The sequence below is a fragment of the Mesorhizobium sp. WSM4840 genome (assembly GCF_055811755.1).
Genome location: NZ_JBVVQD010000005.1, coordinates 1 through 53350 on the forward strand (window position 1 = coordinate 1; position 53350 = coordinate 53350).

General features: G+C 61.5%; 62 protein-coding genes and 1 pseudogene (1 of these 63 cut by a window edge). 37 read left to right on the top strand and 26 right to left on the bottom strand.

Annotated features, from left to right (window positions below):
• Positions 1 to 55: 55 nt before the first annotated feature.
• Positions 56 to 877: a recombinase family protein gene (locus AC0L3I_RS09005; RefSeq protein WP_473526679.1), complete on the bottom strand. Its 822-nt coding sequence runs from the start codon at positions 875 to 877 to the stop codon at positions 56 to 58.
• A gap of 233 nt (positions 878 to 1110) precedes the next feature.
• Between AC0L3I_RS09005 and AC0L3I_RS09010 the strand changes: the two genes are divergently transcribed.
• Positions 1111 to 1785, top strand: coding sequence for a peroxiredoxin-like family protein (locus AC0L3I_RS09010; RefSeq protein WP_127857081.1), 675 nt, complete (start codon positions 1111 to 1113; stop codon positions 1783 to 1785).
• Between the two features lie 51 nt (positions 1786 to 1836).
• Here AC0L3I_RS09010 and AC0L3I_RS09015 read toward each other — a convergent pair whose 3' ends face one another.
• Complete coding sequence (locus tag AC0L3I_RS09015) at positions 1837 to 2289, bottom strand: terminase small subunit (RefSeq protein ID WP_473526680.1); 453 nt, start codon at positions 2287 to 2289, stop codon at positions 1837 to 1839.
• A 200-nt stretch (positions 2290 to 2489) separates the two neighbouring features.
• Between AC0L3I_RS09015 and AC0L3I_RS09020 the strand changes: the two genes are divergently transcribed.
• The gene (locus AC0L3I_RS09020) at positions 2490 to 2972 is read left to right on the top strand and encodes a DUF992 domain-containing protein (RefSeq protein WP_473526681.1); all 483 of its coding nucleotides are present in this window, start codon (positions 2490 to 2492) and stop codon (positions 2970 to 2972) included.
• A 187-nt stretch (positions 2973 to 3159) separates the two neighbouring features.
• On the opposite strand, the gene AC0L3I_RS09025 is transcribed toward AC0L3I_RS09020, so the two are convergent.
• Positions 3160 to 4500, bottom strand: a complete 1341-nt coding sequence (locus tag AC0L3I_RS09025; RefSeq protein WP_473526682.1) for a phage/plasmid primase, P4 family — start codon at positions 4498 to 4500, stop codon at positions 3160 to 3162.
• A 161-nt stretch (positions 4501 to 4661) separates the two neighbouring features.
• Between AC0L3I_RS09025 and AC0L3I_RS09030 the strand changes: the two genes are divergently transcribed.
• Positions 4662 to 4796: a hypothetical protein gene (locus AC0L3I_RS09030; protein WP_473526683.1), complete on the top strand. Its 135-nt coding sequence runs from the start codon at positions 4662 to 4664 to the stop codon at positions 4794 to 4796.
• A gap of 300 nt (positions 4797 to 5096) precedes the next feature.
• On the opposite strand, the gene AC0L3I_RS09035 is transcribed toward AC0L3I_RS09030, so the two are convergent.
• The 3 genes from AC0L3I_RS09035 to AC0L3I_RS09045 form a co-directional block, all read right to left on the bottom strand.
• On the bottom strand, positions 5097 to 5327 hold the full coding sequence (locus AC0L3I_RS09035) for a hypothetical protein (RefSeq protein WP_473526684.1): 231 nt from the start codon (positions 5325 to 5327) through the stop codon (positions 5097 to 5099).
• 94 nt (positions 5328 to 5421) lie between these two features.
• Complete coding sequence (locus AC0L3I_RS09040) at positions 5422 to 5907, bottom strand: hypothetical protein (RefSeq protein ID WP_473526685.1); 486 nt, start codon at positions 5905 to 5907, stop codon at positions 5422 to 5424.
• Positions 5908 to 6180: 273 nt separating this feature from the next.
• Positions 6181 to 7479 (bottom strand): tyrosine-type recombinase/integrase, encoded by a 1299-nt coding sequence (locus AC0L3I_RS09045; protein ID WP_473526686.1) that lies wholly within the window; start codon positions 7477 to 7479, stop codon positions 6181 to 6183.
• A gap of 691 nt (positions 7480 to 8170) precedes the next feature.
• Here AC0L3I_RS09045 and AC0L3I_RS09050 point away from each other — a divergent pair.
• The 7 genes from AC0L3I_RS09050 (at position 8171) to AC0L3I_RS09080 (ending at position 13751) form a co-directional block, all read left to right on the top strand.
• Positions 8171 to 9433: an ABC transporter substrate-binding protein gene (locus AC0L3I_RS09050; RefSeq protein ID WP_123151349.1), complete on the top strand. Its 1263-nt coding sequence runs from the start codon at positions 8171 to 8173 to the stop codon at positions 9431 to 9433.
• A 69-nt stretch (positions 9434 to 9502) separates the two neighbouring features.
• The gene (locus AC0L3I_RS09055; RefSeq protein ID WP_473526687.1) at positions 9503 to 10570 is read left to right on the top strand and encodes a carbohydrate ABC transporter permease; all 1068 of its coding nucleotides are present in this window, start codon (positions 9503 to 9505) and stop codon (positions 10568 to 10570) included.
• 1 nt (position 10571) lies between these two features.
• On the top strand, positions 10572 to 11447 hold the full coding sequence (locus AC0L3I_RS09060; protein WP_123151345.1) for a carbohydrate ABC transporter permease: 876 nt from the start codon (positions 10572 to 10574) through the stop codon (positions 11445 to 11447).
• 4 nt (positions 11448 to 11451) lie between these two features.
• Positions 11452 to 11601 carry a hypothetical protein gene (locus tag AC0L3I_RS09065; RefSeq protein ID WP_473487360.1) on the top strand — a complete coding sequence of 50 codons (150 nt, stop codon included), beginning with the start codon at positions 11452 to 11454 and terminating at the stop codon, positions 11599 to 11601.
• The gene (locus AC0L3I_RS09070) at positions 11594 to 12664 is read left to right on the top strand and encodes an ABC transporter ATP-binding protein (RefSeq protein WP_123151343.1); all 1071 of its coding nucleotides are present in this window, start codon (positions 11594 to 11596) and stop codon (positions 12662 to 12664) included. Before AC0L3I_RS09065 ends, AC0L3I_RS09070 begins: the two co-directional genes overlap by 8 nt.
• 121 nt (positions 12665 to 12785) lie before the next feature.
• Entirely contained in the window at positions 12786 to 13043 is a 258-nt protein-coding gene (locus AC0L3I_RS09075; protein ID WP_123151342.1) for a PepSY domain-containing protein, read from the top strand.
• Between the two features lie 231 nt (positions 13044 to 13274).
• Positions 13275 to 13751 carry a hypothetical protein gene (locus AC0L3I_RS09080; RefSeq protein ID WP_123151340.1) on the top strand — a complete coding sequence of 159 codons (477 nt, stop codon included), beginning with the start codon at positions 13275 to 13277 and terminating at the stop codon, positions 13749 to 13751.
• Positions 13752 to 13863: 112 nt separating this feature from the next.
• On the opposite strand, the gene AC0L3I_RS09085 is transcribed toward AC0L3I_RS09080, so the two are convergent.
• Positions 13864 to 15744: a L,D-transpeptidase family protein gene (locus tag AC0L3I_RS09085; protein WP_473487363.1), complete on the bottom strand. Its 1881-nt coding sequence runs from the start codon at positions 15742 to 15744 to the stop codon at positions 13864 to 13866.
• 213 nt (positions 15745 to 15957) lie between these two features.
• Complete coding sequence (locus tag AC0L3I_RS09090) at positions 15958 to 16704, bottom strand: 3-oxoacyl-ACP reductase family protein (RefSeq protein WP_473526688.1); 747 nt, start codon at positions 16702 to 16704, stop codon at positions 15958 to 15960.
• Positions 16705 to 16803: 99 nt separating this feature from the next.
• Between AC0L3I_RS09090 and AC0L3I_RS09095 the strand changes: the two genes are divergently transcribed.
• A complete protein-coding gene (locus AC0L3I_RS09095; protein WP_473487364.1) occupies positions 16804 to 17418 on the top strand; it encodes a TetR/AcrR family transcriptional regulator in 615 nt (204 codons plus the stop codon).
• Between the two features lie 60 nt (positions 17419 to 17478).
• On the opposite strand, the gene AC0L3I_RS09100 is transcribed toward AC0L3I_RS09095, so the two are convergent.
• Entirely contained in the window at positions 17479 to 18390 is a 912-nt protein-coding gene (locus AC0L3I_RS09100; protein WP_473526689.1) for an alpha/beta hydrolase, read from the bottom strand.
• A gap of 47 nt (positions 18391 to 18437) precedes the next feature.
• Here AC0L3I_RS09100 and AC0L3I_RS09105 point away from each other — a divergent pair, with 47 nt between their 5' ends.
• Positions 18438 to 18890, top strand: coding sequence for a MarR family winged helix-turn-helix transcriptional regulator (locus AC0L3I_RS09105; protein ID WP_473487366.1), 453 nt, complete (start codon positions 18438 to 18440; stop codon positions 18888 to 18890).
• A 5-nt stretch (positions 18891 to 18895) separates the two neighbouring features.
• Here AC0L3I_RS09105 and AC0L3I_RS09110 read toward each other — a convergent pair whose 3' ends face one another.
• Entirely contained in the window at positions 18896 to 19507 is a 612-nt protein-coding gene (locus AC0L3I_RS09110) for a pyridoxamine 5'-phosphate oxidase family protein (RefSeq protein WP_473526690.1), read from the bottom strand.
• A gap of 200 nt (positions 19508 to 19707) precedes the next feature.
• Between AC0L3I_RS09110 and AC0L3I_RS09115 the strand changes: the two genes are divergently transcribed.
• The gene (locus AC0L3I_RS09115) at positions 19708 to 20103 is read left to right on the top strand and encodes a nuclear transport factor 2 family protein (RefSeq protein ID WP_473526691.1); all 396 of its coding nucleotides are present in this window, start codon (positions 19708 to 19710) and stop codon (positions 20101 to 20103) included.
• A gap of 22 nt (positions 20104 to 20125) precedes the next feature.
• Here AC0L3I_RS09115 and AC0L3I_RS09120 read toward each other — a convergent pair whose 3' ends face one another.
• Positions 20126 to 20479: a gamma-butyrobetaine hydroxylase family protein gene (locus AC0L3I_RS09120; protein WP_473526692.1), complete on the bottom strand. Its 354-nt coding sequence runs from the start codon at positions 20477 to 20479 to the stop codon at positions 20126 to 20128.
• 199 nt (positions 20480 to 20678) lie between these two features.
• Between AC0L3I_RS09120 and moaA the strand changes: the two genes are divergently transcribed.
• The 10 genes from moaA (at position 20679) to AC0L3I_RS09170 (ending at position 28761) form a co-directional block, all read left to right on the top strand.
• Complete coding sequence (gene moaA, locus AC0L3I_RS09125; protein WP_473487368.1) at positions 20679 to 21674, top strand: GTP 3',8-cyclase MoaA; 996 nt, start codon at positions 20679 to 20681, stop codon at positions 21672 to 21674.
• A gap of 150 nt (positions 21675 to 21824) precedes the next feature.
• Positions 21825 to 22745, top strand: a complete 921-nt coding sequence (locus AC0L3I_RS09130) for a DMT family transporter (protein WP_473487369.1) — start codon at positions 21825 to 21827, stop codon at positions 22743 to 22745.
• Positions 22746 to 22785: 40 nt separating this feature from the next.
• Positions 22786 to 23418, top strand: coding sequence for a molybdenum cofactor guanylyltransferase MobA (mobA, locus tag AC0L3I_RS09135; protein WP_473526693.1), 633 nt, complete (start codon positions 22786 to 22788; stop codon positions 23416 to 23418).
• The gene (gene mobB / locus AC0L3I_RS09140; protein WP_473526694.1) at positions 23415 to 23924 is read left to right on the top strand and encodes a molybdopterin-guanine dinucleotide biosynthesis protein B; all 510 of its coding nucleotides are present in this window, start codon (positions 23415 to 23417) and stop codon (positions 23922 to 23924) included. The genes mobA and mobB overlap by 4 nt, the downstream gene beginning before the upstream one ends.
• A 214-nt stretch (positions 23925 to 24138) precedes the next feature.
• Complete coding sequence (locus tag AC0L3I_RS09145) at positions 24139 to 24921, top strand: ABC transporter substrate-binding protein (RefSeq protein WP_473526695.1); 783 nt, start codon at positions 24139 to 24141, stop codon at positions 24919 to 24921.
• Between the two features lie 112 nt (positions 24922 to 25033).
• Positions 25034 to 25747: an ABC transporter permease gene (locus AC0L3I_RS09150; RefSeq protein ID WP_473526696.1), complete on the top strand. Its 714-nt coding sequence runs from the start codon at positions 25034 to 25036 to the stop codon at positions 25745 to 25747.
• Positions 25744 to 26577, top strand: a complete 834-nt coding sequence (locus tag AC0L3I_RS09155) for an ABC transporter permease (protein ID WP_473487373.1) — start codon at positions 25744 to 25746, stop codon at positions 26575 to 26577. The genes AC0L3I_RS09150 and AC0L3I_RS09155 overlap by 4 nt, the downstream gene beginning before the upstream one ends.
• A gap of 63 nt (positions 26578 to 26640) precedes the next feature.
• Positions 26641 to 27510: an NAD(P)-dependent oxidoreductase gene (locus tag AC0L3I_RS09160; protein ID WP_473526697.1), complete on the top strand. Its 870-nt coding sequence runs from the start codon at positions 26641 to 26643 to the stop codon at positions 27508 to 27510.
• A gap of 8 nt (positions 27511 to 27518) precedes the next feature.
• Positions 27519 to 28220, top strand: a complete 702-nt coding sequence (locus AC0L3I_RS09165; RefSeq protein ID WP_473526698.1) for a DNA alkylation repair protein — start codon at positions 27519 to 27521, stop codon at positions 28218 to 28220.
• A 97-nt stretch (positions 28221 to 28317) separates the two neighbouring features.
• Complete coding sequence (locus AC0L3I_RS09170; RefSeq protein ID WP_280178894.1) at positions 28318 to 28761, top strand: GNAT family N-acetyltransferase; 444 nt, start codon at positions 28318 to 28320, stop codon at positions 28759 to 28761.
• Between the two features lie 122 nt (positions 28762 to 28883).
• Here AC0L3I_RS09170 and AC0L3I_RS09175 read toward each other — a convergent pair whose 3' ends face one another.
• On the bottom strand, positions 28884 to 29966 hold the full coding sequence (locus AC0L3I_RS09175) for a DUF7986 domain-containing protein (protein ID WP_473526809.1): 1083 nt from the start codon (positions 29964 to 29966) through the stop codon (positions 28884 to 28886).
• Here AC0L3I_RS09175 and AC0L3I_RS09180 point away from each other — a divergent pair.
• Together AC0L3I_RS09180 and AC0L3I_RS09185 are read left to right on the top strand one after the other, a co-directional pair.
• Positions 29853 to 30131 carry a hypothetical protein gene (locus AC0L3I_RS09180; RefSeq protein ID WP_473526814.1) on the top strand — a complete coding sequence of 93 codons (279 nt, stop codon included), beginning with the start codon at positions 29853 to 29855 and terminating at the stop codon, positions 30129 to 30131. The genes AC0L3I_RS09175 and AC0L3I_RS09180 overlap by 114 nt on opposite strands.
• 316 nt (positions 30132 to 30447) lie before the next feature.
• A complete protein-coding gene (locus tag AC0L3I_RS09185; protein WP_473526699.1) occupies positions 30448 to 31014 on the top strand; it encodes a DUF3299 domain-containing protein in 567 nt (188 codons plus the stop codon).
• Between the two features lie 11 nt (positions 31015 to 31025).
• Here AC0L3I_RS09185 and AC0L3I_RS09190 read toward each other — a convergent pair whose 3' ends face one another.
• The 4 genes from AC0L3I_RS09190 to AC0L3I_RS09205 all read right to left on the bottom strand — a co-directional run bounded on the left by AC0L3I_RS09190 (position 31026) and on the right by AC0L3I_RS09205 (position 33652).
• Positions 31026 to 31517 (bottom strand): Lrp/AsnC family transcriptional regulator, encoded by a 492-nt coding sequence (locus AC0L3I_RS09190; RefSeq protein ID WP_006333679.1) that lies wholly within the window; start codon positions 31515 to 31517, stop codon positions 31026 to 31028.
• Positions 31518 to 31637: 120 nt separating this feature from the next.
• Positions 31638 to 32255, bottom strand: a complete 618-nt coding sequence (locus AC0L3I_RS09195) for a uracil-DNA glycosylase family protein (RefSeq protein WP_473526700.1) — start codon at positions 32253 to 32255, stop codon at positions 31638 to 31640.
• Positions 32256 to 32271: 16 nt separating this feature from the next.
• The gene (locus AC0L3I_RS09200) at positions 32272 to 32883 is read right to left on the bottom strand and encodes a glutathione S-transferase (protein ID WP_473526701.1); all 612 of its coding nucleotides are present in this window, start codon (positions 32881 to 32883) and stop codon (positions 32272 to 32274) included.
• 145 nt (positions 32884 to 33028) lie between these two features.
• Positions 33029 to 33652 carry a thermonuclease family protein gene (locus tag AC0L3I_RS09205; protein ID WP_473526702.1) on the bottom strand — a complete coding sequence of 208 codons (624 nt, stop codon included), beginning with the start codon at positions 33650 to 33652 and terminating at the stop codon, positions 33029 to 33031.
• 75 nt (positions 33653 to 33727) lie between these two features.
• Here AC0L3I_RS09205 and AC0L3I_RS09210 point away from each other — a divergent pair, with 75 nt between their 5' ends.
• On the top strand, positions 33728 to 35248 hold the full coding sequence (locus AC0L3I_RS09210; protein ID WP_473526703.1) for a sensor histidine kinase: 1521 nt from the start codon (positions 33728 to 33730) through the stop codon (positions 35246 to 35248).
• A gap of 104 nt (positions 35249 to 35352) precedes the next feature.
• On the opposite strand, the gene AC0L3I_RS09215 is transcribed toward AC0L3I_RS09210, so the two are convergent.
• Positions 35353 to 36348, bottom strand: a complete 996-nt coding sequence (locus AC0L3I_RS09215; protein ID WP_473526704.1) for a nicotinate-nucleotide--dimethylbenzimidazole phosphoribosyltransferase — start codon at positions 36346 to 36348, stop codon at positions 35353 to 35355.
• A gap of 182 nt (positions 36349 to 36530) precedes the next feature.
• On the opposite strand from AC0L3I_RS09215, the gene AC0L3I_RS09220 reads away from it, so the two are divergent.
• Positions 36531 to 36764 (top strand): DUF1289 domain-containing protein, encoded by a 234-nt coding sequence (locus tag AC0L3I_RS09220; RefSeq protein ID WP_095492971.1) that lies wholly within the window; start codon positions 36531 to 36533, stop codon positions 36762 to 36764.
• Between the two features lie 7 nt (positions 36765 to 36771).
• Positions 36772 to 37476 (top strand): TIGR02281 family clan AA aspartic protease, encoded by a 705-nt coding sequence (locus AC0L3I_RS09225; protein WP_473526705.1) that lies wholly within the window; start codon positions 36772 to 36774, stop codon positions 37474 to 37476.
• Positions 37477 to 37500: 24 nt separating this feature from the next.
• Here the strand turns inward: AC0L3I_RS09225 and AC0L3I_RS09230 are convergent, their stop codons facing one another.
• Together AC0L3I_RS09230 and AC0L3I_RS09235 are read right to left on the bottom strand one after the other, a co-directional pair.
• Positions 37501 to 38244: an SDR family oxidoreductase gene (locus tag AC0L3I_RS09230; protein WP_473526810.1), complete on the bottom strand. Its 744-nt coding sequence runs from the start codon at positions 38242 to 38244 to the stop codon at positions 37501 to 37503.
• 72 nt (positions 38245 to 38316) lie between these two features.
• A pseudogene (locus tag AC0L3I_RS09235) lies at positions 38317 to 38562 on the bottom strand (SDR family oxidoreductase); the annotation flags it as partial.
• A 174-nt stretch (positions 38563 to 38736) separates the two neighbouring features.
• Between AC0L3I_RS09235 and AC0L3I_RS09240 the strand changes: the two are divergent.
• Positions 38737 to 39672, top strand: a complete 936-nt coding sequence (locus AC0L3I_RS09240) for an AraC family transcriptional regulator (RefSeq protein ID WP_473526706.1) — start codon at positions 38737 to 38739, stop codon at positions 39670 to 39672.
• Between the two features lie 80 nt (positions 39673 to 39752).
• Here AC0L3I_RS09240 and dusA read toward each other — a convergent pair whose 3' ends face one another.
• Positions 39753 to 40748 carry a tRNA dihydrouridine(20/20a) synthase DusA gene (gene dusA, locus AC0L3I_RS09245; RefSeq protein WP_473526707.1) on the bottom strand — a complete coding sequence of 332 codons (996 nt, stop codon included), beginning with the start codon at positions 40746 to 40748 and terminating at the stop codon, positions 39753 to 39755.
• Positions 40749 to 40847: 99 nt separating this feature from the next.
• Between dusA and AC0L3I_RS09250 the strand changes: the two genes are divergently transcribed.
• The gene (locus AC0L3I_RS09250; protein WP_473526708.1) at positions 40848 to 41135 is read left to right on the top strand and encodes a pyocin activator PrtN family protein; all 288 of its coding nucleotides are present in this window, start codon (positions 40848 to 40850) and stop codon (positions 41133 to 41135) included.
• A gap of 125 nt (positions 41136 to 41260) precedes the next feature.
• Here AC0L3I_RS09250 and AC0L3I_RS09255 read toward each other — a convergent pair whose 3' ends face one another.
• Together AC0L3I_RS09255 and AC0L3I_RS09260 are read right to left on the bottom strand one after the other, a co-directional pair.
• Positions 41261 to 41836, bottom strand: a complete 576-nt coding sequence (locus AC0L3I_RS09255; protein WP_123151311.1) for a peroxidase-related enzyme — start codon at positions 41834 to 41836, stop codon at positions 41261 to 41263.
• Positions 41833 to 42315, bottom strand: coding sequence for a CMD domain-containing protein (locus tag AC0L3I_RS09260; RefSeq protein ID WP_473526709.1), 483 nt, complete (start codon positions 42313 to 42315; stop codon positions 41833 to 41835). Before AC0L3I_RS09260 ends, AC0L3I_RS09255 begins: the two co-directional genes overlap by 4 nt.
• Before the next feature lie 161 nt (positions 42316 to 42476).
• On the opposite strand from AC0L3I_RS09260, the gene AC0L3I_RS09265 reads away from it, so the two are divergent.
• The 7 genes from AC0L3I_RS09265 to AC0L3I_RS09295 all read left to right on the top strand — a co-directional run bounded on the left by AC0L3I_RS09265 (position 42477) and on the right by AC0L3I_RS09295 (position 49518).
• Positions 42477 to 43475 (top strand): LysR family transcriptional regulator, encoded by a 999-nt coding sequence (locus AC0L3I_RS09265; RefSeq protein WP_123151309.1) that lies wholly within the window; start codon positions 42477 to 42479, stop codon positions 43473 to 43475.
• Positions 43472 to 44986, top strand: coding sequence for an NAD(P)-binding domain-containing protein (locus AC0L3I_RS09270; RefSeq protein WP_473526710.1), 1515 nt, complete (start codon positions 43472 to 43474; stop codon positions 44984 to 44986). Before AC0L3I_RS09265 ends, AC0L3I_RS09270 begins: the two co-directional genes overlap by 4 nt.
• A complete protein-coding gene (locus tag AC0L3I_RS09275; protein WP_192363894.1) occupies positions 44979 to 45719 on the top strand; it encodes an amino acid ABC transporter ATP-binding protein in 741 nt (246 codons plus the stop codon). Before AC0L3I_RS09270 ends, AC0L3I_RS09275 begins: the two co-directional genes overlap by 8 nt.
• 16 nt (positions 45720 to 45735) lie before the next feature.
• Complete coding sequence (locus AC0L3I_RS09280) at positions 45736 to 46560, top strand: amino acid ABC transporter substrate-binding protein (protein WP_473526711.1); 825 nt, start codon at positions 45736 to 45738, stop codon at positions 46558 to 46560.
• 56 nt (positions 46561 to 46616) lie between these two features.
• On the top strand, positions 46617 to 47324 hold the full coding sequence (locus AC0L3I_RS09285; RefSeq protein WP_473526712.1) for an amino acid ABC transporter permease: 708 nt from the start codon (positions 46617 to 46619) through the stop codon (positions 47322 to 47324).
• Between the two features lie 19 nt (positions 47325 to 47343).
• Positions 47344 to 48036 (top strand): amino acid ABC transporter permease, encoded by a 693-nt coding sequence (locus tag AC0L3I_RS09290; RefSeq protein ID WP_473526713.1) that lies wholly within the window; start codon positions 47344 to 47346, stop codon positions 48034 to 48036.
• A gap of 201 nt (positions 48037 to 48237) precedes the next feature.
• Positions 48238 to 49518: an NAD(P)/FAD-dependent oxidoreductase gene (locus AC0L3I_RS09295; protein WP_473526811.1), complete on the top strand. Its 1281-nt coding sequence runs from the start codon at positions 48238 to 48240 to the stop codon at positions 49516 to 49518.
• A gap of 105 nt (positions 49519 to 49623) precedes the next feature.
• Here the strand turns inward: AC0L3I_RS09295 and AC0L3I_RS09300 are convergent, their stop codons facing one another.
• From AC0L3I_RS09300 to AC0L3I_RS09315, 4 genes are all read right to left on the bottom strand, one after another.
• Positions 49624 to 50952 carry an aspartate aminotransferase family protein gene (locus tag AC0L3I_RS09300; protein ID WP_473526714.1) on the bottom strand — a complete coding sequence of 443 codons (1329 nt, stop codon included), beginning with the start codon at positions 50950 to 50952 and terminating at the stop codon, positions 49624 to 49626.
• A gap of 85 nt (positions 50953 to 51037) precedes the next feature.
• The gene (locus AC0L3I_RS09305; RefSeq protein WP_473526715.1) at positions 51038 to 52168 is read right to left on the bottom strand and encodes a phosphotransferase enzyme family protein; all 1131 of its coding nucleotides are present in this window, start codon (positions 52166 to 52168) and stop codon (positions 51038 to 51040) included.
• Between the two features lie 169 nt (positions 52169 to 52337).
• A complete protein-coding gene (locus AC0L3I_RS09310) occupies positions 52338 to 53006 on the bottom strand; it encodes a haloacid dehalogenase type II (protein ID WP_473526716.1) in 669 nt (222 codons plus the stop codon).
• Between the two features lie 192 nt (positions 53007 to 53198).
• Positions 53199 to 53350: the end of a LysR family transcriptional regulator gene (locus AC0L3I_RS09315; protein ID WP_473526717.1), read on the bottom strand. 820 nt of this gene lie beyond the right edge of the window; the window shows 152 of its 972 coding nt (coding positions 821-972); its start codon lies beyond the right edge, outside the window — the gene reads right to left on this strand; its stop codon occupies positions 53199 to 53201.

Genomic DNA, 53350 nt, shown 5'->3' on the forward strand with positions numbered 1-53350 from the left:
CTGGTAGCCCCCCCCGCCACCGAACGAACCCCGGCGGGGCGGGTGCCGGGGGGGGCTACCAGCGCGACCCGAGCGGTGTCCGCGTTGCGGGCTCAGCGGCCTCTTGTTGCAGTTCTGCGGCGATTGGTTCGAACGTCGACGATGATGCTTTGGCGTCGACCTTTCGTGGCGTGGTGCGCTCACTTCTCCTTGATACCAGCATCCGCGAGACGGCAGTGGGCGTGTAAGGCTTTCCGGCACTCGACAGATATCCCGCCCCAGCCAGCGCCTTAGCGACGTCGGCCAGGGTGCGTTGGCGGCCATTGACCGGATACCGATGCAGCTTCTTTGCGAGCGCGATCAGTTCCGGCCCGCCCGCGATCTCGGAATAGTTCCTGCGGCCGCCGACCTTCCGGCCCGTCTCGCGCCGCTTGCGCTCGCGGGCACCGCGAAGCTTCTCGACCAGCATTGCCTTTTCGAATTCCGAAACCGCGCCGAGCACCTGCCGGATCAGCCGCGCCGTCGGCGTGTCGGCCACGAAGCTGTCCGGGCTATCGACGGCGATCAACTCGATACCACGCGCCTTCAACATCTCGTGGCCGGTTTCCTGAACGATGAGGTCGCGGGCAAAGCGGGAGGCGGTCTCGACTAGGATCGTGCGCACGCCATTCGACAGCAGTCGTTCCAGCATCGCCGAGAAGCCCGGCCGCGTCGTCACCGCATCGGCACCGCTGACTGCCGCGTCATAGTAGCTTTCAACGATCTCGTAGCCAGCCGAGCGGGCGAATGCCTCGATGGCCTCGCGCTGCCGTCGCTCGCTGTCCTTGTCTGAGCCGACATTGGCCGCAGATGAAGTTCGCAGATAGGCGACAGCCTTGATTAAATCCTTGTCTTGCATGGGATACAGCCTGACATCCATATCAATTGCTTGAGCATTTGACAAATCTTGGCGCGAAAATGGCCGGAAATCAAGTTCGGAAAGTGCCGACACTAGGATAGCGCTCCAACGTCCGCCATCTCTGTGCTACAGTGCAATTTCAACACGCACAGGAAGTATGTGCCGAACACGGGCTGGAGCCGGAAGTACCGCCACGCTTCCGTTACTGGATTGACCCGCGAGGAGGATCAAGCATGTCTGACCGCACCGACGTAGGCCCTCTGCAACTGGGCGAAACGGCGCCCAATTTCGTGCTCGACGCGATTACCCGCGAGGGCACAATCGCTATCGACGATTTCCGTGGCGAGAAACCAGTGCTGGTTGGGCTGTATCGAGGTCTCCATTGTCCTTTTTGCAGGCGTCATATCGCGACGATTTCGCTGCTCACCCAAGCCCTCAACGAGAAGGGCATCGAAAGCCTGACAGTGGTCAACACGCCCATCGAGCGGGCGCGCCTCTATCTGCGGTACCATCCGATGCTCGGCCTGCTCGCGGCATCCGATCCGGAGCGGACTTCACACCGCGCCTTTGGATTGCCGAATATGCAGATCACCGAAGACGAGAGCGCATGGCCGCAAAAGGTTTCGATGAGCGATGCGAAGTCGATGCGGGTCGACTTGCCGGGCGAGATGCCGGAGCCGATGGACCCGTTTGCGGCGCTCGAATATCTGAACAAGAAGGACAGCTACGATATCACGGAAGCGGATCAACAGATGATGGCCACCGGCATGGGGCAGCTCGTCGGCCAGTTCCTGCTCGACCGCGACGGTGTCGTTCGCTGGACCTCCACCGAGGTTCTCGATGGCGGCCTGTTCGGCGCTCCGAATACGCAGGAGCTAATGTCGGCAGCGTCGCACATTGGTCAGTAGCGGCGCAGTTGCGGACATCGGCTGCACGGATAGCAGGTGTTATGCAAACCGTTAGTTCGAGCCGGGGTCGACGCGCTTCGGCGCGAAGCGCCTCACCCACTCGTCGATGCTGATTTGGCTATCGGTGGTGGGTGTCCGGAATGGCTTCCTGATCGTGCTGTTGATCTCTGCCTTGTCAACGACAAGGCCCAGCAGTCGGGCCTTGGCCATGATTGACGCAACACCGGCACCGGGATTTTTCGTAGCGACAGCTAGGTCGAGCATGTCGACGAGTTCAGCAACCAAGTCGTCGACCGTGATCTGCGACCGCCTTGCAGCCTTGGCCTGCAATTCAGCGACGCGGGCGGCCACCTTAGGCAACCTGACCATCTTGGACGCCTCCACCTCTGCGGCATTGCCACGCGCCGTATAACCGGCCTCGATGTAGGCTCGCGATTGAGGAAGGCCCTCGGAGAGGCCAAGACAGAAACGCTCCTGCCGTATGTTCAATTTGGTGTGTGGCATGGTGGTGTCAGGATACCGCAGCCGCTTTCCTGACGCCACAGAAAGTAATCTCAATCAGTTGGCCGCCGCCATTGGCCCCAATTGCCAGAGGCCAACAGGTTCCGGAACAAAGTGCCGGGTAATCTTCTTTCGTGTAGTATGCTGAAGGTAGCGCACACGCCTCCAGTGAAGTCTCGACCACCTCACAAGGAGCAACCACAATGCGTAAATGTCTCGCAGCCATCACTCTTGCCGCGATCGCGGCGTCCATTGTGCCCAGCGCGGCTCAGGAGGCCAACACGACGTTCGGTGTGCTCGACTGCGTTGTCGCAGCTGGCACTCGCTACATCATCGGCTCGAAAAAAGCTCTGACATGCACCTTCACGTCGGCCAATCCGAAGGTCGCACGCGAAACATACGTGGGGGTCATCAGGAAGTTGGGGCTGGACGTCGGTCCGACGCCGAGGGCAGTGCTGCGATGGCGGGTCCTTGCGCCAACCGGTAACGTCTATGCGCCCGGCGTGCTGGCCGGTGACTACAGCGGCGTTGGTGCCGAAGCAACGGTCGTGGTAGGCGCTGGTGCCAATCTTCTGGTTGGAGGATCCAACAGGACCTATACGTTGCAGCCACTCAGTGTCCAGGTGCAGACCGGCCTGAACGTTGCAGCCGGTGTGACCAGTTTCCAACTTCGCGCCGCCAAATAGAGCCCACACCGCACGCCCGAGCCCATCACCCGGCGTCCATCGAATGCCATCAAGGAGGTGACCCGGACGTGCAGTCGGGGCACTTGGGGCACTTCATTGTATATCCGACGTAGGGGAATTGGGGCGCTAACACACACCATACGTCGATTATGGAGAGAAGTGCCCCAAGTGCCCCGAAACGCATTTTTCATTGCCATGTGATGCGGATACCGAGATAACCCCGGACGCCCTCGCGCTTGTGCGGGTAGATGCCCGCGCGCCCGGCGAGCGCGCCAACAAGTTGCTTTTGCGTGCCGGGGTTTTCGCCAGTCCGCAATGCGAAGTCTTTCCATGACGCGAACAGCCGTTGTCGACTTTCGAAGCCGTCGGCAACTCGTTCGGTGCATTGTTCGAGCCATGCGCCGATGGTGTCCTCGCCGTCGAGATATTCCTGCGTGGCGGCCAGCACGGCGGGCGGTGGCGACAGGCCGAGCCGTCGCCAGTGTCGGGCACCCTCGATCATCCATGCCAGAATGCCCGGCCATTCGTCCCTAAGCCGGTCGGAAAAGCCGAGGATGCGCTTGTCGTCCGGGATGCGAACGATGAACGGAACCATATGAAATCGGCGCTTGAACGCGTCGTCGACGCTGGTGAGGGCCGGCTTGTTGTTTCCTGCAATCATGAGCTTGAATTGCGGCGTGTATTCGAAAAAGTCCTGCCGCATAAATCGCGCCGAAATGCGGTCACCGCCGGTCAGCGTTTTGATACGGGTTTCGTCCCAACTGCGGCCCCTGGCTGTTTCAATCGCTGTCACCAGCCTTGCGCCTTGCAAGGAGGCAAGGTCGGTCGGGTGGCGGTCGGATGCCGAGGCCGTAAAAGTATCGATCCCGGCGGTCTTGGCATAGTCGCCCATGACGCCGGATATGGTTTCGATGAAGGTCGACTTGCCATTACCGCCCGGTCCCCAGAGGAAGAACAGCGCATGTTCGATGGTCAGCCCAGTCAGGCAGTAGCCGCAGACGCGCTGAAGATAGTCAATCAGTTCGCCGTCGCCGCCAGTCACGAGTGTTAGAAACTCCAGCCACAACGGGCAATCGTCGCCGGGCCCGACAGCCGTCGACTTGGTCATATAGTCGCCGGGAATGACGCGGCGGCTGCAATCGTCGGTATCAAGCTGGATGACTTCGCCATCGCAATTCAGCGCCGTCGGATCTTCGTCCCACTGGTCGACTACGGCGGCTAGCGCCGGATCCGAGCGGGCAAGCACGACGACAGCGGCAACCGTCTTGGCCGATAGTATCCTCCCTCTATCTTTTGGGGGCGCGCTGGCCGCATCGTCCCGGCACAGGGCCCGCGCATAGTTGAATATCGTCAGGATCTCGTCGGGTGCCCAGATAACGCCGTCAAAAAGCATCCAGCGAGACCAGCCGTCGACGTAGCGGGTTCGCATCGCATGGCGGCGAGCGAACTCAAGCGCCAGCGCCTCGTCGGTGTGTTCCTTGACCGTGTCCAGTTCGGCGACGGCGCGGATGCGGCTTTCGTCCTTCACGTCGCCACCTCCTTCTGTCGCCTCGGCGGTGTCGTTCCTGCAAGGTGTCGTCGGTGCCTTCGGGCGATGCCGGCCAGAACGATGGTTTCTGTTGCGGAAACCGCTTGTCGTTCGCCGACCAGTAGCGCCGGCTCTCCTTGCGTGCCGCAGCGGCAGCAGCGATGAACAGCGCCGTCACGGTAATGTCGGGCAGCTTGCTGCTCATCGCGATCTCCATCGCGACGCGGTGCGACCAGGCGGCACGGCAACAAGGCGATGATCGCGCCGCCATGCGCGGATCGCAGCAGCTTCGATAGAACGCCCTTCGCGTGCCGGAGGTGCGAGCGATGACGCCGGGCGCACCGGCACCAAGCCAAGCGCAGAACGGCGACCGTTCAGATCGCGAAAACTCGCCGCCGTTGATCGATGAATAACGTAGCGCGGCTCGCCATCATCAAGGTCGAGGAGAGGTAGGTCGTGCATCGCGGTCTCCCTTGAGAGAGGCCGCCGGTGCTTGACGATCGCATAAGGGATAACTTATATCTTCCGGGCGGTCCAAGCCCCCGAAATACAAGTCCCGAACCCCGTTGGTCGCCAAGGCCGGCGGGTTTCGTTTTCTAGGCGGCCTTGCTGCGCCCGGTCAGTTCCGAGGTCGAGGCCACAGGGGCGGTCAGCGAATGCTTGAGCCACGCGTCGAGAAACTCGGGCTCGTAAAAGACGTTGTTGCCCAGCTTACGGAACTGCGGGCCGCCGCCCTTGAGGCGCAGGTTGCGCAATGACACCGGCGCGCGGGTCACTCCCCTTTCGCGCAGATAGTCACACGCCTGTGTCGGGTTCAGCAGTGTCATGGAAACCTCCCTTGATGGCTGGGAGGGACGATGGGGTATTTCGACGAGCACTTGATCGGTGAGAAACCGCTTATTTTGCCGCCGCTGTTTTCACCTATTGTTTTCGGTACCGAACGATGGTCCTGACAGAAACCGGATCACAGTGACCTTCCTCGATGACGGCAAGCACAAAGGTGACATAGGCGCTCACCTTGTCGATGACGACAATGCCGTCTTCATCGGTCGTTTCGGTAAACCATGCGGTTGCCTTCTTCTTGGGGAAGTGGCTCTCGAAAATCCCGGCAAGGTGCTCGCCGACGAACCATTTCCGCACGCTCTCGAGTTCAAGCGGCGCGTCCAGACCCGTTACAAACTGCTTGGCTAATTCCTCAAAGCCCCGCAACTCCCTGACAAAGTCGGCATAGGGGGCCAGTTGCGCCCGCCACCACTGGCCCTCGTTATCGGCCCTGTCCCACAAATCGACGAAAGCGCGCGCCTGCTCAATCAGTTCGCCACCGCGTTTGTCGGGGTTAAATGATCTGACGTTTTTGAAGGTCTGGCACCAGAAGTGCGCGCGGTCGAGGGCGCGGCCAAACTGCACTCGGTCCAGTTCCCGAGGCACATCGAGCCTTGCAGCAACTCGCTCAAGAATGCGGTCGACCGCCGCAGCCGAGAAGATGGATGGAAATCGCGCCTCAGCGTCGGCGGCTTTCTTCCGGGCCTCGGCCCTTTCCCGCCGCTGCGCCTCTGCCCTTTCCCGCCGCTGCGAATGGACATCTGGCGGCGGTTTCCGGACCAAGCGTCTGGCCGCAGCGTCGGCGGCAGCTGTGTCTGTCAGCGGTTTCCGGGCCACGCCTTCATCCCGCCCGCTTTTTCATCGGCAGGAGCTTGCCGGGCGTCTTACCGGCCAACGCAGCAGCGATGCCGCGCGGGTTGCAGCTTTCACGGCGGGCGATTGCTGCATGTGAGCATAGATCATCGTCGACCGCGTGTCCTTGTGGCCGAGAATGGCCCCCACCATCGGTAGCGCCTGCCCGCCCGACACACCGTGCGAGCCGAGAGTGTGCCGCAGCGTGTGCGGGGTCACACCAGGAAGATCGGCTTTCTTGACGACCATCGGCCATATCCGTTTTGTGCCCTGGAAGTGGCCGCCGCCGCGCGACGCCGGGAATACCCACGGTGACAGGCCGTCCGGCTGATCGGCGTCGGCATAGCGCGGCAACGATGCCAGCAAGGCCGCAGCCGGTGCCGAAAGCGGTCGGAAGCTTCGTCCGGTCTTGGTATCGTCCAGGGCGAGGCAGCCGAGATCGATTTGGACTTCCGTCCATTTGAGTGCGGCGATCTCGTCGCGGCGGCAGCCGGTCAGCGCCCACAGTCGGACGATGTCGAGCGCCTTCGGATTGATGCCCTCGGCCTCCAGTTCCTCCAGCGCCTTGCCGAGCCGACCGACTTCTTCCAGGGTCAGAAAGCGCGTGCGCTTGCCGTCGACCTTGTTGACCGCCGCCTTCACGCACGGGTTCTCCGACACGTCGAAGGCCGGATGCCGGATTGCGAAGGTGAAGACGCTCGACAGATCGCGCACCACCTTTCGGGCCTGGCCCTCGCCGCCCCTGACGATGATGCGGCGGCGCGGCCCGACCTTCTCATCCTTGGCGGTCCGGCCACCGGCGATGTCCTTCGCCATGCGCTCGACATCGGTCGGCGTGACTTCAGAGACGCGCTTGGAACCGAGAAGCGGCACAACATGGTGCCGGAGCCGGTTCACCATCCACTGCTTGTTGCGCGGCTTCATTGGCTGGCCGATGCGAACCCCGCGCAGGATGGTGCCGCCTTCCTCCTCGTAAAGATCGACCAGCGATTTGATTGTGTGCTCGCGCCGCTTTGCGATCTTGTCGCGGATCGGGTCTTCACCCTCCGAAACGCCATGCAGGATGTCTTTCGCTCGCTTGCGCGCTTCGTCGGGCGGCAGGACGGTGACGGCGGCAAAGGTATAACGCTTTGGTGGTGTCCCGCGTCCGCCGGGGTGCGGACGGTATTGCACTTGCCAGCTTTTGTCGCCGGATGGTGCCACGCGGACGCAGAAGCCTTTCAGATCGGTGTCGTAAACCCGATAGGCCGCTTCTTGCGGCTCCAGATCGTCAACAACCGTCTTCGTAAGTTTTCGTTTTTGCATCTGCGCCGCCTTGTCGGTTTGCGTGTCGCATCGGCATTCCGTTGCTACACCGTTGCTACACCGTAGAAAGATTGGTAGATACCTCCTAGGTATGCCGCAGTGACACAAAAGGCAATAAAAATCGAACGTTAGGTGATTTTGGAGTGTCTTTCAGAAACCCGCAGAAACCCGCAGAAATGCGCAGAACCACCCTTCACACGGGTGGGGTCGCAGGTTCAATCCCTGCATCGCCCACCAATACCCGCTTCCGGTACAAAGCTACCATCCGCTTCGCAGCCGCCTACGCTTCGAACTTCCGCCTCATGGCCAGGTTTGCCATGACCCGGTTCATGCGATTCGCCAGGCAGCTGGGTACACATCACTAAGCGCTGTCTACCCTTGGAATCGCTCAAGCTGCACATTGAACGCGGCCGGGAGAAAGTTGACGGACGATAAAATCGTCCTAGGTGAACTGCTATCTCAATGGCCCGCGAACTGACGAGGGGAATCGCCGTCGACCTCCTGCTCCGACCAGTTGAAACTGCGCAATTGCAAATGCGTCCGGCTTCCGCGAACATTGCTGGACCCCATCAAGGGCCCGTAGCGGCCGACCCGAAACTGAGCCCTGGCTTCCCAGCCCGCTGTCATGGCGGCCTCGGGGATGACCCTGGATCCAGCCAGCGACCTTAAAGTCAAAAGGGAGGAATAACCGATGAACCTGACAAAACACCTTGCCGGTGTGGTGATCGCGTCGACCTGTCTGTGTGTGCCGGCGCTGGCGCAGACCAAGTTGACCATGTGGTATCACGGCGCCGGCAATGAGGTGGAGTCGCGAATCCTCAACCAGATCATCTCCGACTTCAACACCAGCCAGTCCGACTGGACGGTGACCATCGAGAGCTTCCCCGAGAAGAGCTACAACGATTCCGTTGCGGCGGCGGCCCTGGCGGGCAACCTGCCCGACATCCTGGATGTGGACGGGCCCGTCATGCCCAATTGGGCCTGGGCCGGCTATCTGCAGCCGCTGCCGATCGACGAGAGCGAGTTCGCCGACTTCCTGCCCGGCACCAAAGGCGTGTGGGATGGCAAGCTCTATTCGGTCGGTCTGTGGGAGGCGGCGGTGGCGCTTTTTGCACGCCAATCGACGCTGGATGAATTGGGCTTGCGCACCCCGACCCTCGACAAGCCCTGGTCGAGAGAGGAATTCATGGCCGCGCTCGATGCCGCCAAGGCCTCCGGCAAATATGAATTCGCCCTTGATCTCGGCATGAACGACCAGGCCGAGTGGTACTCCTATGCCTTCTCGCCGTTCCTGCAGAGCTTCGGCGGCGACATTGTCGACCGTTCGACCTACAAGACCGCGGAAGGCGCGCTGAACGGCGAGGCTGCGCAGGCCTTTGGCAAGTGGTGGCAATCATTATTCACCGGAGGCTATGCGCCGGGCACCAGTGAGGACCCGGCCGATCAGCAGACCGGTTTCATCGGCGGCAAGTTCGCCTTCCAGTGGAACGGCAATTGGCGCGCGGTGGCAACGATGGAAGCCGTGGATGACGTTGTCTTCCTTCCAGCCCCCGATTTCGGCGCCGGCAACAAGATCGGCGCGGGATCCTGGCAATTCGGCGTCTCGGCCAAGTCCAAGCATCCGGAAGGCTCTGCCGAGTTCATCAAGTTCGCCGCGCAGGACAAGTACCTGGCCGCCTTCTCCGACGGCATCGGCCTGATCCCGCCGACGCCCTCGGCGGCGCAGATGACGAAGAACTACAAGGATGGCGGCCCGCTCGCGGTGTTCTTCGACCTCTCCAAAGCACAAGCTCTGGTGCGCCCGGTCACCCCGGGCTACGTGGTCCAGGCCAAGGTCTTCACCAAGTCATTGGCCGATATCGCCAATGGTGCCGACGTGGCCGACACGCTTGACGCGGCGGTCGACGAGATCGACGCCGACATCGAAAGCAATGGTGGCTACGGCCACCGCTAGATCTGTCGCGCCGGGGTCCTCGCCAGCCGCGGACTCCACCCTCTTTGGCTTGCTGGGCGGATACGGCAAATGGCGTCGAAACTAACCCTGTCGAACCGGGCGGGCTGGACATTCGCCCTGCCGGGCTTCGCACTCATCTTTACATTCATCGTCCTGCCGTTTTTCTTCGCGATCGGTCTGTCATTGACAAATCAGCGGCTGCTGTCGCCGAACCCCACCCAGTTCGTCGGGTTGGAAAACTATCAGCAGCTCCTGGGCCTTGCGGTGGTGACCCTTGAGCCAGAGCGCAACGATGCTGGCGAAATGATCCGAAACGAGGCCGGCGAAATCCAGTATCCGCGCCTGCGTGCGATCACCCGTAGCGACGACTATCCTCAGTATCGCGGCATGCGCGAGTGGTTTCGCTGGCAGTCCGGCGAGAACGTCATGATCGTCATCGCCAGCGACGTTGTGTTCATGAAGGCGCTGGTAAACACCGTCCTGTTCGTCCTGGTCGTGGCGCCGGTGCAGGGCAGCCTCGCGCTGATGCTTGCTTTGCTGATCAACCACAAGGTCAGGGGCATCAACCTGTTCCGGACCATCTACTTCATGCCGGTGGTGGTCTCCATCGTCGTGGTCTCGCTCCTTTGGCGGTTCATCTATGACGGCCAGAACGGGCTGTTGAACAGCATCCTCCAGGCCCTCACCTTCGGCCTCTTCCCGCCCGTCGACTGGCTCGGCAATCCCTCGACCGCGCTGCCCGCAGTCATGGCCATGTCGATCTGGCAGGCCGTCGGCTTCCATATGGTCATCTGGCTGGCCGGGTTGCAGACGATCAGCCCGACGCTCTACGAGGCCGCCGCCATCGAGGGGGCTTCGATGTGGCAGACCTTCCGCTATGTCACCTGGCCGGGCCTGCGCAACACCGCCGTGCTTGTCCTTGTCGTGATCACCATGCAGGGCTTCGCGCTTTTCGCCCAGATCGACGTGATGACCAATGGCGGTCCGCTCGACAGCACCCAGACCCTCGTCTTCCAGGCGGTCGAGCGCGGCTACGGCAAGCAGGACATCTCCGGCGGCTCGACCATCTCGGTCATCCTGTTCGCGATCGTGCTGGCGATCTCACTCACTCAGCGCTGGCTGACACGGGAGCGTTAAGATGGCCTTCAATCCTGACAATTACGGCCTGAGGCTCTTCGTCCGCTATCTGGTGCTGTGCCTGATTGCCTTGATCTTCATCTTTCCGCTCGTGTTCATGATCAACTCGAGCTTCAAGCCCGACAGTCAGCTCCTCGCGGACACCTCCAGCCTGCGTGCTTTCCTGCCCGTCGGGGACATCAGCCTCAACAACTATTTCGGAGCGTTCCGGCGGGCGCCTGTCGGCCTGTTCGTCCTAAACTCGGTTCTGGTCACCGGGGCGACCGTCCTTCTCTCATTGTTGATCTGTTCGCTGGCCGCATTCTCCTTCGCTTTCCTGCGGTGGAAGGGGCGCGACGTGGTGCTCTCGATCGTCATCGCCACGCTGATCATCCCTTTCGAGACCATCGCTATCCCGCTCCTGCTCCTGGTCTCGAAACTGCCCTGGATCGGGCTTGATGGGCTGCACTGGGGCTGGCTCAACACCTACAGGGTACAGATCATCCCCTGGATCGCCGATGGGCTGACGATCTTCCTGTTCGTGCAGTATTTCAAAGGACTGCCGGGCGAGCTAATCGAGGCAAGCCGGGTGGAGGGCGCGAGCTGGTGGCAGGTCTACTGTCGCGTTGTCATGCCGCTTTCAGGGCCGGTTCTGGCGACTGCCGCCATCCTGAAGTTCCTCGTGATGTACAACCAATATCTCTGGCCGCTCATCGTCGTGCAGCAGGAAAACTACCGCCCGGTCATGGTCGGTCTCGGCTACTTCTTTCAACTCAACGTCGCCTGGGGCGAAGTCATGGCCTATCTCACCCTTATCACCGTCCCGGTGCTGATCTTCTATCTCTTCCTGCAGCGCGCCTTCATCGCATCGATCGCCTCGACCGGTGTGAAGGGCTGAATGCATGGTTCTCGCGCTCAAACGCCAGTGGATCTGGGACGACTGGTACGCCCATGACGGCAAGCGCGGGCACGGCTATTTCCTCAAGGCCGACCAATCGATCGGTGATCCCGGATTGCCGCACATGAACCAGGGAGCCATTGCTTATGGCTGAGGTCTCGCTCAAGGCCGTCAAGAAATCCTATGGTCGCGTCGACGTCATCAAAGGCGTCGATATCCACATCAACGATGGCGAGTTCGTCGTCTTTGTCGGACCGTCAGGTTGCGGGAAGTCCACCTTGCTGCGGGTGATCGCCGGACTCGAGGACATAACCGAAGGCATCCTCGAGATCGGAGGCCGGGTGGTCAACGAACTCCCACCCAAGGAACGCGGTGTTGCGATGGTGTTCCAGAACTATGCCATCTTTCCGCACATGACGGTGCGCGAGAATATCGCGTTCGGCCTTACGATCGCGGGCGCTTCCAAGCAGGAAAAGGAGCAGAAGGTGGCCGAGGCCGCACGCATCCTGCAAATGGAACATCTGCTCGACCGCCGCCCAAGTCAACTTTCGGGCGGCCAGCGCCAGCGAGTCGCTATCGGGCGCGCAATCACCCGGAAACCGTCCGTATTCCTGTTTGACGAGCCGCTCTCCAACCTCGATGCCGCGCTGCGCATGGACATGCGTATGGAAATCGGCCGGCTGCGCAGGCAACTTGGCACAACGATGATCTATGTCACCCATGACCAGGTCGAGGCGATGACGCTGGCTGACAGGATCGTCGTCCTCAAGGACGGTCAAGTCATGCAGATAGGAGCGCCGATGGAACTCTATCACGAGCCGGCCAACAGGTTCGTAGCCGGCTTTCTAGGAGCCCCGTCGATGAATTTCCTGAAGGTCGACGTCCTCGACCTCGATGGCGAAGCGGCAACAGTTGGCAATCAATCCCTGGAGCCGATCAGGGTAGCGACCAGAAGGCGCTCCTTCCGGAAAGACGGCAAGGCCATCCTGGGTATCCGTCCGCAGTACCTCCGGGCGGCGCAGCCTGGAGAAGGCATGCTGCATGGCGTCGTGGCACATACCGAGCGGTTGGGCAGCGAGACGGTCGTGGACCTGACACTTCGCGACGATCACGAGCTCATTGCCGCCTTCGATGAAGACAAGATCTTTGAACCGGGTGACGCCCTGGAGCTCACGTTCGACACGGCCTTAGCCCATCTCTTCCCCGACGAGGCGTGAGTTGCAGACGTGAGCAACGACAACGCGATGCGGCGGCGCGATTCGCGAGTGTCCATTCCAGAACCCCGGAACAAACCTGCATGGCCGCGAGTTTCTACTCCTTGAAGAGTGAGGGAAAGCCATGTCCAGACGTGTTTTGGCGACAGGTGTCGTAGTCCTCCTTCTCGGCGGACCGGCCCTTGCCGCAGACGGAACCCAGCTGCCGCCGCAGAATGCCAGGAAACTGTCGGAAATAATCGCCAAGGTCGAGCAGCGCGACGACTTTCGCTACGTCGACGAGGTCGGCTGGGACAGCGGCTCCTACACCGTCACCTATTACACGACCGACAAGGCGAAGGTCGAAATCACCTACGATCCGGTGACAGCCGAGCCGAAATAGATCGCGGCCATCTTCCCCCAGCCGATATGTGCGGCCGGCTTTCTCTTGAAGGACCGGGAACAATTCCGGCAGGTTACAGCGCAGCCTGGGGACGATCCCTCGGAAGCGGGCAGCGGCGTGGCTTCACCAAGAGCGGGGCGACGGTTCCCGCACGCTTTTCGGCATCCCCTTGCGCCGATGCGCCTTTGATGGCTGACTGCGGCGTGATCATTGAGCCGCACGGGGGTGGGCATGGCGACGGCAAAGCATGTGGCGAAACGCGTTCTGATGATGCTCGCCGGCTATTTCGTTGCGGTGCTGGTCGGACTGTTCGCAGTAGTAACGATCTATGGTGCATTGAGTTCGCTGCCTGATGCACCGGCGTATTTCGATCTCATGGGGGTCTCCCCCATCGCGGCGCTGGTCGTGCCGCCGCTCGGCATGTTGATCTATTTCCTGACGATCATGATGACCGGCCTGCAGACGCTGATCTTCGCGCTGATCGCCGAATTGTTTTCGCTGCGCAGTTTTTGGCTGCATATGGTCTTCGGCGCCGCAGCAGCGGCTGCCGGCTTCTTCCTGATCTGGCCGAGCGCGCCGGAGGACCTGAGCCCCGAGCGCTGGGCCGATATCGGCATCATCGCCGCCGCCGGTCTGGTCGCCGGCCTGGCTTACTGGCTGATTGCCGGGCGCGAGGCCGGCTTCCGGCTCCCGCTCTCCCTACGCTAATGTATGTCGCGCAAAAGTGTGCAGCGGTTTTGCGATAACGACATGCATAAAACAAAACAGCAACCTAAAGTGCGTCGCATGAGGCCGGTCAAACGCGACGCGCTTTAGAATCTCAGCTTGCCGGCGAGCGCACCGCTTCCGTGCTGTCGAGTGCCTGCTGCAGCCGCGTGTCGCGGTCATAGACGTCGCTGAAATATTCGACTTTGCCGGACATGTCCGGCCAGGCGGTGAAATAGGCGACATAGATCGGGATCGTGCGCGCCACCTTTTCGGTCGAATGTCCGTGCTTCAGCTTCTCCGCAATGTAGTCGACCGAGGTGCCGAGCACGGCCGCCGCCATGCCGCGCGGATCCTGCAGACGAACGCAGCCATGGCTGAGTGCGCGCATGTCACGCTGGAAAAACGACTTTTGCGGCGTATCGTGCATGTAGATTGCGTGCTTGTTGGGGAACAGGATCTTCAGTTCGCCCAGCGCATTGGCCTCGCTCGGCAGCTGGCGCACGCCATAAGGTACTTTCGCGCCATAGGCACCCCAATTGACCGAGGAGGAGGGAATGCGCTTGCCGCGCCCGTTGATCACTTCGTAGCCGGCGCGGTCGAGATAGCCGGGATCCCTGCGCAGCCGGGGCAGCATCTCGTTGACGAGGATCGACTGCGGCACGCCCCAATAGGGATGGAAGTCGACCTGCTCGACCTGATCGTAGAAGAAGGAAGTCTGGTTGGTGGTCTTGCCGATGACGGCGCGAGTCTTCAGCTTCTCCTCGCCATTTTCGATGTAGCTCGCCGTGAAGGCCGGCTGGTTGATGAAGACGCGCGGACTGCCGAGATCGGATGGCAGCCAGCGCAACTCTTCCAGCGCGACCTGCACCTTTTGAATCTTGTCGGCCTTGGACGTCCCGACCAGCGCCGCGACGGTGCGCGGACCGATGACGCTGTCGCCCTTCATGCCAGCCTTCTTCTGCACTGCCTTGATAACCGGCACCAGTTCCGGATCATAGACCTCGCTGGTGGCGAGCCTGGCCAATATCTCGCCATAGGCGCCGCCCATCTCGTCGTCTAGATTGCGCGCGATCTTCGCCAGAAGCTTCGGCAGTTCGGGGCTGGTCTGCCCAGGTTTCAGCAACAGCTTGGGGTCAACGACGATCTCGTCTTCGGCGCTGGCCTGAAGTGATTCCAGTTCGACGCGCAGCGCCTGGTATTCCGCATTCTGCGGATGCCGTGATTCGAGATAGGTGCGCACTTGCTGGGTGCGCACCAGCGTTTTCAGCACGCCTTCGATGTCGAGCGGCTTGGCCGGGAAATCATAGTAGCCGGTGATGCGATTGGGATCGACGCGGCCGCTTTGCGCGTCGTGGACATAGCGCAAGACGCGCGCCGACAGCGCCATCTCGAAGCGGACGAGTTCCTGCAGCCGCGCATCGGCCCCGCCGGTCGATGCGCCGGCGGCGGGCACTTCAACCGAATAGTCGGCCGGCGTCAGGCCATAGCTCGTCGCCTCGCCAAGCACCCGCACCGCATCCTGCGCGCGACCGTTTGGGCCGGTCCCGGTCACCCAGATGAAATCCGGATTGGCCGAGTAATAAGCGATCAACGCCTTGGCAATGTCAGGTTCCGCATAGAGCTCGTAGTCGCCGAGCCCGGCAATCGCTTCGCGAAAGGCGTCGCTGGTGAGCGACGGTACAAAGGCAGCGTCCTGTGGTGCCACCGGCTGTGGTGCTGCCATCAATGTCGCAAAATCGACACGCACCAGCCGGTCGGCCTTATAGGTATAGTAGGACGGGCTGTTGATCCTGCTGCCACCACCAGCGAATTCTCTCGGCCTCGGCCTGTGCCTCGGCGGCGGAGGGAAATCACCGTGGGGCGCGCGCCTGATACCACCGCCGAAAAGCCTCTCGAAAAGCCCTTGCGCGTCCGCCTGCGGCATGCCGAAGGCCAGCATTACCGTGACAACTGCAAGCGGCATCACGGTTGCTTTGTTTCCGAGGAATTTCATGGATCACCCGCTCCGGCTGCAACCGGTTCCCGTTCCGTATCGCTTGACGGTCTCGCCCACCGCATGGCGGGATGTAAGACGCGACCACACCGATTCATACCGATTTCGTTAAGCTTCCATAAATTTCGGCTATCCTGTTGCAGAACAGTTTCACAACGCCGTGACAACTAAAGCGAATTGGGCCCGCTCCGGTTCCCGAAAATAGTGCACGGGTCAGGCGTTGGCGCCGCCGTCGATCGTCAGTGCGGCGCCTGTCACAAAGCGCCCTTCGGGACCGGCCAGCCGGGCGACCATCCCGGCGATCTCTTCCGCCTTGCCGAAGCGGGGCGTCGCCATCTTCTGTCGCTGGTGCTCGGCGTGCGGGCCACTGGCCGGGTTCATATCGGTATCGGTCGAGCCAGGATGAACGACGTTGGCGGTGATGCCGCGCGAACCGAGGTCGCGCGCCAATGCCTTGGTCAAGCCGACCAGTGCCGCCTTGCTGGCCGAGTAGGCGCTGAGGCTGGTGTCGGTGACACGCTCCGCCAGATTGCTGCCGATCGAGATGATCCTGCCACCCTCGCCCATATGCACGACTGCCGCCTTCGAGGCCACGAACGGGGCTCTGACATTGACCTCCATGGTTTCATCGAAGTCGGCGAGCGGCAATTCATCGATCGGCGCGGCGCGCCAGATACCGGCGCTGTTGACGAGGATGTCCAGTCGCCCGAAGGTCTTCACTGCCTCGCTGACCGCCTCCTGGATCGCGGCAGCGTCGCGATTGTCGGCTTTGAGAGCAATGGCGCGACCGCCGGCTGCCTCGATTTCCCCGACGACAGCGCGGGCCCGCTCCTCGCCATTCACGTAAGTGAGTGCGACGCTGGCGCCGTCGGCCGCGAGCCTTCGCGCAATCGCTGCGCCGATGCCGCGGCTGCCGCCGGTGACGAGCGCAGCCTTGCCGTTCAAGCCTTGCGATGACATTCTTTTCTCCTTTTTTGTAATGATCGATACATAAATGTCTGCCAGCCTTGCCCGGGTGCGTCAATAGATTTATGTATCAATCAACACAGAAAGGATGCCATGCCCGAACGAGGCCGTCCCCGCACCTTCGATCGAACCGCTGCCTTGCGGCGCGCAATGGAGGTGTTTTGGGCCAAGGGCTACGAAGGGGCATCGATGAGCGAGCTGACCGCGGCGATGGGCATCAACTCGCCCAGCCTCTACGCCGCCTTCGGCAGCAAGGAAGCGCTCTTCCTCGAAGCGGTCGAGCTCTACACGCAGGTCGAAGGCACCGATATCTGGTCCGCACTGGAAAAGTCGCCGACGGCGCGCCAGGCGGTCGAGCGCTTCTTGCGCCAGACGGCCAAGGCCTATTCGCAGACCGATCGTCCGCAAGGCTGCCTGATCGCACTCGGCGCGCTGCATCAGGACTCAAGCCGCGGCGCCATCTGCGATGACCTGCGCCGCCGTCGCGCCGAAAACCGCGCAGCCTTGCTGAGACGGCTGGAACGCGGCGTGGCGGAAGGCGAATTGCCGGAAAATTTCGACTGCCGCACGGCTGCGACCTTCTATGCGACGGTGCAGCACGGCATGTCGATCCAGGCGCGCGACGGCGCATCGCGCGCCGCCCTTCTGGCGACGGTGTCTGGGGCCATGGCGGCGTGGAAGGTGATGGCCGGCACGGACGCGGCATGACAACCGCGACCGCTATGGCGGCTGGACTCCGGGTTGGGCCGGAAAAGCAAGATGTTCAGGTCAATGCAGCAGCGACGGTTCCCGGTGTTCGGCAACGAAACCGATCGCGCGCTCGACCACGCCCCTATCGGCGAGAATGCGGCGATGGCCGAGCCCATCGGCCCAGTAAAGCCTGATATGGTCGCCGGCGCCGGCATAGAGCCTTGCATGGTCGGCGGACACTTCGCGGTCGTCTGGCGCATGGATGACCAGCGTTGGCACCGGCGTGCTGGCAAGCTGGCGGTCGCCGGTGAATTCGTGCAGCGGTCGGCCGGCGATGCGTTCGACCCGGTCGGCCATAGCGGCCTGCGAGCGTGGGCCGACACTGAGCATGCGGCTGAAATCATTGAAAATCGCCGGCAGGGAGCTCGGCGCCGCGATCAGCACCAGCCGCTCGGCCGCCAGCGGCGGAATGTTCTTGACCGAACCGACAACGGCATTGGCGGCGACGGCACCGCCGAAGGAATGGCCGACGACCGCCACGAACGGACCGAACCATTCGCCGGTCAGCCGTGCGGCTTCGACAGCGCTGACCAGTGTCAGCCGGCGGCCCTGCGATTGGCCGTGGCCCGGCAGGTCGAGCGAGACAACCTTGTAACCGGCGTCACGATAGGCTTCGATCAGCGCGCGCATATATTCGGTGCGCGAACGCCAGCCATGGATGACGAGCACCGTGCCGGCGGCCCGCCTGCCCGGCTCTGGCCTGAATTCATGCACCATGACGCAGCCGTTTTTGGTCTTCAGCCGATGATGGCGCGCCTCGGCCATGAAGCCGGCGGCGCGGTCGACGGCGCGTCGCTCGCCGCCGCTGAGAACCTTGGCGTTCGGCGTGCGGCAGAACAGTTCGAACGCCAAGCGCCCTGTAAGGCGGGGAGCCACGTGTTCGGCGGCAGCAAACACGCCCCGGATGACCTTCAATCCAAATGATGCCATAGTGGCGATCCATCCATTCGTTCAAGCATGAACATAATAGTTCAAACATGAACATTAAACAAGAGCTACCCTGGGACAACCCGCGTTTTCGCAACTGGGTCGCGGTGGCGCGCGCCTGCCATGTGCTGGAGCGCACGCTGGCGGTGAAGCTCGCGCCGCTGGACCTGAAGCCGGCGCAACTCGACGTGCTGATGAACCTGTACCGCCATCCCGGCATGTCGCAGCACGATCTCGCCCGCCGGCTGCTGGTGGGCCGCTCCAACGTCACCATGCTTTTGCCGCAACTCGAGACACGCGGCCTGCTGCGCCGCGAAGGCGATCGGAAAGACAAGCGGGTGCTGCGGCTGACCTTGACCGAAGCCGGCACGGAACTGCTGATGCAGGCGCTGAAGGTCCATATGGCGCTGATCGAGAAAGCGATGAGCCAGTCGACGCCGGAGCAATGCGACATGATCGGCGAGCAGATGCGCAAGATTGCCGACGTGCTCAAGGAAGCGTGACCCGCTCACCACATCGACTTTTTCGCGCGCTCCGGCCATTCCTTGTCGTAAGCCTCGCCGTCGATGGCTTTCCGGCTGGTGATTTCCAGGATTTTTCCGGGTGTCGGCAGCGACTTCGGGTCGACATGCCTCGCCGGGTTCCACAATTCCGACCGGACAATGGCGCGGGCGCACTGGAAATAGACCGAATCGACATCGATGACCGTGACCGAACGCGCCGGTCGGCCGTCGACGCTGAACGAGGCACACAGCGCGGCATCAGTGGTGATGTGGGCGCGGCCGCTGACGCGCAGCGTCGTGCCGCAGCCTGGGACCAGGAACAACAGGCCGACGCGCGGATCGCGAATGATGTTTCTTAGCGAATCAGCACGGTTGTTGCCGCGCCGGTCCGGCATCATCAGGGTTTTCGGATCGTGGATGCGGACGAAGCCGGCGAGATCGCCGCGCGGCGAGCAATCCAGCCCTTCCGGCCCGCTGGTCGCGAGCGCGGCAAAAGGCGAGGCCTCGATGAAAGCGGCGTACTCGGGGATCACATGGTCGAGTTCCTTGACCAGCGAAGTCTCGCCGGGCTGACCATAGAGCGCTTCGAGCTGTTCGACCGTGGTAATGACGGACATGTTTTCGTCTCCGAACCTTTGCCGGCGCTACTCCAAATCCGTGACGTTTTGACGACACCTGCTGCACGTCAGTTCGGCCGTCTGGAAACGGGTGTCGAACCAGCAATATTAAGGGCAAGCCGCGTTGATAGCACGATACTGATCGTGCTGCCGAACACGGAGAACCAAAAATGGATAAACCTCAAGGACGACGCGTCGCCATGGAACTTCTTGAAAATATGTTCGAGGCTGAAATGCGCTTCCTGCAATCAGGGTCGGAGAGCCTCGATATGCTTGCCAGCGCATTTCACGCGGAAGTTGTCGTGCATGAGCCGCAGTCCCTGCCCTATGCCGGTGACTGGAATGGCCTCGACGGCGTTGGCGCCCTTTTCCGCAAGATGCGGGAAATCTGGAGCGACGTGACCGTAGAGAACCTTCAGGCCGCCCAAAACGATGACATGGTATTCATGAGCTGCACACTTTCGCTGACGTCGCGGGCCAATGGTGCAACCATGAAACAGCCATTTGCCGAAGTCTTGCGCTTCAAGGATGACCGGCTGATCGAAGGCACGCCGTTTTATTACGACACCAGCGAAATACTGGCGATCCTGCGTTGACCGAGCGTCCCGCGGAAACCATTCAACGATCGCGGCTTAGCCCCTTCTCTTCCAGCTCGGCGAGATAGGCGGCCCAGCGTGCGTCCTTCTCATGACCCAGCGTATGCAGGTAATTCCAGGTGAAGATGCCGGTATCATGAAAATCGTCGAAGGTGATGCGGACGGCATAGTTGCCGACCGGTTCGACATTCAGGATCGCAACATTGCGCTTGCCGGGAACGGTCACGCGCTGTTCGGGCGAATGGCCCTGCACTTCGGCCGATGGCGAGGCCACCCGCAGCAGCTCCGCCGGCAGTTCGAATGGCTGATGGTCCGGGAATGTCACGGTAAGCAGCCTGCGGTCCTTCGAGACCCTGAGTTCCTTCGGCGCCGTCATGGTGATAAGTTCCGCATCATCTATCCTTTCCCTACGCCGCTTCGCGCAGCGGGAAAAGGCCGCTTCGAAACTTCCGACACGATCTGTCGGCGGCGCGATGTTGCCTAGGATCGAAACTTCTTATCTTGAATGGCAGGTTGGATCGTATCACATAGCCATATATAACGAAGCCGTTCGCAGCCACGGGAAACGCACCAGCATGGACATGATCGATCCTTTTGGTCGCACGATTAGCTATCTGCGCGTGTCGGTCACCGACCGCTGCGACTTCCGCTGTACCTATTGCATGGCCGAGGACATGGCGTTCCTTCCCAAGAAGGATCTGCTGTCGCTGGAAGAGCTCGACCGGCTATGCACGGTTTTCATCGAAAAGGGCGTCAGGAAATTGCGTCTTACCGGCGGCGAGCCGCTGGTGCGCAAGAACATCATGCATCTGGTGCGTCAGATTTCGCGTCATCTCGAGAGCGGCGCTCTGGAAGAACTGACGCTGACCACCAACGGCTCGCAGCTTTCGCGCTTTGCCGCTGAGCTCGCCGATTGCGGGGTCAAGCGCATCAACGTTTCACTGGACACGCTGGACCCGGAAAAATTCCGCCGGATCACCCGCTGGGGCAATCTCGACAAGGTCATGGACGGCATCGACGCTGCGCAGGCAGCGGGGCTGAAGGTGAAGCTCAATGCGGTGGCGCTGAAGGATTTCAACGACGCCGAGCTGCCCGAGATGCTGCGCTGGGCGCACGGCCGCGGCATGGAGTTAACGGTCATCGAAACCATGCCGATGGGCGAGATCGACGCCGACCGTACCGACCAGTATCTGCCGCTGTCGCTGCTGCGCGCAGCACTTGAGCGGCAGTTTACGCTGACCGATATCCCCTACAAGACCGGTGGTCCGGCCCGCTACGTCCACGTCGCCGAGACTGGTGGCAGGCTCGGCTTCATCACGCCGATGACGCATAATTTCTGCGAGAGCTGCAACCGCGTCCGGCTGACCTGCACCGGCACGCTCTATATGTGCCTCGGCCAGGAGGATGCCGCCGATCTGCGTGCACCATTGCGTGCATCCGAAGGCAATGAACTGGTCGCCGACGCCATCGATGAAGCCATTGGCCGCAAGCCCAAGGGCCATGATTTCATCATCGACCGCCGTACCAACCGTCCCTCGGTGTCGCGGCACATGAGTGTCACCGGCGGCTGATCTTCTCGGTCACAACGCCGAAATAAATCCTGCCGCTCTTGCGAGAAGGATGTAGCGGGCCACGCGAAAGGCTGTGGCCCAGCCCTTTAACGTTGCTGCCTTATGACCGGCTGCTACAGGCTTGATGCAAAAGCACAACCGGTAACGCCTTTGCTTCTTTCCCCAAATCTTCGCGGCGCGCTGTTCATGGTGGTGGCCATGATTGGTTTCACCCTCAACGACGCGATCACCAAAGTCTCGTCGGAATCCATGAACATGGCGCAGGTCATGCTGATCCGCGGCGCCTTCGCTTCGCTTTTCGTGGGCCTGCTTGCCTGGCAACGCGGTGCGCTTGCCCTGCCCGGCTCGATGCTGCAGCCGATGGTTGCGGTGCGCGTCGCCGGCGAAGCCGGTGCCACGGTGTCGTTCCTCATCGCCCTTGCCCATCTGCCGATTGCCAATGTCTCGGCCGTGCTGCAGGCGCTGCCGCTGGCCGTGACGATGGGCGCAGCGCTTGTGTTCAACGAAGGCGTCGGCTGGCGGCGCTGGCTGGCCATCGCCATCGGTTTTGCCGGCGTGCTGATCATCGTGCGGCCCGGCTTCGACGGGTTCAGCATCTATTCGCTGCTGGCGCTGGCCTGCGTCGGCTGTTGTGCGGTGCGTGACCTGGCCACCAAGCGGATACCGCAAGCCATTCCGACATTGCTGGTGTCGACCACAACGGCACTCGCCATGACAATGCTCGGCGCGGCGCTGCTTTTGCCAATGGGCGGGTGGACACCGATGACGGGTGAAAGCACGGCGTTCCTGGCATTGGCGGCAGTGCTCGTGGTCATCGGTTACCAGTTCATCATCATGGCGATGCGGGTGGGCGACATCTCGTTCATCGCGCCGTTCCGCTACACAGCCCTGCTCTGGTCGATCCTGCTTGGCCTGTTCATCTTCGGCGACGTCCCCGACCTGCCGATGATCCTCGGCGCCATCGTCATCGTCGGCTCCGGCCTCTACGCACTTTACCGCGAACGGATCGTCGGCCGGCGAAAGACAGCCGCCGAAAGCGCTGGACCTGATATGGCGCCGGACGGCATATAGGCTTGCCGTTCGCGGCGAGTGACCGCATGGACGATAGACGATGACTAAAGAGATTGCCGGCGTCATTCTGGCCGGTGGCCAGTCGCGGCGAATGGGCGGCGGCGACAAGGGCCTGCTTGCGCTTGGCGGCGGCAGCCTGCTGGACCAAGTCGTTGCGCGCTTTGCTCCGCAGGTCGGTCCGCTGGTGCTCAGCGCCAATGGCGACCCGGCACGGTTTGCCGGGGTTGGGCTTCCGGTGGTTGCCGATACGGTAAAAGGTTTTGCCGGACCGCTCGCCGGGATCCTGACCGGCCTCGAGTGGGCTGCCGCGAACACGACTTGCGAGGCCCTTGTCACGGCCGCGGGCGATACACCGTTCCTGCCCGAAAATCTGGTTGAACGGCTGGCCGCGGCGGTCGACGAACGTCCCGGCACTATCGCCGTCGCCTGTTCCGGCGGCAAACGGCATCCGACATTCGCGCTCTGGCCGTTGGAGCTCCGTGAGGCTCTGCGGCGTTTTCTGGTCGACGAGGACATCAGGCGGGTTTCCGCTTTCATCGACCGGCATGAATTTGTCGATGTGGAATTCCCGATGCTGACCTCGGGAGGCCATCTGCACGACCCTTTCTTCAACATCAATACGTCAGATGACCTTGTTCGGGCCGAACGTCTGTTGCAGAGGATGGAGCCATGATGAGACGCGTCTTCGGTGTCACCGGCTGGAAGAATTCCGGCAAGACGACACTGACCGAAAAGCTGGTCGCCGAACTCGTTCGGCGTGGCTGGAAGGTGTCGACGGTGAAACACGCCCACCATGATTTCGACATCGACAAGTCGGGAGCGGACAGCTTTCGCCACCGGCAGGCCGGAGCCACGGAAGTCGCCATCGTGTCGGACAGGCGCTGGGCCCTGATGCACGAATTGCGCGGCGAGGACGAACCGACGCTGGATGCGATCCTGTCGCGGCTCGGCACCTCCGACATCGTGCTGGTCGAAGGCTACAAGCGCGAAGCGCACAGCAAGATCGAGACGCGGCGGCTGGAGGCTAAGGACCGGGCACCGCTTTCGGCAACTGATCCGCATATCGTCGCCATCGCCGCCGACTTCGCCATAGCGGGCCAAAGCCTGCCTGTCTTCGATCTCGACGACACGAAATCGATAGCCGACTTCATCGAGCGCACGACAGGTTTGACGCGCTGAGCCACTGCCGACGGACATTCGGCCGCCCCCTATTTCCTCGTTGGTATGCCTGCCCCAACGTCAGCATTGTCTGGGAATGCGAAACCCCGCAAGCAACGGTTTTACAGTTGCTTTTTCTTGGGAAAGAATGGGAGTATCGCGCCAGCGGGCGGTCAAAAGAACCGCCCACAGAGCCGTTTGTAACGACGGCCGGGAACATACAGAGAGGACCATCATGCGTACTGCACTGCGTATAGCGCTCGCCGCTTCGGCCGCGCTGCTGACATTGGGCGTTGCCCAAGCTCAGGAGAAAACTTTGAGGATCGGCACGGAGGGAGCCTATCCGCCGTTCAACAACCTGACTGCCGATGGCCAGCTCGTGGGCTTCGACATCGATATCGCCAAGGCGCTTTGCGACGAGATGAAGGTGAAGTGCAATTTCGTTGCGCAGGATTGGGACGGCATCATCCCGGCGCTTCAGGCCGGCAAGTTCGACGCCATCGTCGCCTCGATGTCGATCACGCCGGAGCGTGCCGAGAAGGTCGACTTCACCAACAAATACTACAACACGCCGCCGGCGATCGCCGCGCCCAAGGACAGCGACATCAAGGGCGTGACCAAGGAAGATCTCGCCGGCAAGACGATCGGCGTGCAGGCGTCCACCACCCACTTCAACTATTCAACCAAGGCTTATACCGACAGTACAATCAAGCCGTACCCGACCGCGCAGGAATATCAGCTCGATCTCGCCAATGGCCGCGTTGATGCGGTCAACGACGATATCACTGTTCTCGAAGGCTGGCTTGCCACGCCGGACGGCGCCTGCTGCAAGCTGATCGGTGCGATCACGCCCGACATCGAGATCCATGGTCCGGGCGCCGGTATCGCCGTACGCAAGGGCGAGACCGAGTTGGTCAATCAGTTCAATAAGGCGATCGACGCCATCCGCGCCAACGGAAAGTACAAGGAAATCAACGACAAGTACTTCAAGTACGACGTCTACGGCGGCGAGTCCTAATCCTTCCGGATTGACAGCGAACGGCGGGACATCCCCGCCGTTTGCAAGGAGCGGCGCGGGAGGGGTGACGCGCCGCTCTCAAAAAAAGCCATAGAGGAGAACAGGCAGGCGGATGCAAAGCGTTTGGACGCTGCTCAGTTGGGGACCCGAAGGCTGGCTCGACGACATCGCCTATGGTGTTTTCATCACCGTTTCGCTTGCAGCCGCGACCCTGCCTGTCGGTCTGATGATCGGCTTCCTGGTTGCACTGGCCAAGCAATCTGACGAACCGTCACTGCGGCTGGCCGGCAATATCTACACCACGATCTTTCGTGGATTGCCCGAGCTGCTGACCCTGTTCATGATCTTTTACGGCGCGCAAATCGGCATCCAGCAATTGATGCGCCTATATGACCCGACCGCTGCGGTCGAAGTGAACGCATTTGTTTCCGGCATGATCGCGCTCGGCGTCGTCTTCTCGTCCTATGCCAGCGAGGTCTTCCTCTCCGCGTTCCGCGCCATTCCGAAGGGACAGTATGAGGGCGGCTATTCGGTTGGCCTGTCAGCGGGGCAGACGATGCGACTGGTGGTGCTGCCGCAGCTTATCCGTATTGCCCTGCCGGGTCTTGCCAATCTGTGGCTTATCCTGCTCAAGGATACAGCGCTGGTATCCGCCATCGGTCTTGCCGACATATTGCGGCAGGCAGGCGTCGCCGCTCGCGTCACCAAGCATGCATTCCTGTTTTTTGGGGTCGCTGCTCTTATCTATCTGCTCCTCGCCGTCATCTCGTCCTTCGGCATCAATGCCATTGAACGCAGGGTTGGCCGACAACAGGTGCAACGATGAGTGCGGCAGCAGCCGACGTGGCGACCAAGGTCGAAAAACCGCCAGCAATCCCGCGCGGCTGGTCCCGGCAACGTGTATTGGGATATGCGTTGGTCGGTCTCTGGATCGTGCTCGGCATCGGCATGATTGTATACTTGGTCGAGGCGTGGAATTCCGAACTCTTCCAAAAATACGCTCCGGGCTACATCTCTGGCCTTGGCGTGACGCTCACGCTTGTCGCCGTGTCGATCGTGTTGGGAGCCGTCCTTTCAGTTCCTGTCGCCTACGCGCGGATGTCCAGGAACCGGATCCTGTCCAGCGTTGCCTACGCTTATGTCTACTTCTTTCGCGGCACTCCGCTTTTGACACAAGTCTTTCTTATCTACTATGGAGTGGGTTCGTTTCGACCGGCACTTGAAGCTGTCGGCCTGTGGGGCTTTTTTCGTGAAGCCTGGTACTGCGCCATTTTCTCGTTCACCCTCAATACAGCGGCCTATCAGGCTGAGATCCTGCGCGGCGCTATCGAGAGCGTCCCCAGAGGTCAGTGGGAAGGCGCTGCCTCGCTTGGCCTGCACAAACTGCAAACACTGCGCAAGATCATCCTGCCACAGGCGCTGATCGTGGCGCTGCGTCCCTATGGCAACGAGATAATCCTGATGATCAAAGGCTCCGCCATCGTGGCCCTCATCACCGTCTATGATCTGATGGGCATTACGAAGCTCACCTATTCGCGCACTTTCGACTTCCAGTCCTATATCTGGGCGGCGATCATCTATCTGATCATTGTCGAGATGCTCCGCCACGCGGTCGAGTGGATAGAACGGCGCATTACCATACATCTGCACCGCTGACTCCCATAGCTTTGCCTGATCCGCTAAGAAGGCCGGAAACAGGCTTCTAAGGGATTCGCAAACATGGCATCGGTGGCATTTCTCGGTCTTGGCGTCATGGGCTATCCAATGGCCGGACATCTCAGTAACAAGGGCGGCCACGACGTCACCGTCTATAACCGCACCAAGGCAAAGGCCGAGCAATGGGTTGCCCAGCATGGCGGCAGTGTTGCCAACACGCCGGCTGAGGCGGCCGACGGCAAGGACTTTGTCTTTTCCTGTGTTGGCAATGATGACGACCTGCGCGCGGTGACGATTGGAGCCGAGGGTGCGTTCCAGTCGATGAAGAAAGGAGCCATCTTCATCGACAACACCACGGCCTCGGCTGAAGTCGCGCGCGAACTGGCTGAGAAGGCGCAAGTGCGCGGTTTCTCGTTCCTCGACGCACCGGTCTCCGGCGGTCAGGCAGGCGCCGAAAACGGCGTGCTGACCGTCATGGTCGGCGGCGAACAGAAAGCCTTCGACAAAGCAAAGCCCGTCATCGATGCTTATGCCCGCATGGTCGGGCTGATGGGTCCGGCCGGCTCGGGCCAGCTCACCAAGATGATCAACCAGATCTGCATCGCCGGTCTTGTCCAAGGGCTGGCCGAGGGCATCCATTTCGGCAAGAAGGCCGGGCTCGACATCGAGAAAGTCATCGAGGTGATCTCCAAGGGAGCGGCCGGCTCATGGCAGATGGAGAACCGCCACAAGACGATGAATGCCGGCAAATATGATTTCGGCTTCGCCGTCGACTGGATGCGCAAGGATCTCGGCATCTGCCTGGCGGAGGCCGATCGCAATGGCGCCAAGCTGCCGGTGACGGCACTTGTCGACCAATTCTACAAGGATGTGCAGGGGATGGGCGGCAAACGCTGGGACACGTCCTCGCTGCTGGCGCGATTGGAAAAGTAGGTTTTGTCTTGGCCGAGCTGTCGCCCCAATCCAGCGCCGAGGAGATTCTCGCCCATCTGCGCTCGACCGGCTCGCAGGAGAACCGCCTTGGCATGCTGCGCTACGGCATCAAGATCGAACGTGCGCTCGGCATCTCGCATGGCGTGCAGCGGCAGATTGCCAAGAAAATCAAGCGCAACCATGAGCGTGCCTTCGAACTATGGGAGTCGCGCATTATGGAAGCGCAGTTCATCGCTTCAGTGACAGCCGACCCGAAGCGGTTCTCTGTCGCGGATGCAAGACAATGGGCGGCGACCTTCGACTCGTGGGATATCGTCGACGGCGTCTCCGATCTCTTTGTCGATACGGATTGCTGGAAGGAACTGATAGAAGAGTTCGCGGCCGACGAACGGGAATTCGTTCGACGCACGGCTTTTGCTATGATGGCCTGGTCGGTGGTCCACCGGAAGAATGAACCAGAGGCGACCTTCCTCGACTTCCTGCCGATCATCGAAGCGCACGCCGGCGATGGCCGTAACTTTGTGAAGAAGGCGGTGAACTGGGCGCTTCGCTCTATCGGCAAGCGATCGGTGAAATTGCACGGCGCTGCCCTTGCCCTGGCACAGAAGCTGGCCGGATCGACCGACAAGACGGCGCGCTGGATCGGCAAGGACGCTGCAAGGGAGCTTTCCGATGCCAAAACGCTCGAGCGGCTCGCCAGGAAAGGCTGACCGGAGGCAAATCCGCTTTACTGAGGTGACGCGATCCACGCGCGCCGATTTCGAGAACCTGTTCGAGCAGCCTGGCGCACCAAAATACTGCTGGTGCATGGCCTGGCGCCACCTTGAAAACCGCGAGCATGCGTCCAACGATGAGCGGAGACGGGCCATGATGGCGCTCATCGACGCCGGCACGCCGGTCGGTATCGTCGCCCATGCCGAAGGCAAGACCGTCGGCTGGTGCTCCGTGGCGCCACGCGAGACCTATCGCAAGCTGTCGCAGGCGCAGGACGACAGCGAGGCGGGCGTATGGTCGATCGTCTGCTTCTATGTGCCGAGGGCGTCGCGCGGCCGTGGACTGGCAAGCGCCCTGCTCGACGCGGCCATCGATCACGCCTTCGCCAAAGGCGCCAGGACCATCGAGGCCTATCCGGTCGGCCAGGCGTCGCCGAGTTACCGTTTCATGGGCTTTCGAGAGATGTTCGTGGCCCGCGGATTCCACGAGATCGGCATGGCCGGCTCGCGTCGGCATGTGGTGCGCTTGGAGCGTTGAGGATGCCAGACGCTACCGGCGTAGGTCGTGAACATCAAGTTCCGTCCACATCCACTCAAGACTGTAAACGGCCACAGGATGGGCGCGGTCAGGCTGCCTCGCGGTCTGGTTTTCCAAATATTTTAGCCACTCGGCGACCTTTTGCCGGCCAGTTTGGGTCTTGACGGCCTGACGCGGTGTCTTGCCCCCAAGCATTTGGACCGGCTGATCGAGGGTTCCCTATAGTGTTGATCCAGGTACTCGTGAATGACCTGTTCAGCGAGTTCCGACGGCATCTCCGATGAGGGCGTCCTGCCCTCCATGGCCGGCCGTTCGGCCATCATCTGCTGTATGGTGCGGATTTCGGTAAGAGGTGTTCGGACCAGATCGCCGAGGGCTCGCTGGATCAGGGCCGTCCCTTTTTCCGCCCGCTCGGCGGAATTGGCGGATAGACACAGGAAACCGCCTTTCAACTCGACATTGCCCAACACGCGCAAACCGTTGTCCATTGCCGTGTCCAGGGAAAGCGTGCCCGCCTCCTTGGGTTTGTCCTCGCCTTGCGGCATGTATTCCAACCAGTTCCAGAATTGTGCATTTTCCTGCGACATGCCCGCTATGCCGTTCAGCCGGGCGGCGATGTCCTTCTGCATCACGCCGGAGGCCAAGGGAAAGCGGACATCATGAAACATGAATTCGTCGCCCTCGGTATTTTGGAGCATCGGCATGTTCATCACCTTGTCTAGGGCGTCGAACACCCATACGAGCGTGAACATGAACGCCACCGCCCGCAGGTCTTCATCCCTCATGGCCGGCAGCTTTCTTGCGGTCCTTTTGCCGAACACGTCCAACAGACCATCGAGCAAGGAGTCGGTGGCCTCTCGGGTGAAAGGAAGAATGCCGCCGGTAAGGATATTCTTCCCGAGGACGGGCACGATTCTCGCCGCTATCTTGTCCCACTGCTTCAAGGTCTTGGTGGCGGTGCCCTCTTTGACTGCGATCGGCTCGCCACCGCGGAGAAGATCGCGCGCCATAAGCGATTGTCCCGGAACGACGTCGCTCACCTCATACAAGCTCATGACGGAGGTACGCAGCGCGCCCATATAGGCTCTCGTTTGCGCATTTTCCTTCCAGCCTCTGCGCTTGAGATACTCATCGACGATGTTGCTGGGTTCGCCCTCGAAATCCTGGGTCAGGAAATCCTCGAAGGCGCAGCCCCAAAGATTCATTACTCTGTCGTCACCGAGGACCTCGGCGAGTTCTTCGAATTCCATGTCCCCGTCGCCAAGGATCGGGCCGAAATGATCGTCGAACACTTCCGCGAAACATTCGCTCCATTCGTCACGGCTGAGGAATTTCATCAGCCCGTTGAGATCATGGCTGGTCGGCATTGAACTTCTCCAGGCTCAGGCGATATTCGAAGATGGGGTCTGTCTACTGGCGTCGCTTGGTCGGGTTATTCTGCGCCGCTGAGGCGACCGGGCAAGACGCTTTCGGCGATTTCCTCGCCTTTCTTCGGATCGAACTCCCCGAGCCGGTGCCGCCGCGCCCTTCACTGTGGGCGGCAGCCTCAACGACGGTTTGCCCCGGTTAACCCCACGGGCATGGCACTCGAAGTTGCATTCTGCGATAACAAGTGGATCACTCCGTTGCCGATACTTCACGACGGGTTTACCCGATCCAGCCACGGACTGGCGAAGGATGAAGCCAATGAGCGATCGTCTCAAATCAGGCTCGGCCTTAGCCGTGGCACTGGGCCTCTCCATTGCCACCGCTTCGGCCGAAACCGCGCGCATATTCTGGAAGGACCTGCGCCCGGCGACCCAGCCCGCAGCCGAAAGTGTCGGATTGCCGATGGTCGCGGCAAAAATGCCTGACCGTGGCGAGACGCTGTCTCTCAATTTGCGAGACAAGGCCGTCCAACTGGCGGGATACGCACTGCCGCTCGATCGGGACGGCGATCTCGTCTATCAGTTCCTGCTGGTGCCGTGGACAGGTGCGTGCAGCCACATGCCGACGCCGCCGCCCAATCAGATCGTCCTCGTCACGCCCGCCCGCCCCTATAGGATGTCGGAAGCCTATCAGCCGGTTTCTGTGACCGGCGTCCTAGAGCCGGGCATGGAGAAAAGTCAGCTCTTCATCCTCGACGGCGCCAGCGTCATCCAATCGGGCTACGCGGTGCGCAAGGCGGAGGTGGTGGATGTCGATGTGGTGCCGGACACCATCACCCAGCCGGCAAACTCGCCGTGGCGTTTTCTCAACAAAAAGAAGAATTAAGCAAAAAATTCTCAGGCAGCGTTGGCGCCCGATTCCTTGTCCAGAACCATGTAGTCCAGCGGCATTTCGGTGGTGTACTTGATCTGCTCCATGGCAAACGACGACGAGACGTCGCGGATCTCTATCTTGGCGATCAGCCGCTTGTAGAAGGCGTCGTAAGCAGCGATATCGGGCACTACCACGCGCAGGAGATAGTCGACGTCACCGCTCATGCGGTAGAACTCGACCACTTCCGGAAATTCCTGGATGACCTCCGAAAAGCGCCGCAGCCACTCATGGCTGTGCGAATTGGTGCGGATCGACACGAACACAGTGACGCGCACATTGACCTTTTCATGATCGAGGATGGCGACGCGCCGCTTGATCACGCCTTCCTCCTCGAGCTTTTGGATGCGGCGCCAGCAGGGCGTGGTCGACAGTCCGACTTTCTTGGCGACATCGGCGACCGCAAGCGTCGCGTCCTCCTGCAAGAGGCGGAGGATTTTTCTGTCAAGGCGGTCCATTTCGGTGCTCCCACGGGGATAGACTAGGAATAGATTGGCTATAGTCCTTCTTATTTAGGCCATTCACAAGAAAGAAATTCTGCCAGATGGCGCAAAAGCGAGTGATTTCTTGCTTACGCTTCAGCCGAGGCGATAGCGGATTTCCGATCTCAGAAACGGCAGCAAATCCATTTCAAACCACGGATTGCGCTTCAACCAGCCGGTGTTGCGCCACGACGGATGCGGTAGCGGCAGCACTTTCGGGTTGCTGGGCACATCCAAGATGGTGCGCCAATCCTTCACGGTCTCCGTCAGCGAGGACCGGCGCGCGGCGCCCATGTGCCAGGATTGTGCATAGCTGCCGATCGTCAGCACCAGGTCGATATGCGGCATCAGCGCCATCAGCGGCGCACGCCAGGCCGGTGCACATTCGCGGCGCGGCGGCAGGTCGCCGCCCTTGGCATCCTGGCCGGGAAAGCAAAAGCCCATCGGCACGATGGCGAATTTTGTCGTGTCGTAGAATTCTTCGCTGCTGACGCCCAGCCAGTTCCGCAACCGATCGCCGGAGGCGTCGGTGAACGGCATGCCTGACATATGCACCTTGGTGCCCGGTGCCTGGCTGGCAATCAGGATGCGGGCGCTCGACGACGGCCTGAGCACCGGGCGCGGCTCGTGCGGCAACGGGCGGCCGACCGGGTTTTCGACGCAGATACGGCAGGCGCGTACCCTCGCCGCGAAGTTTTCCAGCTCTTCGCTCATTCTCGGGAACTCATTCTCAGGCGGCAGCGCTCGGCCGGCTGGAGATCGCCTGATGCCAGCGCAGCACGTTGGCACAGTCTTCCGGCACCTTGATACGCGCCGGCTTCATGAAGTCGATGGCAATCAGCCCGGTGATGTCGGCGATCGAATAGGCATCGCCGGCGACGAATTCCCGGTTCGCCAACTCGTCGTCGAGGAGTTTCAGGAATCCGACGGCTTTCGGCTTGTTGGCCTCGCCCCATTCGGGGATTTGTGGGATCTCCCATTCCTTCATCGCCGGATGGATGTGCCGGAACGCGGCAGTGACGCAACTAAGCAAGTTAAGCTCCATGCGTCTTTGCCACATCTCGACCAGCGCTTTGCCGAGCGCGCCGCGGCCGAACAAAGCCGGTTCCGGATGCAGTTCCTCAAAATAGCGGCAGATGGCGACGGATTCGGTGATGACGGTGCCGTCGTCGAGTTCGAGCACCGGCAGGCGCTGCAGCGGGTTGCGCGAACTGACCGGCTGCTTTCTGTGCTCCAGCGCGCCCATGTCGACGGGCACCAGAGGAATTTGAAGCCCCTTTTCGGCAAGGAAGACGCGAACCCGCCGTGGATTGGGCGCCCGGCCGCCGTCGAAGAGTTTCATTCCATTCCTCCTATCGGATCGGCCCAAAACCGGAATCGATTTCCGGAAAGTACGTGCGAATCAAGAATCCCAGCGCATGCCTTGTGCGTCCTAATGGACGCCACGTCGCTGATCAGGTCTGTTGCAACAACTATAGGGTTGACCATCACCGGAAGCGAAAAATTTCTCGCAAGGCATCGCCAATCGAAGCCAAAGTGCCGTGCTTCCTTTCGGTCACTTCGTGATCGTGGCTCTCGCGCCAATCGTGCGGCTCGTCGAAAGTGCCGGCCCAGATGCCGGCCTTGCCGGAGCGGGCAGCGGCTTCTTCGGTTTCGAAATCGCCATAGGCAACCGCCCAGCCGGCCTCGACCTGGGCGCGGTTAAGATCCTTGCCGCCGGCGTTGCAGTCGCCGAGCAGCCGGCCGTAGCGATCGCGCTGCCAGCCGGTGCAGGAGACGGGTTTGCCTGATATCAGACGCACCAGCGACTGCCGCGCCAGCTTGCCGCAGGGATAGCCGGCGCCGCCCTTGCGGCAGACCTGCGAATATTCGGGCGCGTCAATGCCGCGCATACGGATGCGCTCGATACCGAGCGTGATCGTATCGCCGTCATTGACGACGGCGGCACCCTCGGTCTTGCGGGTCTCGATCCGATCAAGCCGCGCCGCCAGAAGGATCAGCAGACCGAGGACAAGCACGGCCAGTGCGTAGTCCACCAGCCGGCGCCAAAGGCTTCGCGGCCGCGGCGGGACGTATCGCTGTCGCGGTCGCCGCGACCACGATCGGCTCATATGGCAAACCGTTGGTTAATCATTCGAACGTAGCTTAACAATTTGAAACCGCTGCCCGCATAAATTGAAGTCTCCATGCCCTCGCAACGCTCGACCACAGCGGACAAGTTTATTGTGGACCGCCGGAAACCCCATCGCAACAGCGATGTGGCGCGCGCGGTGCGCAAGACGCGCGACCGTCTTTCGCAGCAGGCCGGAAATCCTGATTTCGACCGCGAGCTGTTGAAACTCCACGCCGGTGCGATGATAGGCGGCGCGATCATAGTTCCGCTTCTCGTCCTGGCGACCGCCGCGACCGGTCTGTTTGCTGGCGTCGGTAAGGAAATTGGCGTCTGGGCCCTTTTTACACTCATCTGCTACACGATCGTCGTGTTCATGGCGAGGCGCGTCGACCGAACGGAAGCTGCCGAACTCAACCCGCTGCAAACGCACGGTGAATTCCTGATAGGCCATTTCCTTTGCGGCCTGGGCTGGGCCTGGTTCGCCTGGCTCGGTTGCGATGCTTGCCAGGTCGACCAGTTTCAGCTGATCAAGGCGGTGGTGCTGCTGCTTGCCATGGCGGCGACCGCGATTACGGCGTCATCGCTGCGCGGTGCGTTGCTGGCGACCTTCGCCGTTCCGGTGGCCGCCTATGCCTATACCGGCGCCAGGCAGTGGATGCCGGTCGAACTGATCATGGCCGGGTTGCTGATCGTCTCGCTTCCCTTCTTCGCCTATGTGGCGCGCCAGCTCAACCGCTCGTCCTTGATGTTGCTCTCGTTCCGCTCCGAAAAGGATGCGCTGATCGCCGAATTGGACACCGCGAAATCGATGTCGGACGAAGCGCGGCGACGGGCGGAGGACGCCAACCTGGCAAAGTCGCGGTTTTTGGCCTCGATGAGCCACGAATTGCGGACGCCGCTCAACGCCATTCTCGGTTTCTCCGAGGTGATGGCGAACGAGGTGCTCGGCCCGATGAGCAACCCGACCTATCGCGACTATGCTCGTGACGTGCATGACTCTGGCCAGCATCTGCTCGACCTGATCAACGAAATCCTCGACCTGTCGCGCATCGAAGCCGGCCGATACCAGCTCAATGAAGAGCCGATGATGCTGCTATCCGTCGTCGAGGATTGCTGTCACATGATGGAGCTGAAGGCGCGCAACAAGGATATCCGGATCGTCCAGGATTTCGAAAACGCGTTGCCGCGCCTGTTCGCCGACGAACGCGCGGTGCGACAGATCGCGCTCAATCTTTTGTCGAACGCCATCAAGTTCACCGGAACTGGCGGCGAGATCCGCGTGCGCGTCGGCTGGACGGCGGGCGGCGGCCAATACCTCTCCGTCAAGGACAACGGGCCTGGCATACCGGAAGACGAGATTCCGGTCGTGCTGTCCGCCTTCGGCCAGGGCTCGATCGCCATCAAGAGCGCCGAACAAGGCACCGGGCTTGGCCTGCCGATCGTCCAGAGCCTGCTCGCCATGCATGGCGGCGAGTTCGAACTCCATTCCAAACTGCGCGAAGGCACCGAGGCGATCGCCATCTTCCCGTTGAGCCGGGTTATGGAGGAATTGCCGGCGCTGCCGACCAAAGCCGTTGCTGCGCGCCGGCGATAGACGCTTAATGCATGTCGCGCAAAAGTGTGCAGCGGTTTTGCGATAACGACATGCGAAAAACAACCTAAAGCGCGTCGCATGAGGCGGGTCGAACGCGACGCGCTTTAATGAACCGCCGCCGCCATGCCCGAGCTGGTGAGCGCAGCGGCTTTGACCAGGCCCGCCGCAAGTGCCGCCCCTGCCCCCTCGCCGTGGCTCACGCCGAGATCAAGCAGCGGGCGCAAGCCGAGCCGCTCGGCGGCCCGAGCATGCGCAGGCTCTGGCGACAGACTGGCAAGCAGGCAGTGGTCGAGCGCGGCGGGGTTGGCGGCATGCAGCGTCGCGGCGGCGGCAGTCGCAACTAGCCCATCGAGCAGGACGGGAATCTTCTGCATCCGGGCGGCGAGGATGGCGCCGGCGATCGCCGCGAATTCACGGCCGCCAACCCGGCGCAACGCTTCCAGCGGATTCCTGAGACTTGTGCCGTGGAAGGCTAGCGCGGCATCGACCACTTCCGCCTTGCGCGCCCGCATCGATGCATCGGCGCCCGATCCGGATCCGACCCAATCGGCGCCCTTGCCACCAAACAGTGCGGCAAACAAAGTCGCTGCAACGGTGGAATTGCCGACGCCGAGGTCGCCAAGGCAAAGCAGATCGGTGCCGCCGGCGATCGCCTCCATGCCGAAGGCCATGGTGGCGGCACAGCCGCGCTCGTCAAGTGCTGCGTCCTCGGTGATGTCGGCGGTCGGAATGTGGAGCGCTAGATCGAACACTTTCAGCCCGAGATCATTGGCGATGCAGATCTGGTTGACCGCCGCACCCCCGGCCGCGCAAAGCTCGACGGCGTTCGCCGTGGCAGCGACAGGCCGTGGCGAAATGCCGTGCCGAGCGACGCCGTGATTACCGGCGAAGATCGCCACCAGGGGCCGGTTCACTGCCGGCGGCGCACGGCCGCTCCAGGCAGCGAGCCACGCGGCGATGCCCTCGATGCGGCCGAGCGAACCTGTGGGTTTGTCGGCCTTGGCAAACAGCGCACGGACGCGGGCTTCGGCCGCCGTATCGGCCGGCGGCAGGGTCGCCAGAAGATTGCGAAAATCGTCGAAGGGCAGCGCGCTGGTCATGTCGTTGGTGATCGTTTCCAGAGTTGGTGAGCGGCATAGCCGCCTTGCTCGGCCGGCACAACTGCCTGCATTGACGCGAAAGCGGTTGTCGGCGGCGCATTCCGGAGGGCTTGCATTGGCCTTGCCGTTGCACCATGTGGAGACGAGACAAGGGATTCCTGACGGAACCCTGAGAGAATATCATGACGGCCATCGAATCCCCATGCATCCTGGTCTGTTCGATCGACATGAAAACCGGCTTCTGCTTCGGTTGCGGCCGCACGCGCGAGGAAATCGGCGCCTGGATCGAGATGACCCCTGAAATCCGCCGCAGCGTCATGGCCGAGCTGCCGGCCCGGCTGGAAACGGTTGAACGCAGACCGCGCCGGGAAACCCGCCGCACCCGCCTCGCGCGCGAACGCGACGCTCTCTCGTGAGCCACATATGAACCGATCTTTCTGGGTTTTGATGATCCTGATCGGGGTAGGTGTGGCCCTGCTCATGCTCAACGATTCCGCCGGCAGCACATTCGGCGTCGACAATTACGATTTCGGCCGGCTGATCTGGCTTGGCGCTTTGGTCGCGCTCATCGGCGCCGGCCTGCTCAGATCAGGCAGACCCTTGGGCGCGATGGCCCGCAATCTGGGCACCTGGGCCGTCATCGTGCTCGCACTGATCGCCGGCTACCAATACCGTTATGAATTGCAGGATTTCGCCAGCCGGGTAACGGCCGGCCTTGTTCCCGGCAGTCCGCTGGCATTGGGCCTTGAAGACGGCCATGCCACGGTGACCCTGGACAAGGCCGGCAATGGCCATTTCGAAGCGCGCATCATGGTCAACGGCACGCCGGTCCGAGCCGTGGTCGATACCGGCGCAACCAGCACCGTGCTGACCGCGCAGGACGCGCAAGCGGCCGGATTCAATCCAGCCGCTCTCAATTTCACCATACCGGTTTCCACCGCCAACGGCATGGCACGCGCCGCCGCCGTGAGAACCGACGAATTGGCGATCGGCGGGATCGTACGCAAGGACATGCCGGTCATGATCGCCGCGCCCGGCATGCTCGGCCAGAGCCTGCTCGGCATGAATTTCATCGGCTCACTGTCCGGTTTCGACGTGCGCGGCGACCGCATGATCTTGCGCGATTGAACAGTCGGGCTGCTTCGGCGCCGCTCAATGAGCGTTGAGCATCTCGACCGCTTGATCAAACCGGCCGTCCCGCTCCGCCCAGCGCAGGAAGCCCACGCGCTCCACCAGGATCTCCTTGGGCGTCGGCTCCCGGCTGAACAACGCCATCGTCTCGTCAATGAACGCATCGAGCGGCATATACTCGTCGCGCGTCGACTGGCCGGGCGTGAGTTCCGTGCGAACCGCGGGCGGCGCAAGCTCGATCACTTCGACCTCGCCCCTGAGTTGCTCGCGCAACGACACCGTATAGGAATGGATCGCCGCCTTGCTGGCATTGTAGGTCGGCGTGCCACTCAGCGGCACGAAGGCCAGGCCTGACGAGACATTGACGATCACGGCATTTTGCCGGGCCGCCAGATGGTCGATCAGCGCGTTGGTGAGGCGGATCGGTCCGAACAGGTTGGTGACGATCGTCTTCTCCGCGTCGCGCAGATCGCGGGTCCTGGTGAGATCCTCGCGGCGCATGACGCCGGCATTGTTGATGAGCACGTTGAGCGCCGGGTGCTCGGCGACTACGTGCTTGGTAAATGCCATAATTGCTTCCGGATCTTCGACATTGCCGACCATCGCGTGCATGCCTTCACGCCCGGCGATCGTCTGCTCGAGCGCCTCCTTGCGCCGTCCCGCGACGATCACAGTGTTTCCAAGCGCATTGAAGCGCAGCGCCAGTTCCCGCCCGATTCCGGACCCTCCGCCGGTGATCAGGATCGTATTTCCGGTCATTTTCATCGTTCTGTGCTCCATCAATTCCAGCCAATCGGGGTCAAACGATCCCGCCGTTTGCGAATACCGTCTGCCCGTTGATCCAGGCACCGTCCCGCTGCAGAGCGCCGCGATTGCGTCGGCAATGTCGGTAGGCTCGCCGATGCGCTGATGTGGCGTGCGCGCGGCGAAGTCGGCGATCTGCTCCGGCGTCTTCCTGTCAGTAAACAGGACGGTGTTGACGACGCCCGGCGCCATCGCGGTCACGGAGATCATGCGCCCGCGAAGTGCCATGGCGACATCGCCAGCACGGGCTCGTCTCGGTGACACGTTCTGTCCAGACATATAGATCCCCTTCCTTGTCGAGCGGGCGTGTTCGGTTGGGACATTTCCTACAGGGCGATGCGGTCGACAGCTTGCCAACGCATGCGCAAAACTTGCTCGATCCTGCAGCCCACGTGATGTTTGTCCGCCCGCATGCTAGGATCGCCAGCATCGCGCCGCTGCAGGAGACATTGCATGGACGTCCTCAAACATGCCGTTCACACCTATGCCGCCCGCCATGCCAACCGGGACGGCCTGGCGCTGACGCCAGTGCCGGGCCTGCGGATGATGTGCGTTGAGTCACCACCTGGCGACTTTCACTCGGTCTATCGGCCGCTGGTTTGTCTGGTTCTGCAGGGTGCCAAGCTCATGACCGTGGGCAGGGAGCAGCAAGTTTTCTCCGCCGGGCAATCCGTGATCGTGAGCGCGGACATGCCGGTCGTCGGACGGATCGTGCAGGCAAGCCGGCGCGAGCCCTATTTGGCCGTCGCGGTCGAACTCGAGATGACGCTCCTGCGCGAGATGGCAGCGCAGTTGGGCAGCGTGCGTGCGCAGCGCCCGTCAGAGACACGCACCTTGTTCGCTGAGGACACCAATGCCGCGATTCTGGATTGCGCAGCGCGGCTGATGCGCTTGCTGGACCGACCGGATGCTACGTCGCTCCTGCGCCCCGGCATTATGCACGAACTGCATTATTGGCTCCTCTCCGGTCAGCACGGCGCGGCCCTGCGGTCGCTTGCGGATCCCGACAGTCACGCGACCCGTCTCGCGGCGGCCATCGCGATTCTTAGAACCGAATATCGATCGCGTATTCCCGTCGAGCGCTTGGCGGCGGCAGCGGCGATGAGCCTCACCGCCTTCCACAAGCACTTCAAGCACATGACGTCGCTGACGCCGGGACAGTATCAGAAGCGGCTTCGCCTAATCGAAGCACGCCGCCTTATGCTCGATGAAGGCTTTTCGGCAACCAGCGCTGGGTTCGAGGTGGGCTACGAGAGCATCTCGCAATTCACCCACGAATATCGCCGCACATTCCAGGCGCCGCCGAAGCGCGATGCGCTGCGCACTCGATCCATGTCGCACGCGATCAAAGAAGAAATGCAGGACGCCGAGCGGGCGAGCGCTGCTTAGCTTGACCGACGGTCCTCTGGTTTGCTGAACAGACCGCGGAAGACACGCAAGCGACCGCATGATCTTGCGCGATTGGACAGTCAGGCTGCTTCGGCGTCCGTCCCGCTAAAATCGACTGCGGCGAAAGCTGCCTTCAGCACATCGGGTCCGGCGTCCGGCCTTGTCGCATCGGTCGAAAGGATTTGCCGGTAACGGCGCGCACCGGGCACACCGTGGAACAGGCCGACCATGTGACGGGTGACATGGCCAAGCCGCCCGCCCCGCTCGATATGGCGTGCCGCATAATCCGCCATGGCATCGATCAGCGCGGCAAAATCGAACGTTTTGGGTTTGTCGCCGTAAAACGCCGCGTCGACGCCTGCCAGAATGCCCGGCGTATGATAAGCGGCGCGGCCGAGCATGGCGCCGTCGACATGATCAATGTGGTCGAGCGCCTCTTCAAGGGATTGAATGCCGCCGTTGATGCCGATGAATTTGTTTGGATTTTTGGCCTTCAGCCGATACACCCTATTGTAGTCGAGCGGCGGGATGTCGCGGTTTTCCCTAGGGCTCAGCCCTTCCAGCCACGCCTTGCGGGCATGCACCCACAGCGCGTCTGCGCCGGCCGCGAAAACCCCGTCCGCCAGCGCATCGAGCGCCGGCTCAGGATCCTGCTCGTCGACGCCGATGCGGCATTTGACGGTGACGGGGATGCCGACAGAGGCTTTCATCGCCGTGACGCAATCGGCGACCAGAACCGGTGCTTTCATCAGGCAGGCGCCGAACGTACCCGACTGGACGCGGTCGGATGGGCAGCCGACATTGAGGTTGATCTCGTCATAGCCGAAGGCCTCGCCGATGCGGGCCGCCTCGGCAAGCTTCTGCGGATCGGAGCCGCCGAGCTGCAACGCGACCGGATGTTCCGTACCATCGAAGCCGAGCAAGCGCTCGCGCTCGCCGTGGATGACCGCGTCGGCGACGACCATCTCGGTGTAGAGCAATGCCCGGCGCGTCAACTGGCGATGGAGGAACCGGCAATGCCGGTCCGTCCAATCCATCATAGGTGCAATGGCAAATTTAATTGCATTATCAATCACTTACACATTCTTTCTAACTTATAACTTATCAGGCGGATCGACATTGCTGACTTTTATGATATGTGGCGCATTTGGCCGAATTTTCAAAGGTAAACCGAGATGTCGCCAAACACTGCTTTCCTACTCATGGCGCAATATAGTTGCAAAGTCATCATTCCGCTTGAAGATGTCCGGCGCGACTTCTTCTCCCAGTTGACACTACAGAAGATGCTTAGGAAGCTCGGCTCAGTCGACATCGCTCTACCAGTCGTACGGATCGAGAATAGTCAGAAATGTGCTAAAGACATCCATCTGCAGGACTTGGCCGGCTATATCGACAAGCGGCAAGCAGCTGCAGCCCGGGAATGCAGCCCGTTGCACGGCTTTTGTCCCTATCCAGTCCGGTAGAGTTTTCCTCCCCCATCGCTGGTCGGCTGTGCCATTGCCGGCACTGCGAGGCGGCGTTGGAGGCGCTTGATCGATCGTGGCAGATGATCGATTGCATGCCTTCAATCTGGGGCCGTCTGTAGTATTCAATCCATCATCGGCTCGCCGAGCGTATGCATCAAGCGGTTCGCCCAGCCGAAGATGGCAGCGGACAGGACCAAGTCGAGACACTCCAGCTCATTGAGCCCGACGTCGGCAAGCGCCTGCGCGTCGGCGACGGTCGCCTCGGGCGGCGTGGTCGACAGGCGTGCCGAGAAGTCGAAGATTGCCTGGAGGTGCTCGTCGAGCGTTGCCTCAAGACCATCGGCGAAGACAGCCTCGATGACGTCCGTGCGCTTCGTCAGGTGGTTGAACCGCGAGGCGTGCACCGCGGCGCAGTATACGCAGCGGTTGACGACGGAAGCGGCGACGGCGCCCAGCTCGCGCTCGCTGCCCGCCAGGCCGTCGCGCCCGTACATGATCAGATTAAATAGGGGCGAGCGGACCGCGAGCGACTCTGGGTCATGCGCAAGCGTGAGCACATAGGGGGAGATGCCCTTGCTGGACGGCGTCACCTGCATCGCCGCACGCTGCTCGTCGGTAGCAGTCGCGAGATCGACTGGAACCACATAGGGTTGCCAGCGCGGTATCGTGGTGGTGAAAGTGTGGACGACCTCGCTCAACGCATTCCTCCGATCAGCGTGATACCCGCAATGACGCGCACCTGGTAGTTGACGAAGGCCGCGAGCTCCGAGAGCCGGACTATATCAGCGTCGGCTACGCCAACCTCGCGCAACGCGTCCACATGGGCGCGCGTGGCCTCGCGTGGCGCGAGCGTGAGCCGATCGGCGTGACGGACTATCTCCGCGGTACGCCGGTCCGTCACGTTCGTGCCGGGGTTGACGAGCGAGGCTGTCGTCGGTTCGTCGGCGCGGGCGACCAGGGTGTCGTAGTGGCTTGCGAGCGCCGGGGTGCGATTGAGGCGCGCCATCCGGGCGGCGAGCGCGGCCCTGAGGCCATGAGACAGGCCGCCGGGTTCGCGCGGCAGTAGCACGGCATCGTGGGCCGCTTCGCTGAGGCGCAAAATCTCCGAACGTTTCTCCATGGCTTCCGCAAGTGCGGAACCCGGCCCTGCGGGGGCAAGGTTTTCGATGAGTCTCAAAGCAAGCCCCTCGGTACGTCAGCAGGCATGCGATCTAGGTAGGCGCGACGGGCCACTATGTCAAATAAGAATGATATCTGGCCTTCAATGCAGAAAATTTATCTATTACCCATCGTCAATTGGGAAATATCATGCTTTAATGACATGACAGAGAGTGGTTGATGTCCAGTATGCATTCTAACTCTTTCGATATCCGACAACTTGAAGCGTTCGCAGCCGTGATGTCCGCCGGTAGCGTGACCGGAGCGGCACGGCTGCTTGGCCGATCTCAGCCGGCGGTCACTCGGCTTATCCAGGATCTAGAATCCGATATCGGCTATGCGCTGCTGCATCGAAGCGGACCGCGAATCAGCCCGACCGCGCGCGGTCTACTCTTCCACGCCGAGGTAGAGCGCCATCTCGCCAGCCTAGCCCACATCCGCGAACGGGCAAACGCTATCGGTCTCGATGAGCCGGCTTCGCTGACGATCGCGGCCACGCCTTCACTTGCGGCCGGCGTTCTACCCCAGGCGATCGCGGCCGTCGCGCCAGACCTGCTTCCGCGTCATCTTCATGTGCAGGCGCTGGCGGCCGAGAACGTGGTGCAGGCCGTGCTTGCCCGTTCGGCGGACTTCGGGATCGCAAGCCTTCCGCTGGAACACCCCGGCCTTGAAGTCCACTGGGTCGCCGACGCCCCATGCGTCGTCGCTCTCGCCGTGAGCGATCGGCTTGCCGGAAACGACGTGGTGCGCCTTGCCGATCTCGCGGACCGCCGCATCATCACCCTGGCGAACCCCTACCGCTTGCGGCACCGCGTCGACGAGGCACTCGAACGTGCAGGCGTCACGCCGCAGCGGATCATCGACGTCAACGCCTCGATGACGGCCCTCACGATGGCCCGCGCTGGACTGGGGGTCGCGATCGTCGAGCCGGCGACCGTCTGCGGCGTTCCGCTCGAGGGTATCATAATGCGCGTGCTTGACCACACGATCCCCTTCCTGTTCGGCGCAATTTCACCTGCCGCACTGCCGATGACGCCGACCGTCGCCGCCGTGATCGATGCGGCGCGCACGGTTGCCTTGGCGATGCCTGGCTGCCGCCTGCACGACTCGTCCGGCGACGACGCATTGGCCGACACCGTCTACGGGCAAACTTTGCTATCCGAGGAAGCGCCATCGTGAGCGACATGTCAGCGTTTCCGAGCAGTCTCGACGCTCTTGAGGCGCGCCTGCAGCAGGACCTCGCTTGGCTGGAACTGCCGGCCAAGGCCTGGGTTCCGACCCGCGTCGTCGACGGACAACGTGTAATCGATGTGGTGATCATCGGCGCCGGCATGGCTGGGCTTGTCGCCTCAGCCATGCTGAAGCGGCTCGGTGTCGCCAACCACATCGTCCTCGACAAGGCACCCGCCGGTCGAGAGGGTCCATGGGTCACCTTCGCACGGATGCGAACTCTTCGCTCCCCGAAGCAACTGACAGGGCCTGCGATGGGGCTGCCGGCGCTGACGTTCCGCGCCTACTACGAAGCCTTGCATGGGCGCGACGCCTGGGTGGCGCTCGACAGGGCGCCGCGCGAGACGTGGATGGACTACCTGGTATGGTACCGCCGTGTGCTCGACCTCCCGGTGCGCAACGCGACAACTGTCGACGCTATCCTCCCGCGCCCGGACGACATGCTCGACATCGTATGCCGTCAGGACGGCCACACCAAAACGATGATCGCCCGCCACGTGGTGCTCGCGACGGGCCGCGACGGCCTGGGCGGCCCCTTCGTTCCTCCCATCGCCGACGACATCGAGCGCAAGTACTGGGCTCACACCGCCGACGTTATCGATTTCGCGTCGCTACGCGGCAAGCGGATCGGCGTCGTAGGAGCCGGCGCTTCTGCGATGGATAACGCCGCCACCGCTCTCGAGGCCGGGGCGGCTCGGCTCGACATGTTCGTGCGCCGCACAGACTTGCCACAGATCAACAAGTTCACCGGCATCGGCAGCCAGGGCGTGGTGCACGGTTTCGCAGGCTTACCCGACGAATGGAAGTGGAGCTTTCTCGACTACGCCATGCGGGCACAGACGCCGCCACCCCGCCCCAGCGTTCTGCGCGTCAGCGCGTTCCCGCAGGCTCATCTACACTTGGGAAGCCCAATTACCGGGCTGGAGCAGGACGGCGATCACCTCGTGGTGACGACGCCGAAAGGCAGATATCCAGTCGACTTCCTGGTCTTCGGCACGGGCTTCAAGATCGATCTGACAAGCAGGCCGGAATTCGCTGCCGTCGCACCCTACATCCGCCTGTGGCGTGACCGCTTCCCCGTACCGGCTGACATGCCGAACGGCGAACTCGAAGCCTCGCCCGATCTTGGAAACGCGTTTGAATTCCTCGAAACAGAGCCGGGTGCCTGCCCGGCGCTCTCCCGGATACACTGCTTCAACTTCCCAGCTACGCTGAGCCACGGCAAACTCACGGGTGACATTCCTGCCATCAGCGAAGGCGCCGACCGGCTAGCGCGTGGCATCGTCAGGGCGCTCTTCGTCGCCGACCGCGAGCGCCATTTCGCCGATCTGCAAGCCTTCCACACGCTCGAACTCCTCGGAGACGAATGGGCAGATGACGAAACCGCGACGGACGAGGCGAGCGATTGCCTGACGCTTCCCGAACCATCTCCCGAAAGGACACCGACCAGAAATGCTTGAGCTCAAAGATTTAAAGCTGTCCTACGGAAGCACGCAGGTTCTGAACGGCGTCGATCTCTCTGTGAAGCGCGGGGACGTGGTGTCGATCATCGGCCCCAGCGGCACCGGCAAGACCACGCTGCTGAAGTGTATCAACTACCTGGTAAAGCCGGCGTCCGGCACTATCGCGTTCGATAAGCTCAAGATGGACTACCAGCGCCCGGACAACACGGCGATACAGGCGATCCGGCTCCGGACGGCCATGGTCTTCCAGCAGTTCAACGTCTTCAAGAACATGACGGTCATTCAGAACGTGATGGATCCGCTGGTGGTCGTGCAGCGCAAGTCAAAGGACGAGGCGCGGGCGATCGCCCTGAAGGAGCTCAATCGGGTAGGCCTCTCCGACAAGTTGGACAGCTACCCGTCCCAGCTCTCCGGTGGCCAGCTCCAGCGGACCGGCATCGCGCGGGCGCTCGCGATCAAACCAGACGTGATGCTCTTCGACGAACCCACGTCGTCGCTCGATCCCGAACTCGTTGGCGAAGTTCTTAGGGTAATCAAGGACGTCACGTCATCGGGGATCACCTCGCTGCTCGTCACCCACGAGATGCAGTTCGCAAAGAACATCTCGAACCGCATCGTCTTCATGGATCGGGGCGTCGTCGCCGCCGACGGCAGCCCGACCGAGATCTTCGACGCGCCGTCGAATCCACGCCTTGCCCAATTCCTCAATTCCGAGCTTACAATCCAGTAGAGAAAGGATGCCTGACATGCCTTCTATTAAGTCAACTTCCCGCCTTACTTTCGCCCTCGCCGTAGCCGGCGTCGCATTCGCCCTCGCAACGGCTGGCGTATCCCACGCCCAGGATGTGCGCACCATCAAGATCGCGACGGCAGCCGAATCCAAGCCGCTGTCCTGGGGTGCGATCGGCGTCGAGCCGCAGGGCTACGAGCCCGACGTCCTCAAGGCCATCAACGCGAAGCTGCCCCAGTACAAGTTCGAGATGGAAGGCGCAGCCGACATCGCTCAGGAGACCGGACTTGTCACTGGCAAGTACGACATCGCAACCGGCGGCTACTACCGTGCGCCCGCTCGCGAAAAGCAGTTTCTCATTCCGGAGAGCCCGATTGGCGCCAGCTTGATCAAGATCTATAGCCGCAAGGACAGCGGCATCAACGAGATGAAGGATCTCGTCGGAAAGAAGATCGTGCCCGTCACGGCCGGCGGCGGCATCTACAAGTTCGCTACCCAGTGGCGGGAACAGAACCCAGACTACCAGATCGAAATCACCGCATCGAGCGCGGGCATCCCGTACCCGGATCGCCTGAAGGAGGTCCAGAACGGGAAGTACGACGCGCTGGTTCTGCCGTCCAACCTTGGCGAGCAGACGGTCATCGACCAGCAGAAGCTCGACATCAAGGCGAGCGAGCCCGTCGCTATCAACAACACCTTCGTCCTGATCCACCGCTCTGAGGAGAACAAGGCCCTCTCCGAAGACATCGATAAGGCGCTGAAGGAACTCAAGGCCGACGGCACGCTTGCGAAGTTCTCGCAGAAATGGTTCGGCGAGGACATCACCACGCATATGAAGTAACGCCCGGCTGAGACACCGGCGATCAGGCCCAAGACTGAAAGAAGGAGTGTTCCACTGTGGACCTTTCCATAATGATCTCCGAGCTGCTCAAGGCATTGCCGCTGACACTCGCGATCACATTCACGGCCATGATCGTCGGCTTCTGCCTAGCGCTGATCGGGACCACATTCCGGGTGCGCAGAATACCGGGGATCAGTCACCTGGCCGACCTCTACGTATCCTATGCCCGGAGCGTCCCAGTCGTCCTCCAGTTGTTCGTCGCCTTCTACGGACTTCCCTTGATAGTCGACCTGTTCGAGGTCGAGGATTTCGTCTCGCCCACCGTGGCTGCGATGTTGGGGCTCAGCCTCTACCACGGAGGTTATCTGTCTGAGGTCATGCGGCCGGCATACCTGGCCGTCGATCGCGGCCAGCATGACGCCGCGGACAGTCTCGGATACACGGTCCGTCAAAAGATCCTTCGCGTCGTCGGGCCGCAGGCGGTGCACATCGCGTTGCCCGGCTACGGCAACTCCATCATCTACCTGATCCACAACGTTGCGCTGGTCATGTACATCGGGGCGGCGGACGTGATGGCAACCGCGCATCTGGTCATGGAGAGGGACTACAACCAGTACCAGTTCGAAACCTATCTCGTGCTGGCAGTGATCTATGCGCTGCTGTGCCTCGTGGCATGGCTCGTCGTCCGCTTCTTCGAAATGCGGAATTCGAAGTTCAAGCCAACGGCCACGCCGGCCAAGGATACCATGATGGCAAGCGTCTGATCGAAGAGGAGGTTATCACATGTTCGATTCCGAAGTTCTTCTTCCCGATCTCTGGGACATCCTTGGCGCGGTTCCTGTGACGCTCGCCATGGCGCTTGCGATCTTCGTCCTCTCTACGATCGTAGGCAGCCTGTTTGCGATGGTCGAATATCGGCGGGTACCAGTGCTGCGGGAACTCGTCGTGGCCTACAAGGTCGCCTTCAAGGGGGTCCCGATGGTGATCGTGATCTTCCTCGCCTACTACGGCCTTCCCCCCGCACTCCAGTTCCTGGTCTCGCTTGTTGGAATAGAATTCAACGGTCACTTGACGCCTAACTGGATCACGCTCATCGTTGCGTTGACTGCTTGCGTCGCCGCTTTCCAGGCGGAAGTCGTGAAGGGCGCCCTCAACTCCTTTGACACCGGTCAGGCGGACGCGGCCCACTCGTTGGGCTACAAACGCAGCCAATTGTTCCGGCGGGTCATGCTTCCCCAGGTGATCGTAGCCGCAATCCCGGACCTCGCCAACTCGTTCATGGTGATCATGAAGGCGCTTTCTCTCGGATTCGCTATCGAGGTCGTTGACATCTTTGCGCAGTCCCAGTTGACCGCCGCGCTGAATTTCTACTACCTCGAAGCCTTCTTGATCGCTGTCGTCATCTACATGGTGATCGCCTATATCGTCACAAATGGCGCCGATCGGGTGGAAGCAGCCCTTAGGGCGCGAACCTAAGGGCGACCTCGCGGTAGTTTTCGGAGGTTCTGGGCGGCGGCTGCGAGGCGGAGGCTGCGCCGCCGCCGCATCTCCTGCGGTTTCGCCGCCTAGGACGACTGATTGTTGCGGGGGCCCATGGCAAGGGCCGCACCTCACGGCGTGGGAACGGAGCTACACTTCATCCTGTCGGCGTCCCGACGAGCGCGAGAGGTGTTCAAAATGAAGTTTACCTCCTATTGGCATGATACGTCGAAAGCCTTTGCTGGGGCGACCCGCGAACCCCTCTCCGGCGATTTCGAAGTCGCCGTAATTGGGGCGGGCTTCACCGGTCTCAATGCCGCGCGCAAACTGGCCAAGTCTGGCGTGAAGGTCGCACTCATCGAGGCCGAGCATGTCGGATATGGTGCATCGGGGCGCAATGGCGGGCACCTCAACAGTGGTCACTTCGCCAGTTTTGGTGCGGCCAAAGCGCACTTTGGAGAGGCCAAGGCTCGTCGGTTCTGGCGCTCCTACGACGACTCGATCGACATGATCGAAGCCATCATTGCTGAAGAGGGCATCGACTGCAGCTTCCGCAGAGGAGGCAAGCTCAAGCTTGCATCCAAGCCATCGCATGTGAAGGGGCTGCAGGCCATGTGCGAGGAGCTTCGCCGCGAAGTGGGCCCCTCGGTGGAGTGGCTCTCACGTGGCGATGTCCGCAAGGAGCTGGGTTCGGAGGCCTTTCACGGCGCCGTGCTGTCACCCAAGTCGGCGATGATGCATATGGGCCAGTATGCCAATGGCATGGCGGACGCAGCCGCTCGCCATGGTGCGACGATCTGGGAGCACAATCCCGTCCAGTCCTGCATCCGGGTGTCAGATGGCTGGCGGATCACTTCGCCGACCGGCTCGCTCGCTGCCCGCCGGGTCATTCTTGCGACCGACGCCTATACAACCGAGAATTTTGACTACTATCGGCGACGGATGATGCCAATTGCATCTTTCATCGTCGTGACGCGCCCGCTTACCCTCGAGGAGGTCGCGGCAACCCTGCCGGGCAATCGGAACTACACGAACTCGCTCAACATCGCCAACTACTTCCGACTCACCCCGGACAACAGACTCTTGTTCGGCGGGCGTGCGAAGTTCTCGGCTGCCTCTAACCAGAAGACAGACGTGCGTTCCGGAGAGCTTTTGCGCAAGCAGATGCTCGATGTGTTCCCGCAACTGGCCGATGTCGAAATCGACTATTGCTGGGGCGGTCTCGTCGGCTGCACTCATGACCGCTATCCCCGCGCCGGCGCCGCCGATGGCCTGATCTACGGCATGGGCTATTCAGGACATGGCGCGCAGCTCTCGACGCTGATCGGAAGTGTGCTAGCGGACATTGCCATGGGCCGCACAGATACCAATCCAATCGGTGGTGGCATGGACTGGAATGCCGTCCCGCTGCATACCGGCAAGCCGTGGTTCCTGCCAATGGTGGGCACCTATTATCGGCTGAAGGATATGCTTGCCTGATCCCGCCGAGAGGCCCCAAGTGGCCGACCGACACCGCCAATCTCGGCGCGCACTGAACTAGGATCTGGGAACCAGGACCAGGCCACCTGCTCGCAGGCATGCGGTCTAGCCTGCGACCTTGATGAGCGCCCGCTCCATGGCTGCAAGGAAGAGGTCGACATGCTCGGCCTGACAAACGAGCGGCGGGCGCACTTTTAGCGAATCCTCGTTGGCCCCTGTCGTGCTGACAAGGACGCCGTCGTCGCGCATTGCGTTCACGACATCCAGCGCCATTGCCCGCCGGCTTGCCGCCGGGGCACCCTCAGGCCCTATATCGATGCCAAAGAACAGACCGGCGTTGCGGATCGCAAGAATTCCGGGCTGCTGCTTCGCGAGTTTCTCCAGCCCGGCTCGGAGGCGCTGGCTCATGGCAAGCGCTTTCTGAGGGATCTGGTCGCGCTGCAGGATCGTCAGCACGGCGTCCGCGGTCGCTATGCCAACCGTATTTCCGGCGAACGTGTTCGAGTAGCGAGAGGTGGCGCCAAATTGCTCCATCGGTGCTTTGCGACCAACGACCGCGCCAATTGGAAATCCGTTGCCCATCGGCTTGCCGAGGGTAACGAGATCGGGAACGATCCTGTGCCGTTCAAAGCCCCACATATGAGCGCCGGTTCGCCCAAAACCCGGCTGAACTTCGTCGGCGATGACGAGACCACCTGCCTCTCGCACCGCCGCAACTCCACTGGCAATGAAGCCAGGAGGATCGACCCAAACGCCATCGCTGGAAAAAATACTGTCGATGAGCAGGGCCGCAACGCCGATGCCACGACGGTTCAGATCCACAATGGCCGCGCGTACTTGCGCCTCGAGAAAGTCCGCAGCTTGTGATTCCGGCACACCCGCCGGCCCCGGTAAGGAGACCATGCGCACGAATGGGCTGAGCTTGACGGCGTCACCCAGGTTCGGGGAAACCGCGGCGACAGCCGCGCTGGTGCCGTGATAGGCGTAGCTCGAGACAATCACGCCTTCGTTGCCGCTCGCAAATCGCGCGATACGCAGGGCCAGATCGTTGGATTCACTTCCGGTGCAAGTAAAAACCACCCGGTCGAGTTCGCTTGGGAAAGTGTCGACCAGACGCTCGGCATAGTCGATAAGTTTTGGCTCGAGATAGCGCGTGTTGGCGCTTATCCGGCCCGCCTGTTCAGCCATTGCGGCGTTTACTTCTGGGTGGCAATGGCCGAGCGACGGCACGTTGTTGTAGAAATCAAGATAGGCACGCCCGTCAGGGTCGTAGAGCCACATGCCTTCGCCGCGAACGAAGTGCACGGGCCGGCGGTACTGGAGCCGATAGGAGGCCCCAAGTACTTCGTCACGGCGAGCAATTAGCTCGGACTCGCGCCTGGGAAGGTCGGATTCGCCGGGCCTGTAGCGATTAGGCATGAGATCTGTGGACATATGCTGCTGCCTATTTGAAAGAGTAGCTTGATCAATTCGCGGTTCGTCTTTTGGCTACCGTGCCGGTCGAGCGAACCGAAATGCGTTACGGCTGAAACGACGGCATTGCCGCCAGGACGGCCGCCTCGCCCGATGCGACACCAAGAGGCGCCAGGATGGAAAGTCCGTGCTCGGCACGCGCGACATTCTTTTTGATGTACTGGGCGTCGGCCGGAAAAAGGTGGGATCGCCAGTAGTTGACCAAGATCAATGCGCTTTGTCGCGCCCGCATCAGTCCGACGAGCAGTTTTGTTTCCAGCGCCGAAAGTGGAATGACAGAGGCATAGCCGGCGATAAGATTTTCAGCCCCACCCAGAGGAAGGGTCGGATCCTTTACGACGTGACTTGCTGCGATCGCCAGATCCTGGATCCTGGGGCTCCAGCAGCCATCGCCAAAATCGATGAAACCCATTCCCTGGCCCGTCATCATCATATTGAATGGGCTGGGGTCATTATGAGTTACCTGCCACGCCACGTCAGAGATTTGTGGCTCAACAAACTCCGCATACTCCGCCATCGCGACGCGTACGCTATCGGCAATGGTCTCGGATGGCAGGTATCGCTCCAGTTCCATCAACCTCGACCAGCAACCGACGTGCCAAAGAACGGGACGGTGAGCCGCGGGCACACTGACCAGCTCAAGAGCCAGGTCCAGCCGGGCGAGAGCACTGCCGGTTCGAAAAAGCAGGTCGGGAGTTGGCGTCGCCTGGTGCAGCGGAATGCCCTCAATCCGGGTCTGCAAGTACCCGCATGTCCCCTCTTGCTCAAACATCAATGCGCCGCTGGTCGTGCGGAGCACTTCGGGTGCAACGAAGCCCGTGAACCCTTGCAATCCGGCCATAGCGGCGGTTTGAAAACGAAAGCTGTCGACCGCCTCCGCTCTTGCCGACGTCTTCAGGATCAACCGGCGGCCGTCCGACAGGTTGACCTCAACGGTGCGCTCAACCTCGGAGGACAATGTCGCGATCGATCCCGTCAATCCGTAGTGGCGCTTCAGTAGTGCCGCCGACATGTCTGGTTCGGAGGAGCCCAGCCGCATCGCCAGGATTGCGGCGGCATCGCGAAAATAGGCGTCGGTTGAAGCTGCCGCGTTAGGCAGATGGTCGCATCCTGCCGTCATAGAGCCATTGAGCTGACCAGCTTCTTCATTGGGGACCAGATCACCACAAGCACCCAATTCGAAAAATCCTCGCCTGTTGGGGACGGTTGTTCTTCATGCTTCGACAGATGGAGCGCTCCAGCGATGGCGCCCGCAGGTCTATTTCTCGGGGTATTTGAGACGGCGCCGCTGGCAGCCGTCGAAAATGGGCGCAGTGCTCTGCGGGGCTCCGGCCTATCCTCGCCCCTTAGAGTCCGAAAACGCCTGGTAGCTGCGTCACATCGCGGATTTCGGTGTATTCGTAAAAGGGATTGGCCGGCTCGTGGCCGCGATTGACCCAGACCTTGCTCTTGATCCCCAGATCATAGGCGGACATCAGGTCGTGGCGGAAAGACGAGGACACATGCGTGATATCCTCCGGGCCGCAACCCAGCATGTCGAACATGTATTCGAACGCCTTGAAGTGCGGCTTGTAGGCACCCGCCTCTTCAGCGGTCAAGACGGCATGAAAGGGCGCACCGAGCTTTGCCACGTTCGACGGAATCTGGGCCACCATGGAGTTCGTCAGGGTGACCAACGGAATTTCCTTGGCCAGTTTAGCCAATCCCTCGGGTACGTCCGGATGCGGCCCCCAGGTGGGGATGCGGTTGTAGATCGTTTCGGCGTCTTCGGCACGGAATGCGACGCTGTTGCGGCGGCAGGTGCGTTCCAGTGCGTTGTGAACGACATCTGCATAAGGCTTCCAGTCCTGCAGCACCTCATCGAGGCGGTAGCCCTGGAAGTTTCTGATGAATTCGTCCATGTGCGGCCCATCCAGAAGATGACCGAACAGGACCCTGGCGGCTTCCGCCATTTGGAAATTGATGAGCGTGCCGTGGCAATCAAAAGTCACGTATTTCGGCCAGAAGCGATCCATGTCCTTGGTTCCTGTCAATCTGCTCTATCAGCCGAGCATAATCGCAGGCGTTTGGCAGAATGTGCCGCAATGCATGGTCATTCAGCAGAAGGCCCTCCGGTCGACCGCAAAACCAGCACGCCCTTTCGCAGTGCTGTCTCTTTCGCCCCGCCTGAGCCGATACGGGCGCAAAGGCGACCTTATTTTCTTAGTTTAGGTGTTCTCAAGCACCTGCCGCTTGAACGATCTCTCGGACTCTGCGGTCAGCCAATCGCGCAATGCGGAGAGGCCGGTTGAAACAATGATCGACTTCGGATGGATCAGGCCGTAGTCCGTCCCGTCGCGATCAAAGCCGAGTGGTGCTT

What these genes read in the sequence shown, in the direction of transcription:
- AC0L3I_RS09005 (WP_473526679.1), bottom strand. Translation starts at nt 877, where the DNA reads ATGCAAGACAAGGATTTAATCAAGGCTGTCGCCTATCTGCGAACTTCA.
- AC0L3I_RS09010 (WP_127857081.1), top strand. Translation starts at nt 1,111, where the DNA reads ATGTCTGACCGCACCGACGTAGGCCCTCTGCAACTGGGCGAAACGGCG.
- AC0L3I_RS09015 (WP_473526680.1), bottom strand. Translation starts at nt 2,289, where the DNA reads ATGCCACACACCAAATTGAACATACGGCAGGAGCGTTTCTGTCTTGGC.
- AC0L3I_RS09020 (WP_473526681.1), top strand. Translation starts at nt 2,490, where the DNA reads ATGCGTAAATGTCTCGCAGCCATCACTCTTGCCGCGATCGCGGCGTCC.
- AC0L3I_RS09030 (WP_473526683.1), top strand. Translation starts at nt 4,662, where the DNA reads ATGAACAGCGCCGTCACGGTAATGTCGGGCAGCTTGCTGCTCATCGCG.
- AC0L3I_RS09035 (WP_473526684.1), bottom strand. Translation starts at nt 5,327, where the DNA reads ATGACACTGCTGAACCCGACACAGGCGTGTGACTATCTGCGCGAAAGG.
- AC0L3I_RS09045 (WP_473526686.1), bottom strand. Translation starts at nt 7,479, where the DNA reads ATGCAAAAACGAAAACTTACGAAGACGGTTGTTGACGATCTGGAGCCG.
- AC0L3I_RS09050 (WP_123151349.1), top strand. Translation starts at nt 8,171, where the DNA reads ATGAACCTGACAAAACACCTTGCCGGTGTGGTGATCGCGTCGACCTGT.
- AC0L3I_RS09055 (WP_473526687.1), top strand. Translation starts at nt 9,503, where the DNA reads ATGGCGTCGAAACTAACCCTGTCGAACCGGGCGGGCTGGACATTCGCC.
- AC0L3I_RS09060 (WP_123151345.1), top strand. Translation starts at nt 10,572, where the DNA reads ATGGCCTTCAATCCTGACAATTACGGCCTGAGGCTCTTCGTCCGCTAT.
- AC0L3I_RS09065 (WP_473487360.1), top strand. Translation starts at nt 11,452, where the DNA reads ATGGTTCTCGCGCTCAAACGCCAGTGGATCTGGGACGACTGGTACGCC.
- AC0L3I_RS09070 (WP_123151343.1), top strand. Translation starts at nt 11,594, where the DNA reads ATGGCTGAGGTCTCGCTCAAGGCCGTCAAGAAATCCTATGGTCGCGTC.
- AC0L3I_RS09075 (WP_123151342.1), top strand. Translation starts at nt 12,786, where the DNA reads ATGTCCAGACGTGTTTTGGCGACAGGTGTCGTAGTCCTCCTTCTCGGC.
- AC0L3I_RS09080 (WP_123151340.1), top strand. Translation starts at nt 13,275, where the DNA reads ATGGCGACGGCAAAGCATGTGGCGAAACGCGTTCTGATGATGCTCGCC.
- AC0L3I_RS09085 (WP_473487363.1), bottom strand. Translation starts at nt 15,744, where the DNA reads ATGAAATTCCTCGGAAACAAAGCAACCGTGATGCCGCTTGCAGTTGTC.
- AC0L3I_RS09090 (WP_473526688.1), bottom strand. Translation starts at nt 16,704, where the DNA reads ATGTCATCGCAAGGCTTGAACGGCAAGGCTGCGCTCGTCACCGGCGGC.
- AC0L3I_RS09095 (WP_473487364.1), top strand. Translation starts at nt 16,804, where the DNA reads ATGCCCGAACGAGGCCGTCCCCGCACCTTCGATCGAACCGCTGCCTTG.
- AC0L3I_RS09100 (WP_473526689.1), bottom strand. Translation starts at nt 18,390, where the DNA reads ATGGCATCATTTGGATTGAAGGTCATCCGGGGCGTGTTTGCTGCCGCC.
- AC0L3I_RS09105 (WP_473487366.1), top strand. Translation starts at nt 18,438, where the DNA reads ATGAACATTAAACAAGAGCTACCCTGGGACAACCCGCGTTTTCGCAAC.
- AC0L3I_RS09110 (WP_473526690.1), bottom strand. Translation starts at nt 19,507, where the DNA reads ATGTCCGTCATTACCACGGTCGAACAGCTCGAAGCGCTCTATGGTCAG.
- AC0L3I_RS09115 (WP_473526691.1), top strand. Translation starts at nt 19,708, where the DNA reads ATGGAACTTCTTGAAAATATGTTCGAGGCTGAAATGCGCTTCCTGCAA.
- AC0L3I_RS09120 (WP_473526692.1), bottom strand. Translation starts at nt 20,479, where the DNA reads ATGACGGCGCCGAAGGAACTCAGGGTCTCGAAGGACCGCAGGCTGCTT.
- moaA (WP_473487368.1), top strand. Translation starts at nt 20,679, where the DNA reads ATGGACATGATCGATCCTTTTGGTCGCACGATTAGCTATCTGCGCGTG.
- mobA (WP_473526693.1), top strand. Translation starts at nt 22,786, where the DNA reads ATGACTAAAGAGATTGCCGGCGTCATTCTGGCCGGTGGCCAGTCGCGG.
- mobB (WP_473526694.1), top strand. Translation starts at nt 23,415, where the DNA reads ATGATGAGACGCGTCTTCGGTGTCACCGGCTGGAAGAATTCCGGCAAG.
- AC0L3I_RS09145 (WP_473526695.1), top strand. Translation starts at nt 24,139, where the DNA reads ATGCGTACTGCACTGCGTATAGCGCTCGCCGCTTCGGCCGCGCTGCTG.
- AC0L3I_RS09150 (WP_473526696.1), top strand. Translation starts at nt 25,034, where the DNA reads ATGCAAAGCGTTTGGACGCTGCTCAGTTGGGGACCCGAAGGCTGGCTC.
- AC0L3I_RS09155 (WP_473487373.1), top strand. Translation starts at nt 25,744, where the DNA reads ATGAGTGCGGCAGCAGCCGACGTGGCGACCAAGGTCGAAAAACCGCCA.
- AC0L3I_RS09160 (WP_473526697.1), top strand. Translation starts at nt 26,641, where the DNA reads ATGGCATCGGTGGCATTTCTCGGTCTTGGCGTCATGGGCTATCCAATG.
- AC0L3I_RS09170 (WP_280178894.1), top strand. Translation starts at nt 28,318, where the DNA reads ATGGCCTGGCGCCACCTTGAAAACCGCGAGCATGCGTCCAACGATGAG.
- AC0L3I_RS09175 (WP_473526809.1), bottom strand. Translation starts at nt 29,966, where the DNA reads ATGAATCTTTGGGGCTGCGCCTTCGAGGATTTCCTGACCCAGGATTTC.
- AC0L3I_RS09185 (WP_473526699.1), top strand. Translation starts at nt 30,448, where the DNA reads ATGAGCGATCGTCTCAAATCAGGCTCGGCCTTAGCCGTGGCACTGGGC.
- AC0L3I_RS09190 (WP_006333679.1), bottom strand. Translation starts at nt 31,517, where the DNA reads ATGGACCGCCTTGACAGAAAAATCCTCCGCCTCTTGCAGGAGGACGCG.
- AC0L3I_RS09195 (WP_473526700.1), bottom strand. Translation starts at nt 32,255, where the DNA reads ATGAGCGAAGAGCTGGAAAACTTCGCGGCGAGGGTACGCGCCTGCCGT.
- AC0L3I_RS09200 (WP_473526701.1), bottom strand. Translation starts at nt 32,883, where the DNA reads ATGAAACTCTTCGACGGCGGCCGGGCGCCCAATCCACGGCGGGTTCGC.
- AC0L3I_RS09205 (WP_473526702.1), bottom strand. Translation starts at nt 33,652, where the DNA reads ATGAGCCGATCGTGGTCGCGGCGACCGCGACAGCGATACGTCCCGCCG.
- AC0L3I_RS09210 (WP_473526703.1), top strand. Translation starts at nt 33,728, where the DNA reads ATGCCCTCGCAACGCTCGACCACAGCGGACAAGTTTATTGTGGACCGC.
- AC0L3I_RS09215 (WP_473526704.1), bottom strand. Translation starts at nt 36,348, where the DNA reads ATGACCAGCGCGCTGCCCTTCGACGATTTTCGCAATCTTCTGGCGACC.
- AC0L3I_RS09220 (WP_095492971.1), top strand. Translation starts at nt 36,531, where the DNA reads ATGACGGCCATCGAATCCCCATGCATCCTGGTCTGTTCGATCGACATG.
- AC0L3I_RS09225 (WP_473526705.1), top strand. Translation starts at nt 36,772, where the DNA reads ATGAACCGATCTTTCTGGGTTTTGATGATCCTGATCGGGGTAGGTGTG.
- AC0L3I_RS09230 (WP_473526810.1), bottom strand. Translation starts at nt 38,244, where the DNA reads ATGAAAATGACCGGAAATACGATCCTGATCACCGGCGGAGGGTCCGGA.
- AC0L3I_RS09240 (WP_473526706.1), top strand. Translation starts at nt 38,737, where the DNA reads ATGGACGTCCTCAAACATGCCGTTCACACCTATGCCGCCCGCCATGCC.
- AC0L3I_RS09250 (WP_473526708.1), top strand. Translation starts at nt 40,848, where the DNA reads ATGTCGCCAAACACTGCTTTCCTACTCATGGCGCAATATAGTTGCAAA.
- AC0L3I_RS09265 (WP_123151309.1), top strand. Translation starts at nt 42,477, where the DNA reads ATGTCCAGTATGCATTCTAACTCTTTCGATATCCGACAACTTGAAGCG.
- AC0L3I_RS09275 (WP_192363894.1), top strand. Translation starts at nt 44,979, where the DNA reads ATGCTTGAGCTCAAAGATTTAAAGCTGTCCTACGGAAGCACGCAGGTT.
- AC0L3I_RS09280 (WP_473526711.1), top strand. Translation starts at nt 45,736, where the DNA reads ATGCCTTCTATTAAGTCAACTTCCCGCCTTACTTTCGCCCTCGCCGTA.
- AC0L3I_RS09290 (WP_473526713.1), top strand. Translation starts at nt 47,344, where the DNA reads ATGTTCGATTCCGAAGTTCTTCTTCCCGATCTCTGGGACATCCTTGGC.
- AC0L3I_RS09295 (WP_473526811.1), top strand. Translation starts at nt 48,238, where the DNA reads ATGAAGTTTACCTCCTATTGGCATGATACGTCGAAAGCCTTTGCTGGG.
- AC0L3I_RS09300 (WP_473526714.1), bottom strand. Translation starts at nt 50,952, where the DNA reads ATGTCCACAGATCTCATGCCTAATCGCTACAGGCCCGGCGAATCCGAC.
- AC0L3I_RS09310 (WP_473526716.1), bottom strand. Translation starts at nt 53,006, where the DNA reads ATGGATCGCTTCTGGCCGAAATACGTGACTTTTGATTGCCACGGCACG.